The organism is Levilactobacillus suantsaiihabitans (assembly GCF_004745505.1).
GTDB lineage: Bacteria > Bacillota > Bacilli > Lactobacillales > Lactobacillaceae > Levilactobacillus > Levilactobacillus suantsaiihabitans.
On record NZ_RKLX01000014.1, the window covers coordinates 1 to 57,671 of the forward strand.

The following is a 57,671-nucleotide window of genomic DNA, read 5'->3' on the forward strand; positions in this document are numbered from 1 at the left end:
CTGGAATGAAGCCGCTTAGGGTAAACGTCCATTTTATATTATTTCGAATGACAACTTGACAGGGGCCAGTACATCCGCCCCAGCGTTCCAACCCATATTTGGCGAACGGTAGGCGGCCAATTTGTATTGTGAGGCAGAAAACGACTATTTTTAACGCCATGAGTCGCATGACAACAATAGTTCCAGTTGATTTTCGTCTTTCAACCTTCAGCTCCCAAAAATTTGCCGCAAAAAAAGCACGATACCTCACAGGATACCGCGCTTTTTGGTTACACCCAAATTAAATTATTTGCCAGGAATGTAGCTGTCATCAATGACCAGAACTGGCTTGATGGTCTTCCCGGAAACGGAGTCGGCGTTGGCTTCGTTGATTTGACTGAACTTGTAGAACTTTTCAGTCTTGTCGAAGTCGAACATGCCCAGCTTGTAGAATTCGATCAAACGAGGGATGTCGATTTGTGGAACGGAGTCACCCATGTTAACCCCGATGACACTCTTGTCGTTGACACACAGGTCGTTCCAAGTGTCGAGATCGATGTGTTGGTCGGTAACGGCGATGGCTGCGGAGACCCCACCTTGTGCTAAGGCTTGAATGGAGTTGGCAATCACGCTAGAAACACCGGTGGTATCAACCGCGTAGTTGACACCAAAGCCGCCAGTCAGGTCTTGCACGGCCTTGACCACGTCGTCGACCTTCTTACTGTTGATGACGTCGGTAGCGCCGAGTTCCTTGGCTAATGCCAAACGAGAATCAACGATATCGATGGCGATGACCTTGGTGCAACCGGAGATCCGGCCGGCCATCATGGCAGCCAGCCCAACGGCACCGGTCCCAAAGACGGCGATGGTGTCACCAGGCTTAGGCTTCAAAGTGTTCAAAACGGTCCCGGAACCAGTGACATAGCCACAGCCCAGCGGTCCGAGCTTCCGTAAGTCTAAGTCCTTGTCGACCTTAACGGCGTTCCGTTCACGAACGACCGTGGTCGTGGTAAATGAACTTTGGTCGAACATGTCAGCAACCTTGTGGCCGTTTTCAGTGAAGTGAGCGGTCCCATCTGGACGAACCCCAGACAGGTTGTTGGCCGCGTAGTTTTCACATTGCGTTGGCTTGCCGGCCAGACAGCTCTTGCAATTCCCACAACCGTAAAAACTCAAGACAACGTGGTCGCCGGGCTTGAACTGGGTAACTTCTGGTCCAACCTTTTCGACGATCCCGGACCCTTCGTGACCTAACACGATCGGGTAATCAATGGTCGCAACCCCGGAACGCAGGGCTTCGTCAGAGTGACAGATCCCACTGGCAACCATGTGGACTTGGATATCATCCGCGCCCATGTCAGCCAGTTCAACGTCATCACGAATTTCAAAATCAGCATTTTGCTTATCAACAACTGCAGCTTGAATCTTCATAATTGGCACCTCGGTTTTAAAGTTATTTACACTTGATAATTATTACACAACTAGAGAGAAAAGCAAGCGCTTTCATGAAAACGATGGGTTTCGGTCTAGCCTAACAAATCCTTGTCGTTACCGTCCTGACGGTCATTGCCCACACCTGACCCCAGATTTAAAAATTGGTAACGTTTTATTTCACATGCATCGTTTGGTCAATCGAAAACGGGACCGTGACCAGCGCCACCGCCCCGTCTTTGTAGCGTTGAAATGACTGACATGGATGACCGCCCGCCGTTGCCCAAATGACGCTGGCGGAGCAGTCTGACTAGGGTTATCCTTACACTTGCTTGCCAGACCTGCAGCGCAAGAGAATCCCTGGTGGCCGTAGGTGATCGTTTAGACTAAACCCTAGCCTTGGGTCTTTTCTGGGTGGCCTTGCAGGTAGATGACGTGGGTGTTGAGGAATTCTTCGATTCCGTGCTTCCCATCGTCGCCGCCGATCCCGGATTCCTTCCAGCCGGAGTGAGAACCGTTCATGGCTTCGAAGTTGAAGCGGTTAATGTAAGTTTCACCGTCTTCGAGTTCGTTAGCGGCCCGCATGGCGTTTTCAATGTTTTCGGTAAAGATGGAAGAAGTCAGGCCAAAGTCACTGTCGTTGGCCATGGCGATGGCGTCATCCAAGGTCTTGAAGGTCAAGACTGGCAGAACAGGGCCAAAGATTTCGTCTTGCACAATTTCGGAGTCTTGCTTGACGTTGGTGATGACGGTCGGTTCGTAGTAGAAGCCATTTTCAATCTTGATGGTGTGCCCACCGGTAGCTAACTTGCCACCGGCCTTGACTGCGCGGTCGACCATGCCGGCAACCTTGTCCAAGGCGCCTTGGTTGATCAGCGGACCCATGCCGATGTCTTCGTGCTTCATGGGGTCACCGACCGTCACGGCAGCCATCTTGTCGGCCAATTTCTTGGTAAATTCGTCGGCGATGTCTTCTTGGACGTAGACCCGTTCACAGTTGTTGCAGAGTTGCCCGTTGTTGTCGACCCGCGAATCGATGATGGATTGAACGGCTAAGTCGATGTCAGCATCCTTGCAAACGATGGCCGGCGCCTTCCCACCTAATTCCAAGGAGACCTTGGCCATGTGGGTCGCAGCGGCTTCCATGACCCGCTTCCCGGAGTTGACGGAACCGGTCAAGCTGATAATGCCGATCTTCTTGTTGCGAGATAATTCGTCACCGATGACGGAACCAGGACCGGTGATGATGTTGACGACCCCCTTAGGAATCCCCACCTTTTCCACGATCTTCGCAAATTCCAGTCCCAGGTTAGGCGTATCGGTACTTGGCTTCATAACGATGGTGTTCCCGGTAACCAAGGCTGGCCCCATCTTCCGCGCAATCAGGAAGAATGGGAAGTTCCATGGCAAAATGCCAGCGGCCACACCGATTGGTTGCTTGGCAATCATAATGTTTTCGTTAGGGTTATCGGATTGGAGAATTTCGCCTTCGTAGGTCCGTGAAGCGCTGGCCATGTAGTCGAAGTAGTCCGCGGAGAAGAGAATTTCGGTGGTCGCTAAGGACTTGATCTTGCCTTGTTCTTCTTGGAGCATTTCAATTAGGTGCTTAGAATCTTTGCGAATTTCCGTGGCCACGTCGTGTAAATATTGGCCCCGGGTGGCAGCGGGGACCTTCTTCCAGGACTTTTGGGCTTCGTAAGCGGCGTCGATGGCCTCACGAGTTTCATCTAGCGTAGCGCTAGGTACCGTGGAGATGGGGGCACCGGTCGCGGGGTTCAAAACGGTAATCAGGTTTCCGGATGATGAATCTCTGAACTCACCATTGATATACATTTGATAGTGCTTTAAAGCTACTGAACTCTTGGACATAACGATAAGACTCCCTTCAACAGCAATGAAACAGACTAACTTGATCCGGTGAAATGATGAGGTCACGCGCCCGCGTATTTTCCCCCGGCAAAATACTGACACTACCGATTATCTCGTGGGTCATTCCTCAACTCTGTTATACCGCTTTTATTCGTTGCTATGTGAGTATCCTCACAAATAAAATAGTCGTTGACAGAGTGGCGGATTGAAATGGCCTGGGAGCGTAGGCGTCAAGTTTGTAAGGATACCTGACAACGTACTGGCGGCTAAACGCCCAATAGCTGAGATTGGGCGTTGGCAGTGGGGACGACGAAAGAAAAGAGAGCGAATCCTACGCCTAGGAAGTGTGTCCCAGGCGCCTCCAGCTTCCGGTTTGCTTTGAAGCCTGGCAAAGCCAGCTAGTTCTCACTAGGATGCCGATAGTGTTAGTTAACAATATTTTTTTACCCGTTGATATTTGACTATCCATTAGATTCTAGAGCGATATTTGTGGATTTTACTATCAAGTTCTTTTATGTTGGTGGGAAGTTAAGGGAAATTCCCTGATTCAATTATCGGCGCGAGGAGGCATACGACTGTCAAATAGGGTGATGTCATGAGGAAAACAGATAATTGGAAATTCATTTTAAAAATATTTTTAAAGAAATTTTCTCGGAGCTTTTATTGGCTATTACTGGTAGTGATAGTTACTGACATTTTGTACACAGTTGGAATAACAGTAATACCAGCGTATGCTGCAAAGATTGTTGTTCAACCAGAATCCAGTATAGTAATTGTTTTAACCACAGTAGCGATTTTAAGCTTGCTTATTTATGGGGCTCATATCATAGGAATTTATTTTCAGGGTAAAATTGCCCAACTGACTTTTGACTTTCGATTTGACTACGTTCCCATTTTTTCAAAAAGAATTTTTTCTTGGCCCCAGAAGAATATTGACTCTGTTGAAGGAAAGATGATAATTGATCAAGCTTACGAGTCCATCTATAACGGTGCAAATGTTGGTATTGGGGCAGTCATTGATCAAACCATACTAGTCTTAAGATATTCGCTGCAAATCATTTCTTTATTAGTATTAATGGGACTTCTCAGTATTTGGCCAGCGATTGTTGTCTTTTCTTTTAATATATTCGGCTATTTAATTCAAAGTTTAGGGAATCGCTGGTATGCAAATCACAAGAATGCACAAAATAGGATTACCAGTTATCAAGAATACTTTTCTAGAACATTAATGGACCGCGAGAATGGTAAAGATATTCGGCTATTCGGAATGGTGCCTCTGTTTCATGACTACCAGAAAAAATTGGCAAAACGGTTGGTCAATTGGGAAGGCCGTTATTCGGCAGTCCTTGCTGTTGTTAATATATTACAGCAACTGTTCAACTTGGCTGGTGTTATGTTCACACTGCTATTCTTAATTAGTGAGAAAGGCCTAACCACCGCCAACTGTATTTTTTTCCTAACTGCAATTCAATTAATGAATACAAATTTTGGAAGCCTAAGAAAGGCCTATACCTCGGCCAGTAAGAATCTAACGTTTGTTCCCAATTTCAGAAAATTTATGAACGCAGCATCAGACCTGCCCGCTGAGCATAAACAAAATGTGGTAGGTGGTTTTAAACAATTGTCGCTTAATCATGTCTTTTTGAAACTTGATAACAACGACATCTTAAAAGAAATTAACCTATCAATTAATAAAGGCGACCACCTTATTATCGTCGGGGAGAACGGTGCCGGTAAGTCATCTCTGATAAAAGTCCTCAGTGGGCTGTATCGTCCAACGACTGGATCAGCCAAACTAAATGGCCTCGCGTTAAAATCAGTTAGTCCTAAATCGTTGCAAGAACACGTGGCTGTTCAATTTCAGGATGACGTACTGTTACATTTTACCATTGCAGAAAACATTTCCTGCACGGATCTCAAAAGGACCGATTATCAAAAAGTTACTGAAGCCTTACGAAAAGTCCAGTTACTTCAGTTTGTCAACTCATTGCCAAATGGTATTGAAACCTATGTTGGTAATGAGTTAAGTGAAAATGGCGTACTATTATCAGGTGGTCAGAAGCAACGGTTATTATTTGCCAGAGTCCTTTATAAGCAAGCCGATTTGACTATTTTAGATGAGCCAACGGCGGCGTTGGATCCAATTAGCGAGAGAAACTTTTATCAGTTGATCCAAAGCGAACTAGCCAAAAAAACCGTGATTTTTGTCACACATAGATTAGGGTCTTTTATTAAAAAGGGAAAAATTGCTGTCATGAGCAAGGGAAAAATCATCGCAATGGGGACACACGACGACTTATTAGTAAATTGCGAGCTCTATAGGAAAATGTGGCAAGCACAACGTTCATTGTATCGTGTAGGTGATTAATATGGGCAACTTAGAAAGAAACGTTAGTAACATATTAAAAACAATCAAAATGGTTGTGCACCTTGATAAGGTCGTTTTGCCTACCACACTGATTGTAAGTGTGATTAATGCCGTGGTTCCTTTGGTGATTGTATTAGGAAATACGGCAATCATAAATGCAATCGTCCAGGGAAACCTATTTCATGCAAAGTCAATGACGATTACCGTTTACGCCGTTTCAATTGGGATGTCTATCATCTCATCTTTGGTCCAAAAAAATAGCAGCACGCATGCCGTAAGGGCTAATGAGCTGTTAAGGATTTCAATTCATGAGGCATGGGAGAAAGCGAGTTTTCAATCCTTGGTTACGGCAAAGTATTTCAGTAAAATGATGAAGAGTGAGTCTTCATTCCGGTATTCTGGGGGAATTACGGTCTTTTGTCATCAAATTCAAAGCTTGGTCAATGGCCTTGTAACTGTCATTGGTAGCTTAGGGCTTTTAATTTGGTTATCTGCGGTTGGTTTTCTGTCATCATCGTTAATGACAGTCGCAACGATGACAACTTTATTATTATTGCTCGTATGCGAGATACTGCTACTGAAAGTGTTTCAACATTTAACAAATAGAAATATCACATTGTTTGCCAGTCTAATGGCTATCGAGCGTAAAATGAACTATTTCTTGATGAGTATTGTCAACAAATATGAAATACTGAAATCTGTCAAGATGTGGGGGACGGCTGAACTAATACAAGAAAGATATTTGGCATCTTGGAAACGAGAGAGAAAATCCAATCATGAGTTGGTGTGGAACGATTACCTTTCCCAGATAGTTGCCGCCTTAATGACCACAAACATTGTGATTTGGCTGTTTGGCCTCGTGCTTTTAAAAATTCATACTGGGCTTTTACCGGTTGGACAATTAAATACCTTGTTTGGCGGAATTGTTCAAATCTCAACGGCAATAGCAACGATGACTTCAACCTGGCAAAGGACTTTAAGGTTTCAAAATCAAATGACTTACGTGAATGACATTTTGCAAGAAAAAACAATTGCTGGTCCCGAAAGTAATCTTGGAAAAGAACATCCAGCGCTCAAAGAACACAATGTCATTAGCTTTGATCATGTGAGTTTTGGCTACGATTCTGATAGTGAAGTCATTCATGATCTATCTTTTAATTTTGAATTTTCGGGAATTAGTGTAATCATTGGGGAGAACGGGAGTGGGAAGACCACTTTGGTGAAGCTAATGCTGGGATTATTGCAACCCACACACGGACGTATTTCTTTGAACGGGCAAGATATCTGAAAAATCCGCCCTAATGAATACTTTGATTTATTCAAAGTCGTCTTTCAAGATTTTCAAGTTTTCGATGTCACAATTGGCGATAATATTGCAGCGGCAGTCAAGTACAATCATGAGCAAATGAAAAACGCGATTTCTGACCAAAGCTTAAGAGAGTGGATAGCCGCTTTACCACAACATGAGGATACCTTAGTGGGGATGTATACTGAAAATAATCTGCAGCCCAGTGGCGGTCAGAAGCAACAAATAGCCATCGCTCGTGCCAATTTTAAGAACGGCATTTATCAAATCTTAGATGAACCCTCGTCAAAGCTAGATCCCATACAAGAGGTGGCCGTCTTTTCGAAAATAGCAGCACTCTCGAATAAACTGCCATCACTTTTTATTACCCATCGTGTTGGGGTAGTGGGACTGGCAAATACCATAATCGTGTTAAAAAAAGGAAAGATTGTCGGGGTAGGTACAAAAGAAGACCTACTCAGGAGCTCTGCATATTTTAGAAAAATCTGGGACAGTCAAGCTTCACTTTATCATTGAGTTGTAATTGCTAGGATTGGTGCTATCGTGAACGCAATAGCTCTACAAAGAGACCAAGCAACCGTTTTCGACGGGGCTTGGTCTCTTTGACTTGTCATTTACATCGTGCCAGCTAACCATCCTTGTTAGTGATGGCCATTAAATCGTCAGAAATTTAGTACTGAAACGAGTCAATTACCATCGAATAAACGCGGTGGCTTGTCGCTCACGTGTCTGGCGAATGGGTCCTTCTCGTCGTGACGGGCGAGCTAAAGGGTAGTCTCGGAACCAAAGCCCACGTCTCAAGGTGGCCTCATGGCCGAAATGTGGGCCAACAGGCAACTGGTTCCGCTTAACAGCTAACCGCCTGTCGCCACACTTTTTCAGTGGCTGGGCCCGTACAAATTTAAAATGACCACGCCCAAGATGACCAGCGCGGTTCCCAGTAAACTGGCGAGATTTAGCGGTTCGTGCCACACCAAGACGGCCAGCACCGTGGTGACCACGATGCCGATGCCGGCCCAGATGGCGTAGGCCACGTTCAAGTCGATCTGCCGCATGGCTAACGAGAGAAAGAAAAAACACAGCCCGTACGCCAGCAGTGCGCCAATCGTGGGCCAAAAGCGGGTAAACCCCGCCGCGGCCTTCAAGAGATTCGTGCCGATCAATTCGCCAAGAATGGCTGTCCCCAAGTAAACGTATGCCATGAACCCACGCCCCCTTGCGTGAAAAAGTCTTACCTGGAGGATAGTCTAGCAGGCTGGGGCGTCAGCGGCGTTGGCAAGGCCCAGGTTGGTAAGCGGGCCGACCCAAAGCGGGCGCAACGAAAAAAGCCTGAGCACGGGTGGCCCAGACTTCCTGAGATGATTTAAGTAAATTACTGAAGGTTGAACTTAAAATTACCGCGCTGATTGCCTTAACGATGGTGCTCTGGTAACTAAATCTAGTGAAGCCAGATGCCTGCGGTGTAGGCTGAGACAAAATCTCAGCCTACACCGCCGATACAGCTGGCTGACTCCGGCAAGTTGGCGTCTATCAGCAACACTGTGTTAATGATAGACTAGTCGTCAATGCTGCTACCACCTGGTGTGACTGTTACTGGCACGCACCACCGTAGCCGAGAGTTCGCCAAATATGGGTTCAGCCGTGGGAGTTACCTTAGCGGCGCGGTTCATGTCGCTTAGGTAACTGGCGTCTTTGAGACGTGTTCTTCGGCTCAAAGCGAGGCGCCGAGACCGTTCTTTGGCTCGGTCCGTCCGCCCCAGCGTTCCAACCCATATTTGGCGAACGGTAGGCGGCCAGCTCAAACCATAGTCGTTGGTAACCACCAGTTTGATGACTACTTGATCTGTTCGTTCGTAATGGCTTCGATGTCAGCCTTGGCAATCTTAGCCATGTGCTTCTTCAGGTGCTTGACGTCAGTCTTGTTGGTGATGAAGCCGGATTCGACCAGGCTGTAGTCGATGCCGCGACGGCGTAACACGTTACAGTTCCGCAGGTTGGTCCGGAAGCTATAGCCGTTGTAAGCGCGGTTCAAGCCAACGTACTTCTTGATGACCTTGGCCAGGCGTTTGTCACGGGCCGTCGGGTGCTTCTTGTGAATGATGACGTGACCACCGTGGCCGGCAGGGGCGTCCAAATGGAACATAATGACCGTGGTCTTCTTGCTCAATTTGTAAGACCCCTTGTGGTGATAGAGGGTGTCGCTGACCAAGTTACGCTTGGGATTGTAGAAGGTGATCTTGGCGTTGGTGACCTTCTTAGCGTACTTGCGGAGTTGCGGTAACATGTAGTGCCGCAAGAAGTGGGCTTCTGTCGTGCCGTTGCCCCGGGCACCAGGATCGCCGGCACCGTGCCCCATGACGATGAGGTAGTGTTTCTTCGGGGTCGTCTTCTTGGCCGCTTTAGTCTTCTTAGTGGTCGTCTTCTTGGTAACTTTGGTCGTGGTCGTTTTGGCCGTCGTGGCCTTGGCTGAGGCTGAGACAGTCCCCAACGCCAACGGCAGGCACAGTAGGGCGGCCACTAAACCGATTTTCCATTTACGCATATGTCATTGCTCCTTAATCAAATTAATTACCAGTCCAGCTGGTTAACAGAATTAAGCATACGCCAAGTTACCCAATTTTGGTAGTCTAAGTTGCGGGTTCAAGGAAGTCTACACGTAAACATGCAGTGCATCAAGCAAGAGAAACGGGAAATGTCGCTGGTGTCTTTTAGTATACCGGGGACCAGCACCGACTCGCGCAGGCGCAGGTGACAGGGGGGTGGTTGCTGGCAACGAAATCGGCATTAATAACGCGCTAGCATCCGCTGTAGCTCAGTTCGCAGATGCGTCACGAATTCTGTCGGTGCCAGGACCTGGACCTGTGCACCCTGGCTCAATAGCCACATCTGTGCGCCTCGGTCAAAGGCGGTCGCTTCGATCAAGACGGCGCCTTCGTCGGGGTACCGGTCGATGACGGTGGCCGTTGGAAAGCGGTCGAGGGCGGCCTCCACGATGCCCCAGAACTTAAAACGGAGGGTGATCTTCTTGCCCGGTTGCATGTAGTGGACCAGTCGGCGTATCTCACCGTCCTCGAAGCGCTCGGCTCGCGTGCGGGTGATGGGCGTCTGGTTGGTGGTGTGGAGCTGACGAATCCGGTCGACGCGGTAGAAGAGATTGCTGTGGTACTTCGCGTTATAGGCGACGACGTAAAAGTAGTATTCGGAAAAGATAATAGCTTCCGGCAAAATCGTCCGCGTCACAATCTCGCGGTGTTGCCGCTGATAGGTGATGACGATGGTCTGTTGCTGGTTGATGAAACGGCTGAGCTCCCAGACGGTCTTTAGCAGCGGCTGGCCGTGATGGACCGGCTGATAATAGAAGCGCTCATTTTTGATGATGGGCCGAATTTCGGCTTGATCTGCCGGTGAAATCAGCTGGAGGAGACCATCAATCGTCCGTGACATTTCTGCCTTGGTCAGTGAGCGACTGGCGAGGGCAATCTTGATTAGGAGCAGGATGGCCTGCTTGGAAATGGGCGCCTGGGTCGCCTCTAGCTGATAGCCGCCGGATTGGCGGTGATAGCGGAGTTGATAGAAGAGTTGTTGGTCGGCAATGAACTGGCGGATCTGGCCGAGGTCGCGCTGAATCATGCGGGAACTGACGCCAAATTTTTCAGCCAATTGGGCTTTAGCCACGGTATGGCCGGTCAGCAGTAATTGAAAAATCGTGAGTTGGCGGTAAGCTGCGTTCATGGAATCCCTCCTTTTTCGTAACTGGACATATCCTGTCTACTTGGCAGTATAAACTGAAGGCAATCAGTTAGCAATGGGGGTGTTACCGTGAATGAAATTGACAATTGGCAGCCGCTCTACCAGGAGCTGGCGCGTGTGATTGGTCCAGAAGCGACCCGTCAGTTGTGTCGGTATCTGGGCGGCTCGCAAATTAGCTTTCCTAAACGCCTGTGGGACCAACAACGAGAGGCCACCGTCATCTGGCAGGCGTATTGTCGCGGCCAAAGCGTCACGACGTTGGCCCGGGAGCATGACTATTCGAGCCGAACGATCCGCAGAATCCTGGCAAAATTCCGGGAATAGTGACGGCAATTTGCCGGTCGCGTGAACGGCAAAACGAATTTTAGTTTGCCATGCACGTTTGTTACGCTATGAAGGAAAGACTGCAGTGAAGGAGCGAATTGAAATGAAAATGCGAGTGGACCTCTTACAAGATACGTATGCCCAGTTGGTAGAGTTGGTGGGTGAAGACTTAACAGAAAAGATTTATCAGCTGTATCGTGGCCAGCAGGTGTCGTTTCCCATGCGCCTATACAACCGCGATAAGGTGGCCAAGCAGGTGCTCTTGGAGTACGACGGCCACAACATTGCGGAGTTGACCCGGAAGTATGATTATTCGCAGCGTTGGGTGCGGCAAATGATTCAGTTGGGGAAAGCGAAGAGAGATGACCAGAAGTAGCGGATAATAATTGGATTAAAGGTTTGGAATGTGCGGGGGCTTTATTTGTAATGAGCTTTCTTATCCGGTACCTGATTTTGAACGATAAAACCATAACAGGTGTTGATCAAGTCTCCATCACCCCCCTTGTCACTTGCAATCCCCGCCACACGCGGTATCGTAGAGGCAAAGCACTACGAAAGGAAGTTGGGACATGAATACCACAACACTCTACCAACACGGGACGCTGGCCTTGCTGGTGCCGGGACTATTGGCCGGCACCTTGACGATGCAGGACCTCTTGCGTCACGGGGATACCGGGATTGGGACCGGCGCTGGTCTGGATGGCGAGCTGATTATTTTGGCTGGTCATCCGTATCAAGTCACTGCGCAAGGAGCCGTCCATGAGGTGGCAGATGATTTCACCGTGCCGTTTGCCAATGCCCATTTTGCCGATTATCAACCGTTGATGTCGGTGTTGGGGGCCAGCGATGTCGACTTGAATCACCAGATTCGCGCGCTGGCGCAGTTCGACAACGCCTTCTTCTCCGTCAAGGTCACCGGCGTGTTCACGGCCATTCGGACCCGCGCCGTAGCCAAGTCCGAGCCACCGTACCAGACGTTGGCCCAGGCCGCCAAGCAACAGCGCGTCTTTTCACGCGGCGAGATTGCCGGTACGTTGATTGGCTACTACGCGCCACAGATATTTGATGGCATCGCGGTCGGCGGGTTCCACGACCATTTCCTGGCGGCCGACCACTCGTTTGGTGGGCACCTGTTAGGATTTGAAAAGGTCACCGGCGACGTCAGTATCCAGGCGTTCAACACGCTGGCCCAACACCTGCCTGTGGCCAATGCGGCTTACCGTGGCCATGATTTCAGCGCGGATGATATCACTGGGGACGTCCATCGGGCGGAACACTAGGTACTAAGAACGCAGCGTTCACCATCGCTCCAGGCGGGGGTAAACGGTCATTGAGACGATCCCTCGGGCCCACCGCCACGAGGGGGTCAAGGTCAATAAAACCAAAAATCAGCCCCGACCGCCATTGACGACGACCGGGGCTGATTATTTTTTCCTTGGCGTGGGACCGCAGAAAATGAAAAAACGTCGCCCACTAGATGATAGCGGCGACGTTTAGTTAGTTAATCTTCGACTGATTTAGGGGCTAAATTTTCGGCTGGGGCGGTCCGCTTTTGCACGGCCCCCAGGATGGCCCGGGCGATAGGCCCGACGATCAACAGCTGTAATGGCAGGGCCATGAACAGGTTGAAGATCCAGGTGTGCAGGTAAGTTAATAAGGCGTTGTCGCCGAAGTTTTGGGTGACGACCATGCCGAACAGAGACATCAGCGTGACCATGCCGGCGACCATCATGACTGAGATGGTCAGGGCAATCCGAATTTGTTTTTTCTTCATGTAATCATTGATAATAAAATGGAAAAAGATGTATTTGACGCCGGGGCCAATGATCCCCAGGTCACAGATTGCTGCGACCACTAAGGCCAGCGGGTAGCCGGTCAGGACCTCCCGGATAAAGTGATGGGAGAAACCATCGGCTAGCGCGATATTGTAGCCAGCCATGACCAAGACCATCAGGCCCGCCATAACGGCAGTGAACAGTAATTCTTCTTTGAAATTTTTAGGCATTGTGTTGCTCCTCGTTTGAATTTCCCACGAGATGCTAGCGTACCACAAATTCAGGCGGCGCGTAAGGTTTATTTTGCCAACTAGGTAAATTATTTGGCGGATTGGCCGGTCAAATGGCTCTGGAGTCCGCTACGGTGCCTATTTTGGGCCAGTCCTGAGTTGGCCATCCCGAGCTTAGCGGAAATAGGCTGACATTTCTAAACCAAACTCCCATGCAGAAATGCTGGTGTTCTGCATGGTAAACCGCGTTACCCCGTGTGATGAAACTCTTGTAGGATAACCTTAAGTTCATAATTTCATAACTTAATGGTTAACCAATCAGGAGGGATTCGGAATGCATCGTCTCAAATACATCGTGAGCGGTTTTTTGGCGCTGGGATTACTGGCGGCCGGCTTTGCGGGCCAGCCCGTCACCGCCCAGGCCAGCAATACCGCCGATAAGACGGTCTACAATAAGGCCATCAGTAAAACTAAAACGCTTTACCACACCAAGTACGGCTTCTACAAGAAGCTCTATCGGTCTGGCATGAAACGCGCGGCCTCGGCCAAGAACGACTACAAGCGCCATTTCAAGGTGACGCGAATCGCCAAGAACGGCCACGGGGTCTTCTACAAGACCAACCGCGGTTGGATTCGCCAGGACGCCTTTTACAAGTGGGTGCGCTACTCGAATAAAATGAATTACACCATGAAGGTCAACCGGAAACACATTTTACTCTACAACAAGCCCAAGGGATTGAAGGGCGCCAAGGTGACCGGGAGTACCAGCACCAAGCACCTCGTCGGCCAGTGGGTCCACGTGGACAAGCGCGTGGAGCTCAACACGACGCCGTCTAAGTCTGGGTATTACCGCATGAAGGTGGGCGCTAAGCATTACTGGATTCGGGCCAAATACCTGACCATGGACCAAAAGGCCTTGAAGGGCAACATCAAGAAGATCGAAAAGGCCATCAAGACCGGGTCCGCGTTGGTCGGCAAGTCCAAATACCTGTGGGGTGGCGGCCGGACCAGTTCCAGCATCGCGGCTCGGCGGTTTGACTGTTCCTCATTCATTCACTGGATCTACGCCAAGTCCGGCGTGCGCTTAGGACCGACATCCACTTGCACGACCTACACGCTGATTCACATGGGCCGCAAGATCAAGGCCAAGAACATGAAGCGCGGCGACATTTTCTTCTTCAATGACAAGTCGGAAGGGGTCAACTGTCACGTCGCCATTTACCTGGGCAACCAAGTCTTCTTACACGATTCACCGAGTTCGGATACCGGTGGCGTGGGCATCTCAAGTTTGAACGACAGCCACTGGAAGAGCCGGTTTAACGGTAATGTTCGGCGGTTGGTGGGATAATTGGATTGGTTTGAAAGTCGTGACTGCGGTTGCGGCTTTTTTTGATTACGATAAAATACTGGCGGAACGGGACAGTTTAGTTTTCAATCTTTAAAAGAGAGGCTAATAGTGATATTTAAGGGTAGGATTTATGTTTAGCAATCGGGGATAACTATTCTAGCCGGGTTTAGCAGGTTTACCCAATGTAATTATGTAATCGGTTTCTTATGATTGAGGTATTAAAAACGGTGAGGTGGAAATCATGGGAAAACGAATCGTTGTAGCACTGGGTGGCAATGCAATCTTGGATGGTGATCCAAGCTATGCTGCTCAAAAGACTGCTGTGGATCAGACGGCAAAAGCGTTGGCGCAATTGGTCAAACAAGGTCATCAACTGATTGTTACGCATGGTAACGGTCCCCAAGTAGGGAATCTGTTACTCCAGCAGTTAGCAGCTGACTCGAAGAAAAATCCTGCACTGCCAATTGATACGTTAGGCGCCATGACCCAAGGGAGTATCGGTTATTGGCTGCAGAATTCATTGCAAACGGCATTATCGGATAGTAACGTTCAGGTGGCTGCGATTGTCACCCAGACAATTGTAGATGAGGCTGATTCAGCCTTTAAGTCACCAAGCAAGCCAGTAGGTCCGTTCTATACTGCCGAAGAAGCGCAGACGCTAATGGCACAGAATCCCAAGCTGACTTATAAAGAAGATGCTGGTCGTGGCTGGCGGCGAGTGGTTCCAAGCCCATTGCCAATCGCAATTGCTGAAATTCCAATTATTAAACAATTGGTTGCGGCTGGGACCATAGTGATTGCTGGTGGCGGTGGTGGCATCCCCGTTGCCCGTCGTCAGAAAAAGTTGGTGGGCCTTGAAGGGGTCATTGATAAGGACTTTACGGCTGAGAAGTTAGCTGAGCAGGTCGAGGCTGATGAGCTATTGATTTTGACGGCCGTGGATCATGTTTATACCGGATTTGGAACGCCAGAACAACGGCAATTAACGCAAGTAACAGCGGCTAACGTTACGGATTTAATTAAGTCACATGAATTTGCAGCTGGTTCGATGTTACCAAAAATGATTGCCGCCAAAAATTTTGTGACTAGCCGTCCAAATGGTCGTACAGTGATTACTAGTCTAGATAATTTGAAGTATTATGGTACAGGGGATATGGGAACGATAATTGAACGATAGATGGGAAGGCGACCCGAAATGGTGTTGCCTTTTTATTAGGCGACATTAGCAATACACAAAAAATGACAACCAATATGGCTGTCATTTTTGTGTATTGCTTAGTTATTTGAATGTTGGTCTAGTGGGAGTTCGTCGCTCTTTTCAGGGAACCATTGGTACATGATTTTCTTAAAGAAGTCCGAGCCGAAGTCGAGGAAGAAGAGTCCTAATAACATGCAGGTTGCGAGTTCAACCACGAACAGAGGCCAGTTCTTAATCGTCGTATTTAGTGAGATCTGCATGAAGGTCCCCCAAGCTAACAACCAGGCTGGAACTGACGTGAACTTCATAATCGTTCCTTGCAGGATGATAGCGATGAAGGCCATAGTCCCGAAGACGCCGGAGGTCCACCACAACATATTCATGTTAGGAATCTGGAAGAGGTTGTAAGCAATTAATCCCCAAAGAATACCCATTCCAAAGCTAAGTGTTGTGTTTAAGGCTTTGTCTTTGGGAGCCCCGAATCCTGCATAAAAGGCTGAAGTAATAAAGGCAACAGGTGCCATCCAAAATTCTAACGAACCAGAAAGTAATCCATAGAAGAAAGTGAAAATACCAATACCGAGGGCTGTATACAATGCTTCTTTACCTACAAGTGATCGCCGTTTCATAATGAAAACGCTCCTTTGTGTAGAAAAATTTGGGTAATTATTTGCTCAAAGATGAGCGACATCCTCACAGCTTATGATAGATAAATTTGTGATGAATTCCATTGACCGGCTTAGATAAAAGCGCTTACATTAACTTATCTATCACAGATAAGTTAATGGTCTATCTGGTTGTTGAGCCAGTTCGTAACGGTCTGATAAATGACTTGATTCTCCGTGGTAGGCGTACGGTCAAAGTCATGGGCTTTGGCCGTTACGGTTTTAAGTATCGCTTGGGACAGCCGTGCTTTTAATTGAATCGCGTTCATAAATGGCACGTCAGGATCTGCCGTAGCTTGGCAAATGTAGGTTGGCGGAAATTCAGCAAACTCTTTTGCCGTTAGAGCTGACAAACTTGTCGCACCTAGTAAGGTAGCCCATCGGCCGGTTTGTCGCGCGTATACGTAGAGCAGGAAACGTTCATCAGAGCGATCGCTGCTGACAGGGTGTGGGTGAATCAATGACTTAACCGTAGCGTCGGGTACTGATGGATATTTCAAATAAGTTGCACTGGGCTGTGTCATTTTAGTTGAGAGGTTGGGGAATCCATAGAAGTCCAGAAAGGCTATAGGCTTGGCACCTTGACGAATGAGCTGCATGGCCAAAAAAGCGCCAGCTGAACGACCAAATAAAACGTAAGCGTTGTCCTTTAGCCCCAATTTGGCAAAGTTTTCTAGAAAATTTGTCAACTGCGCTTGTAGTGAGCGTAAGATTTCGGGTAGTTGACTTTCGGGTGCCAGGTAGTAGTCAACAGTCAGAATAGGATAGCCGGCTTGGTGAAAAATATTGAGATATTGCTGTGGTAAGTCATTACGACTGCCGTAGATCAAGCCACCACCGTGAATATAAAAGATCGTTGGTTTGCTAGGATCATCGCTGGGATAAAAGGTAGCTTGTAGTGATTTATCTGTATTAATTGAAAAGTCAGTGGTTAGCAAAGAACTCATCTCCTTGTAACGTGTGGTTATTGAAAATCGTTAGGATGCGGATACCAACGTTGATACGAAAGGCCTCATCTACGTCGGCAAGATTAATACCGGTTCGTTCCTTAATCTTAGCCAGACGATAGCTCATGGTCTTGGGATGAATAAACAGTGCGTTGGCGCTTTCCTTGGTATTTTGGTTCTTCTCTAAATAGACTTGCAACGTCTGATAGAGGTCTGGCTTATTTTCGTACAACTCCATCAGTTCTTCGGGGATGAAGCTTCGTAGTTGATTGATGTCTGTTGTATTAAATAAGAATCGGTAGAATCCTAAGTCATTGTACGTTAGTGTGAAGGATCGCTTATACAAGCCGCTCGCAATCTGCAGTGTTTTAAGGGCTTGAAGAGAATAATCCTTAAATTGATTAGGATGGCAAGCTTCGCTGATACCAATCTGAAAGTACTGTTTCTGTGATTCAGATTGCAGATGGTCCAGAATTTGCGTTAGCTGGACCTTGATTTGATGAATAGAGGTGGGTTTGTTTTCAAAGATTAGGATAATCCGATTCTGGCGAATACGATAAATGGTTTCTGGCCAGTAGCGTTTGAACAAGTTGACGATGCGATCAGCCTCTTTGGGATGATCGGTGAAATATTCAGGTCGCAATTGATCGTCTTGAATTGTTTGAATCACGGTGATTCGGTAGTTCTGATTGGCTACTAATTTGAAATGGGCTAGGGTATTGTCGAATTGTTCTTGCGTTGTGATTTTACCGTTGATTAAGTCGTCAATAATGTCGTTGGCATAGGTCCGCATACTTTGTTTAACCGCCGATCGCTTGAGTGCCTCCATTTGGGTAAAGTTAACGGCGTTTTCAATAGCCATAAAGTCAATATCACGAATGGGTTCTCGTTGAATAAAGATACCCAGATAGACCTCATCGACACGGCTTTGTGGAATCTTAACGATGAGCTGTTGTACGGTTGAATCCATGAGGGGGGCTTGGTAATACTGATAATTGGTATATCCCTTCTTGGGAAGTGGCTGGCGTTTCGTGAACTGAACGAGAGCTGAGTCGTTTGTTGAGTTTTTACTATGTACTATGGTTTGCTCAACGTTGTCTTTAACTTGGAAAATAGTGACGGGATTATGAATCAAAGTTGCTAACATATCGGCGATAGATTGCATAGACCCGCCATGAATAGCTAAATTCACGAATTGCTGGTTGATGGTCTTGTATTGATCCAACAATCGGTTTTTCTCGTTGAAGAGTAGTTGCATGACCTGCAGTAAAATATCACTGTACTTAATTGCTTCTGGAATCTGAATTAGCGGAATCTGGTAATGGTCACATTGGGTTACGATGGTCTGGGGAATTTGCGTAATAAATCGGGTCATTTTAACGATTAATGCGCTACAAGAATTTTTGTGAAGGGTCTCCATAAACTTGGAGAGTTCAGTCACGGATAACTGATCGAAACCAGGTAAAGCAGTAATCAGCAATTCGTGAGGGGTGATCCAGCGCTCGACATCGGGTGCCTCCATGATCATGACGTTATTAACGAGATTGTCCTGTCCTTGGTACCCCGCAATTGTTTGAGCAGATTGAAGAGAATCAATGTGACAGACGTCTTTCATGGTAACTGACATGATAAACCTCCTTTGGTTAATCGTGGTAAGCTATACCCATATATTACTCTCAACAAGATAAAATTCAATGAATAGGCAGCGCTTTCCTTTATCCTCAGAAGATAAAGATTGCGAAACGACCTTATCTGGTCAGGGCAATGTAATCTTTACTGAAGTTCCTTATGATTGGACTTGTAATTGAGGTAACCAAGGAGGTAGAGATTGTGTTATATACCGTAATTAAGAAAAATAGCTATCAAGATTCCATCAACTTGATGCTCTTGACCAATAACATTAGCGATATGCCAGGTGTTAACAAGGTTCAAGTCATGATGGGAACGGCCGCCAACAAAGATATTTTTGATGAGGCGGGATTGTTAACTGAAGAAGCTAAGGCGGCTCAGCCCAATGATATGATGATTGTCTTGGATTCAGACGACGCTAGTGTCATGGATCAAGTGCTTAGTGCGACTGATGATTTCCTAAGCGATTTATCAGTTAAATCTGATGATGACAGTACTGACTCTAAGAACGTGACTAATTGGGAAGATGCTAAGAAGCAATTGCCAGATGCAAATTTGGCATTGATTTCAGTTCCCGGTGTTTATGCGGCAGACGAAATTGATAATGCTCTGGACAATAATCTGAATGCCTTTGTTTTTAGTGACAATGTTTCTCTAGAAGATGAAACGCGTTTAAAGAAAAAGGCGCATAAGAAAGGCTTGCTGGTGATGGGGCCTGATTGTGGGACTGGTATCATTAGTAACGTACCGCTAGCCTTCACCAATGTGGTTCGCTCAGGCAACATCGGCTTAGTTGGCGCTTCAGGGACTGGTATTCAAGAAGTTACGACAATCATTGAACGACTAGGCGGCGGGGTCACTCATGCGATCGGTACGGGTGGCCGTGACTTGTCGGATCCTGTTGGTGCAATTACCATGGAGGATGCAATCGCTGGATTGGCACATCATGACCCAACAGAAGTGGTTGGGATTATTTCCAAGCCGCCGGCAAAAGAAGTCCGCGATGATGTTGTAAAGTTGTTGCACAGTATCAATAAGCCTGTCGTGGCCATCTTCTTGGGCGAAAAGCCAGACCATCATGAAGGCTCAGTTTACTTGGCACATACGTTGGAAGAAACCGCTCGGATTGCGATGGATTTAGCGGATCATAAACCGGTTAAGCCTAATTACTATGCAGCTAAGCCATTACAAACAGCAGGACCAGAGCTAGTTGGTAAGAAAGTTATCGGCTTGTATTCTGGAGGGACATTAGCCTATGAAGCAGGAATGCTGATCTCAGAAGCTCTGAACTTAGGTGGCATTATTTCTGATGAGGGCTATGTCTTGCGGGCTAATGGCAACGAGGTTCTCGACTTAGGTGATGATATCTATACCCAAGGTCGGCCACATCCGATGATCGATCCACGGATTCGAATTGAAAAGATCAATGAGTATGCTGAAAAATCAGATACGGGTGTCATTTTGTTGGATGATGTCTTAGGGTATGGAACGGATGATCAGATGGCTGACGCATTAGCTAAGGCGGTTAAGGACGCATTAGCTAAGCGACCAGAACTTAAATTTGTGACGACGATTGTGGGGACCAATGAAGACCCGCAAGACTACCAAGAAGCGCGGAAATTATTAGCAGCGGCGGGTGCAATTGTTTGTGATAGCAATGCTCAAGCTGTACGTGTTGCCCTGAACCTGATTGGTAAGGATGTCAATGAACCTGATAAAGCAGTTGTACCTTACACGCAGAAGACAGCACCTGTTCCGGCCTCCAGCGAGTCTCTTTTGGACTTGTTATACACTAAGCCTCGGGTTATAAATGTTGGTGTGGCAGAGTTCTTGAAACCGGTTCTGAAGTTCGGTGGTACTGGCGTTCAGTTTGACTGGCAACCAATTGCCGGTGGTAATCCTAAGATGATTAAATTGATCAAGCGGGTCAAGGCCTTAAAAGATCGGCAAACTGAAAACAATCACGTGATGACAGATTTGAAGCAGGCGGCACCATTCTTAACGGACGTGGTTCCTGCAGGAAGTGTGATTCCAGAGTTGAAGGGGCATCACACGTTGTTACATGCTGGTTCACCAATCACATATGCTGAGATGACGTCACCAATGCAAGGTGGCTGCATCGGTGCAGTCTTGTTTGAAGGCTGGGCGAAGGATGAAGCTGAAGCACGGCGGATGTTAGAAAATGAGGAAATTGATTTTCTCTGCAACCATGATGTCAACGCTGTAGGTCCTATGGGTGGGATTACCTCAGAACATATGGCAGTCCTAGTCATTAAAAATAAGCTGAAAGGCAACGATGCCTATTGCACGATGAATGAAGGAATTGGTAAAGTTCTGCGGTTTGGTGCTTATTCCCAAGAGGTCATTGACCGACTGAATTGGATGGCCAATGTCTTAGCACCGACGTTAAGTGCGGCGTTAAAGAAGCTAGATGGCGGATTAAACGTGAACGTCATGATGGCCAAAGCAATCACTATGGGTGACGAATTCCATCAACGGAATATCGCGGCTAGCCTAGTCTTCCTCAAGGAAGTTGCGCCGTTGATTGTGTCGTTGGATATTGCCGAAAAGACCAAGCAAGAAGTCATTCAATTCTTAGCAGACACGGATCAATTCTTCCTAAGCATCATGATGGCAACTGGTAAGTCAATGGTTGACGCAGCTCGGACTTATCATAAAGGAACTGTCGTGACGACCATGACTCGAAATGGGAAAGATTTCGGGATTCGTATCAGTGCATTAGGTGATCAATGGTTCACGGCTCCAGTCAATACGCCAGAAGGCCTGTTCTTCACAGGTTTCTCGCAAGATGACGCTAATCCAGATATGGGTGATAGTGCCATTGCCGAAACAGTTGGCTTTGGTGGCATGGCTATGATTGCTGCACCGGGTGTTACCCGATTCGTTGGTGCGGGTGGTTTCAAGGACGCCCAAAAGATTAGTAACCAAATGGCTAAGATCACGCTAGGCCGTAACCCAAACTTCTCGATTCCAACTTGGGATTTCCAAGGAACTGCTATGGGAATCGATATTGTGAAGGTGGTTGAAACAGGAATTACACCAGTGATTAACACCGGGATTGCCAGCAAAGTTGCGGGTGTTGGACAAGTTGGTGCCGGAACGGTGCATGCACCATTGGCTTGCTTTGAAAAGGCATTAGTAGCTTATGCTCAACACATGGGGCTCATTGAAGCTGATGAAGCCAAGTCTATGGATAAAGAATTAGTTGAAGCATAAAGGGGTTATCGTTGATGACTGATAATGACCTTGCAAATGGAGAGAGAAGCAGTTGGCTGTCTCTCTATTTGTTTAACCACGATTGTGGCCGAGTGACGGGCCTGTTTAAGCACAGTCTGAATATTCAGTTTTCAGGAATATTATTTCACTTGGGCCGGAAAACGGAGACACTGTCTTGTTTAGGGATTACGTTACCGGATGATCAAGTTATGTCAATCCTACGGCAGGTAAGCGTTGATGATCAGGCTAGATTTATCAATGGAACTATCTACCTTTATACGCAAATGACGGTGTTAGCAGTGCCTGTAATGACGCTGAAAGAGGTTAATTTGACAGTACCTACGAATCTGTCACCAACCTTATTACCAGCAGCGTTGGCTAAATTTCAGCAAATTCCGTTTCAGGAAAAATGGGGGCTAGCCAATATGGAGCAAGCTAGTCGGTTAAGCAATCAGCTACTGTCGGCCAACTTGGCAGCAGATATTCAAGCCGTTGCTGGTCATTTAGTGGGTCGTGGTCGTGGCCTGACCCCCAGCGGAGACGATATCATGGTTGGTTTTACAACGGCTCTGACTGCTTTTCAAGATCCGCGAGCAGCATTATGGCGAGAAACGTTAGCAACGTTAGCTAAGCAGAACGTGACGACTAGTGTATCTGTCGCATATTTACGAGCGGCTAGTGAGCGAGTAGCCTCACAGAAGCTCATTCACTTGATAGCCGCACTCAAACAAGGCTCAACAACTGACATACTAGCTGCAATTCAATCAGTTGAGAATTTTGGGCATACGTCGGGAATAGATACGTTATTCGGCTTTGCAACTGGTTTAACAGCTAGGTTGTCTGAGTAGGATAAAAATTAATAGGAAACTTATACAAGTCTCCTAATGTATTTATAACGAGTATGTGTGAAAATGAACATATAATGTAAGCGCTTAACATTGGTTCGTAACTGTATTCAACAGGCTTTAAAATCCTAATAATGGAGTGAATATATCATGGACATTTTATTTAAACAGGTTCGCTTAAATGATAATGAATCGTTGAAGGACGTTGCCATCGACAATGGTAAGATTGTTAAGATTGCACCAGAGATTAATGAACCTGCAGACAAAGTGATTGCAGGGGATGGGCATGTTCTGATTCCAGGATTAGTTGAATCACACATTCACTTGGACAAAGCATTGATTTCGAATCGGGTACACAACCAGTCAGGGACGTTAAAGGAAGCTATTGCTGTAACAGCTAAGGCTAAGCCTACGTTCACGCGTGAAGATATCTATGCTCGGGCTAAGAAGGCCTTGGAGATGGAAATTGAACACGGGGTTACAAGTATGCGGACTCATGCAGAATTTTCACCTGAAGCCGGATTTGATGGTTTCAAGACGATTTTGCAATTGAAGGAAGAGTACAAGGACATGTTGGACATGCAGGTTGTGGCCTTCCCTCAAGATGGTATCTTCAAATTACCAGGAATGACGAAGATGATGGATGAAGCTATGCAGATGGGGGCCGATGTTGTCGGCGGGATTCCTTACGTTGATCCAGATCCTAAGCAGCACATTGATTATATCTTTGAATTGGCTAAGAAATACAATAAGGACGTGGACTTCCACCAAGACTTCTTTGATGATGCTGATAAGTTGACTGTTCAGTATATTGCTGAGAAGACGATTCAAGAGCACTGGGAAGGTCGGGTCACGGTTGGCCATGAAACTGCTTTAGCGGCTGTTCCACCAGAGAAGTTAAAGCCAATCATCGAACTGCTTCATAAGGCACAGGTCAATGTCATTTCATTACCAGAAACGGACCTTCATCTGGGCGGTCGGACTGATACTTACAATGTACGGCGTTGTGTCACTCCAATTCGGAAATTGCGGGATGGCGGTGTTAACGTAGCGTTATCTACGAATAACATCCGTAATCCATTTACCCCATTTGGTAATGGTGATATCATGCAAGTTGGTTTCTTAGCAGTGCCAGTGGCTCACTTAGGTGGCTTGGATGACTTGCCAACTGTCTTGGATATGTTGACGAATAATCCGGCTAAGATTCTGCATTTGCCAGCATACGGTGTTCAGGAAGGCGATGACGCTGACTTGGTACTTCTTGATACTAAGGTCAAGAATGATGCTGTTATCGACATCCCAGATCGGTTGTACGTCCTGAAGAACGGTCGGATTACCGTTACCACGGAACGTAAGGTTTCTGTTTTCCGGGGAAACACGGTCGGCGTGAAGTAGTGACTGAGATTTACGGGTAAAATGAATATGCGATAACTAAAAAACGTCACAGTAACTAAACGATTGGTCGTCTAGTTACTGTGACGTTTTCACTTACCACAAATCCTTAACCCAACTGGTCCTCAGGTTCGCCCTTATCAGCCGTATCGTGGTCCTGGCTGTCGTCGTCCTTGGGCTTCTTTTCCGGGAACAACTTGAACATGACCTTGTTGAAGTAGTCCGAAGCGTAGCCGATGACGAAGATGCCCATGAACATTGAGGCCAGCAGTTCAAAGCAAAACATCGGCCAGCTCTTGATGGTGATGTTGGAGATGATCAGCATGGTCGTCCCCCAAGTGATCAGCCAAGCCGGCACCTCGGTGAATGGCAGGATGGTCCCCTGTAAGAAGAGGGCGGCAAACGTCAAGATACCAAACATCACGGACGAGGCCACTAGCCCAGAAATCCAAGACACGTGCAGCAGGGAGAAGGCCATCAGCCCCCAGATGAGGCCCAGGCAGAAACTCAACAGAATATTCCAGATCTTATCCTTCGGGAAGCCGGCACCGAAGAAGTAGGAGACCGCAATGAAGGCGGCGGCACCCATCCACAGTGAAAAGCCAGTCATGATCAAGCTGTAAACGATGGTGAACCCACCAACGCCGATGGAGTCGAACCAAACTTTTTTACTAATTTTCATGATGTGATTTCCCCTTTACTAGTTAGCGCTTCCATTTCGTAGTCAGAGTTACAGTGTATCTGATTCTAGGAAACAGCGCAAGGACTTTAGGTAAAACGTTTAAACCCAAAATGAGGCGGGCCTTCAACCCCTTGGTTTTGGCCCAGCCTCTTTTAGGAGCGTCACACCCCAATCACTCAATTTTTTAATCCCCCGGACAGCGGGTATGACGCGGTTAACGTTTTAGAAATGCGTCAAGCGTGGTGACTCAACCTTGATGTCTTCTGGATTGCCTTCGCGGCCTGGTTTCATCACAACTTCACCAGTCGAGATGGCGCCCACTGGGCAGACCAGGTTGCACAGGTGGCAGCCGACACATTTGTCGGTATCGACCGTTGGGCGGCGGGCTTCCTCATTCCATTGGATAGCTTGGTGCGCCCCGTCGAAGCAAGAGATGTAGCAACGGCCACAGCCAATGCACTTGTCCCAGTCGATCTTTGGGTAAACCTTGTAGTCCCGGTTCAGAGACTCAACGGGCACGATGCTCTTGTTGGCCACGCCAATGATGTCTGACAGGTGGTCAACCCCTTGTTCTTCCATGTAGTGCATCAACCCGTTCTTCATGTCTTCCACGATCCGGTAGCCGTATTGCATGACGGAGGTAGTGACTTGCAGGGTGGTTGCGCCTAACAGGAGGAATTCAGCGGCGTCTTGCCAGGTTTCGATCCCACCGATCCCGGAGATTGGCAGTTGTTCCATGCCGGCAGCTTCCCGTAATTGTTGGATGAAGCGTAAGGCGATTGGCTTAACGGCTTTCCCGGAGAAACCGGAGATAGAGCCCTTGCCGTCAACCGTTGGTAAGGCCGTCTTGCGGTCGATGTCTAAGTTGGCGATGGACTTCACGGTGTTGATGGTGGCAATCCCGTCAGCCCCGCCATCTAGGCTGGCTTTGGCAGCGGGCACCATGTCGGTGATGTTCGGCGTCATCTTGGCCAGGATTGGCAAATCAGTTCCGCGACGAACGGCGGCACAGTACTTCTTGACCAGTTCAGGGTTGGTCCCGACGTCAGAACCCATTTCGTGTGAAGTCATTTGTGGGCAAGACAGGTTCATTTCGATCATGTCGGCCTTGGCTTCCGTGACCAATTGGGCCAGTTCTTCCCAGTCTTGTTCGTTGGTCCCCATGATGGAAGCGATGATGATCTTGGTGGGGTAGTTTTCCTTTAACTTCTTCAGGTCATGTAAGTTGTCTTCCAAGGAGTGTTCGGCAATCTGTTCCATGTTCTTGAACCCAACGAACGGGGTGCCTTCCTTGGTCAGTTCGTCAAACCGGGGCGACACTTCATCAACTTTAAAGTGCTTAGGGCCAATCGTCTTGAACGCGACCCCAGCCCAGCCTTCATCAAAGGCCTTGGCACACATTTCGTAACAGTTACCTACTGGTGAAGAGGATAGGAGAAACGGATTTTCAAAATGTACGCCTAAGAAATCTACGGATAAGTCTTTTTTAATCATTATTCGTTACCTCCTACCAAATCGGCTTCTTTTGCGGAACCCATAATCATTTTATCCATTTGTTCTGCGACTTCCTTACCCTTGCGAACGGCCCAAACCACGGTCTTGTCGCCTTGGGCAATGTCACCCGTGACGAAGACTTTTGGATCGGCGGTGCCGTAACCAGCGTAAGGGACTTCTTCGTTCTTATCGATGGTGATGCCCAGGTTAGCGGCGTTGACGCGTTGGCCGACTGCCAAGATGATTTTGTCGGACTTGATGGTCATTTCACTATCGATGTGGCGGTGCTTGAAGGTAACTTCATTGCCGTTTACAGCGGTTGGTACGTAGCCGTCGACGATGGTAACGCCGGCTTCACGCGTGCCCTTGAGTTCCTTCTTGGAGGCCTTGAATTCGTCAAATTCTTCGTAGGCCATGTCGGTCACGTTCTTGACGTTTAAGCGACGTAAGGTCGTGGCCACGTCCATGGCAACGTCCCCACCACCAACGACAACGGCATTTTCTGGTAAGTCGGTGATGTTACCCTTGGCTTCTTTGACGCGGGCCAAGAAGCCGACCGCCGTTTCTACGTTTTCGTTGTCGGCAAACATCGGTAAGACCTTGCTTTCGCTGGCCCCAACGGCGATAACCACGGCGTCATTGTTGGCCTTCAGCTCGTCCATCATGATGTCTTTGCCGACCGTGGTGTTGTAGTGGATGTTGGCACCCAAGTTGACGATCCGCTTGATTTCGTATTCAACGATGTCGTTTGGCAGCCGGTATTCAGGAATCCCGTAGGTCAGGTAACCGCCGGCCTTTTCCGCCTTTTCGTAAATATCAACGGCGTAACCCTTGGTCAACATGGTCGTGGCAACTTGTAAGCCGGCAGGACCACTACCGACGATGGCGATGTGGTGGCCGTTGGACTTGCCTTGCTTTAAGATATCCATCTTAGCGGCTTGTTCAAAGTCGGTGACGTAGCGTTGAATCCCACCAATATCAATGGGGCAGTCAATGCCGGTCCGGGAGCAAGCCAGTTCACAGTATTTTTCGGTCGGGCAAACGCGGGCACAAATGGCACCCAAGGCGTTGTTTTCCCGAATCGTTTCGGCAGCGCCCTTCACGTTGTTGAAGCGCACGCTGCGGATGAAGCGCGCTGGATCAGTGTCAGCGGGGCAGGCCTTGGAACATGGTGCGTCGTGGCAAAGTAAGCAACGCGCAGCTTCTTCCATCACCGTGGTCATAGTGTATCCTGGGGCTTCTGTTTCATATTTTTTAGTCATGCTGATACCCTCACTATCTTTTTTTGATTTGGTTGATTGCCATAATGATGAGGCCCGTGACGGTTGGGATGAACTTGGTTAAGTACCTTGTTATTTCTTTCACGTGCCTTGAACACTTAGAGAATAGCATGTCTCGCAACTCGGGTAAAAAATTCCCGGCAATTCTCCCGGATATTCGTGAAAATACCAGGTTTTTATATACGATTCTATATTAAAAAAACACCCCCCATTTGGCATAATTGAGGGTTTTGCCTAATAGTTGGCGGCGGCAAAATGCCGTGAAAACGTGATTTAACAAGGATTCGCCGAATTTTAGCGAAAATCGGCAAAGTTTTCCATGTCATTTTGGCATAAAATACTGGCGGCATTTTATTCCTGGATTTATGCAGGGTTTTGGGGGAGTGGGTATATTTTGGCGAGCGGAGCGTTCATGCCAGCGGAAATCGGGGGATTGTGGTTAAATGGAATCGGATAGACTAAGTGAAGGTCGGTGGACAACTTGACGGATGAGATGAATTTACTGGTGACCCTGAACGCGGGCTACTTGGCGCCGCTGAAGGTGATGCTGTACTCGGTACACGCCAATAATCCGGGCGAACGGATTCACTTGTGGTTACTGCACGCGTCACTGACGGCGTCGGAAGTGGCGTCAGTGCGGCAGCTCACGGACAGCTTTGACTGGTCGTTCAGCAATGAACAAGTAACCACGGATTTTGCGGCGGGGGTGCCCTTGATCAAGCGGTATCCTAAGGAAATGTACTTTCGACTGCTGAGCGGGCAAATTTTGCCGCCAACGGTCAAGCGCGTGATCTACTTGGATCCAGACGTCCTGGTCATCAACCCGTTGCGGCCGCTGTGGACGCTTGATTTGCAAGGGAAGATGTTGGCGGCGGCCGTCCATCGCGGCGTGACCAAGCTGGTGGACGGCTTGAATCAGCTGCGGCTGGGCACAACAACGGCCTATTTCAATTCCGGCGTGCTGGTGATCGACCTCGACCAAGCGCGGGCCAAAATCAAGCTCGGCGACATCACCGCGGCGATTCAGCAGTACGAAAGCGAGCTGATCTTGCCGGACCAAGACATTCTAAACTTCCTGTACGGCGCGGACATTTTGGAAATTCCCGAGGAAATCTGGAACTACGACACGCGCAAATATGTCGTCTACCAGACCCGCAGCCTGAACGCCTACGAGATTCACTGGGTGATGGCTCACACGGTGGTGCTGCACTACTGCGGTACGCCCAAGCCATGGGAAGCGGCCAGCGACAGCAAGTTCACCGGGTTGTTCTTGCACTATCAGCAGCAGTTGGCACGGGACAAGAGTGTGACGACGGGCGTTTAACTGGCGAGCATTAACGGTGCTAGGCGGATAATCCCGGTCCTGGATTATTTGTCTAGCAGTGTTAAGCGGAACCAGTTGCCTGTTGGCGCACGTTTCGGCCATGAGGCCACTTTGAGACCGCCCTTTGGCTCGGCCCGTCCCAGCGTTCCAACCCATATTTAGCGAACGGTAGGCGGCCAGTTCCCGCTACGAAGTGGTCAACAACGAGTGCTAACATCAAGATTCTCATGGTAATCATTTAACCGCTAACAAAAAACCGTCGTGGCCACAATCCTTCCGGGATGCGGCCACGACGGCTTTGTTTATGATGAGTGATGCTGTTCCATTTGGTGTTTTTTCAACTGCTGCTTGGCGGCGCAATCGTACTCGCACGCCGGACAGCTGCCAGCCTTGGATTTTTTCAGGTGGCGGTAGAGCACGACGCCCGCGCCGCCGATGATGATGGCCACGATGAGAATGTTGAGGAACAAGGACATAGTCAGGACTCCTTTTTTAAATGAACAGTGAACCGACCTGGTAGATGAGTAGCGCTGCCAGGTAGGCAATCACGGTGCTGGAGACCACCGAGTACAGCGCCCATTTTTTCGAGTTGGTCTCGGCCTTGATGGCCGCTAACGTCGCGAAGCACGGGGCGTAGATCAGGATGAAGACCAGTAGCGCGTAGGCCGACAGTGGGGTGAACAGCGAGCTGAACGTGGCGATCAGGCCCGTTTGCCCGCTCAAATGAAAGAGCACAATCATGCTGGAACTGATGACTTCCTTGGCGAGCACGCCGGTCATCAGGGCACTGATCGTTTGCCACGAGGTGATGCCGATGGGCCGGAAGAGGGGTAGCACGAATTGGCCAATTGCCGCGGAGAAACTTTGGTCGATGTTGGTCACGATACCGCGAGGGCCCAGATTGGACAGCAACCAGATCAGCACGGTGCCGCCGAAGATGACGGTGCCGGCCTTGCGGATGAAGCCCTTGCCCTTTTCCCAGGTGCCCATGGCGATGATGTCCGGTCGTGGCACGTGGTATTTGGGCAGCTCGATGATGAAGACCGTGTTTTCGCGAATCTTAAAGACCCACTGATAGATCTTGGCCATCAGGAGGGCCACCGCGATGCCTAAGAAGTACAGGGACAAGACGATCAGCGCCTGGTTACGCTGGAAGAAGGCGGCGACGAACAGGCCGTAGATTGGCAGGCGCGCCGAACAGCTCATGAATGGCGAAATCAGCGTGGTGACCAGCCGCTCCTTGGGTTGTTCGATGGTGCGGGCGGCCATGATGCCGGTCACGTTACAGCCAAAGCCGATGATCAGCGGGATGAAGGCCTTGCCGTTGAGACCAATCAGCTGCATTAGCCGATCGGTCACCAGCGCCGCGCGAGCCATGTAGCCGGAATCCTCCAGCACGGAGATGCAGGCGAACAGGACGAAGATTTGCGGGATGAAGCTCAAGACCCCGCCAACCCCGGCGATGATGCCGTCCACGATCAGGGACTTCAGGAAGGGGATGGCGCCGATGCTAGTCAGAAACTGGTTGGCCGTGGCGGATAGCGGGCCGGAAATAAAGGCGTCCAGCCCATCCGACAGCGGCGTGCCGATCCAATCGAAGGATAATTTGAACATTAACAGGAATATGCCCACGAAAATGGGCAAGCCCAAGACGGGGTGGGTCACGATGCGGTCGATCTTAGCCGTGAGATTGGCGTTGGACACCTCGTGTAAGTATTTGGTGGTGGCCGTCAGCGTGTCGTCGATGAAGGCCAGGCGCGTTTGGAAAATCTGCTCCTCAAAGTTCTGGTCGTCGTAGGCTTGCTGGTGGCGCAACAAGGGCTGTAAGTGGTGCTTGTTGGCGTAACGGCGCACGATTTGGTTGCGGTTCAGATACTGGATCGCCAGCCAATTGGCGAAGGCCGGCGTCAGCTGATAGTCTGTGACCAATGCCTGACTGGCCTGGGTGATGGCGGCTTGCACGGCCGCGGGATAGGCCAGATGCAGCGGTTGCGTGGCGGTCGGCGGCGTGGCCAACAGTTCTTGGCGCAGCTGATCCAGGCCCGATTTCTTCCGGGCGTTGGTGGCGCGCACCTGACAGCCCAGGCGCTTCGCCAGTTCGGCGAAATCGTAGCTGATGCCGTTGGCCTTGAGGTCGTCGATCATGTTCAATGCTAGGACCACCGGCCGGCCGAACTCCAGCAACTCAATGGACAACAACATGTTGCGCTTGAGCTGACTGGCGTTGGTGACGTTTAAGATCATGTCCGGCGAGTCGTTGAGCAGGTAGTTACAGGCCACCGCCTCGTCCTTGGTGATCGGTGTCAGTGAGTAGATGCCCGGCAGGTCGACCACCACCATTTCCGAGTGGCGAATGCGGCCGAGCTTCTTGTCCACGGTGACCCCCTCCCAGTTACCGACGTAGGCGTATTTATCCGTCAGCTCGTTAAAGAGCGTGGTCTTGCCAGTATTTGGATTTCCTAAGAGGGCAACGGTGGTCATGCTATTGCCCCCCTAGTAGTGATTGGAAAACGACGTAGCGAATGCCGATCTTCTGTTGGTCGAATTCGACGATGACGGGGCCGTGAAACGGATATTCCCGCAAAACAGTGAGTTGACTGCCGGGATGGATGCCGAGGTTTTGTAAACGATGGGCCGTCTGACCATCGAGTTGGCGCATTTGCTGAACGGTAACGATCGGATAGGCTGATTCTGAATAACGGAGTTGCATGCTCATCAGGCCTTTCAAATGAAATACTTTCTGATTAATTGGTTCTAGCTTACCATGTAAGCACTTTCACATATATTAGGGAAATGCCTAATATTATTCCAGGAATATTCTGCCTATAATAATGTCAAGCGCTTACAAAGAGCGGCCTAGAGCGAAACACTCTGGAATAATTTTATGCACACTTCACGGAATATGCGGGCATAATTTGTGAAAATCGCACAAAGCCGTCAATGACAAGACGCCTTAACAGTGAATTTCATACCTAATGGAGGTTGATGGATAATGGCAACACTAGAAATCAAAGATTTACACGTTGAAGTGACCGAAGTGACCGATGAGGAAAACCAAACGGCTAAAGAAATTTTAAAAGGGGTCAACTTGACCATGAAGACCGGCGAGATTCACGCCATCATGGGGCCGAACGGGACTGGTAAATCAACGTTGTCACAAACCATTATGGGTCAGCCGGCCTACCACGTGACGCAAGGTGACATTCTGTTGAACGGTGAAAGCATCGTGGACATGCCGGTCGATGAACGGGCCCGCAAAGGCTTGTTCCTGGCGATGCAGTATCCGGCCGAAATCCAAGGCGTCACCAACGCGGAATTCCTGCGGGCGGCGGTCAATGCTCGGCGGCCCAAGGATGACCAGATCTCGGTCATGGATTTCTTGAAGGAACTCGATAAGAACCTCGACATTTTGGATATGAGCGAAGCCATGACGGAACGTTACTTGAACGAAGGCTTCTCCGGTGGGGAAAAGAAACGTAACGAGATCCTCCAGTTGTTGATGATCAAGCCGTCATTTGCCCTGCTAGATGAAATCGATTCGGGCTTGGACATCGATGCACTGAAGGTGGTCTCCAAAGGGGTCAACGCCATGCGCGGCGACAACTTCGGGTCCATGATCATCACCCACTACCAACGCCTGTTGAACTACATCGTGCCTGACGTGGTCCACATCATGATGGGCGGACGCATCGTCAAGACCGGCGACGCTTCATTGGCCGAACGGTTGGAAAAGGAAGGTTACGCCGGGTTACGTGATGATTTGAACATCGACGTAGCCCTCGTGGATGAAGATTAGGGGGTGGCAAAATGGATACCATGGAAACGCAATCGCAAACGGCGACGGCTATCCAAACCGCTGCCCAGCAACACAATGAGCCCACGTGGTTGATTCACAAACGCTTGGCAGCCTTGGCGCAAATGCCAGACCTGCCAATGCCGCGGGTCCAACGCTTCAACTACCGCGACTGGGCCATGATGCCTGACACCTTGGCTTGGCGACAGTCCGCTCCTGAGCTGGCCGCTACCGCTGAAAGTGACTGCCAGATCGTGCAGGTCGGCCAGACCACGGTGCGGGTCAATTTGCCCGAAAGCTTACAAGAACAAGGCGTCATCTTGACCGACATTTTTACGGCGGCCCGCGAGTATCCGGACCTGGTCCAAGCGGCCTTCATGACCAAAGCCATCCAGGCCAACGAAAACCGTTTGGCCAGCTACCACACGGCTTACCTGAACGCTGGGGTCTTCTTGTACGTGCCGGATAACGTGGTGATCACCGACCCCGTCGACGTGCAACTGGTCCAGGACAACACACAAGACCAGCCGCTGGTCTCACACGTCTTGGCCGTGGCCGGTCGCAACGCCGAATTTTCAATCAACCAGCATTTGACGACGGTGGGTGACCAGACCAACCTGGCCAATTGCCTGCTGGAAGTTGTGGCCCACGCCAATAGTCACGTGACCATCGCGGCCTTGGATGAGTTGGGCCCGCAGACGCTGGCTTACGTGGAACGCCGGGCCTACGCGGATGACAATGCCGTGGTCAATTGGGCCGTCGGGTTCATGAACGAAGGCGACACGATCGGCAACTTCGATACGGAGTTGAATGGCAACGGCGCCCAGGCTGACGCCAAGGTCATCGCCATCACCGACCACGACCAGCGGATGGGTGTGAACACCAAGATCACCAACCGTGGCAAGCATACCAACGGCAACATCCTGCAGCGGGGCGTCATCTTAGAGCAGTCCGAACTGGTCTACAACGGGATCGGCGACATCATTCACGGGGCCGCGGGGTCCGAGGCCGAACAGGAAAACCGGCTGTTGATGATGTCGAGTGAGGCGCACGGCAACGCCAACCCGATCCTGTTGATCGATGAAAACGACGTGATGGCTGGTCATGCCGCCAGTGTCGGACAGGTCGACGAACAACAACTCTACTACCTGATGAGCCGGGGCCTGGAACGCGAAACGGCCGAACGCCTGGTCATCCGGGGCTTCCTGGGGGCCGTGCTCAGTGCCATTCCGGCCAAGGCCGTTCGCCAACAGTTAATTGCTATCATTGAAAGGAAACTTGAAAATGGCCGCTAACATCTTAGATATTCGCAAAAACTTTCCCGTCTTAAATCAACAGGTCAACGATGAGCAGTTGGTCTATTTGGATAACGCCGCCACGGCGCAACGGCCCACGGCGGTGACTGACAGCCTGGTCCATTTCTACCAGACGGACAACGCCAACGTCCACCGCGGCGTGCACACCCTGGCCGAACGGGCGACCGAGGACTACGAGAACGCTCGGGTCAAGGTCCAACACTTCATCAACGCGGCCGAATCCGCCGAGGTCATCTTCACCAAGGGGACCACGGATGGCCTGAACCTGGTGGCTAGCACCTATGGCGAGCAGGTCATCCAGGCTGGCGATGAGATCGTCATCTCCATCATGGAGCACCACAGTAACCTGATTCCCTGGCAACAGTTGGCCATCAAAAAGCACGCCACGCTCAAGTACATTGGGCTGACGGCCGACGGTGAACTCGACATGGCCGACGCGGCTGACAAGATCACCGACAAGACCAAGATCGTGGCCATCGCCCATGCCAGCAACGTCTTGGGAACGCTCAATCCCCTGGCAGACCTGGCCAAATTAGCCCACCAACACGGGGCCATCATCGTGGGCGACGGGGCCCAAGCCGTACCGCATCACCCGGTCGACGTCCAGGCGCTAGACGTTGATTTCTACGCCTTTTCCGGACACAAGATGATGGGCCCGACTGGCATCGGCGCGCTGTACGGCAAACGCGCGTTGTTAGAACAGATGCCGCCGTATCAATTTGGGGGCGAAATGATCGACTTCGTGCACCAACAGGACAGTACCTGGGCACAACTGCCGTATAAGTTCGAGGCCGGCACCCAAAATATCGCCGGCGCCGTGGGCTTAGGGAGTGCCGTGGACTACCTGAGTGACATCGGGATGGCCAACGTCGCTGCTCACGAACAAGCGATTGTCGATTACTTATTACCCAAGCTCGTGGCGGATCCGGACCTGGCAGTCTATGGCCCACACGATCCCGCCAAACATACCGGCGTGATTGCCTTTAACGTCAAGGGCATTCACCCGCACGACATTGCGACCGCCTTAGACATGGAGGGCGTGGCCGTGCGCGCCGGGCATCACTGTGCGCAACCACTAATGACTTATTTAGGATTGGTTGCGACGGCCCGCGCCAGCTTTTATCTTTACAATACCAAGCAGGACGCTGATCGCTTACTAGTCGCCCTGGCCGAAACAAAGGAGTTCTTCAATCATGGGGCTGTCAAAGCTGAATAGTTTGTACCGGGAAGTCATCTTGGATCACGCGGATCACCCCCGGCACAAGCACGACCTCGCAACAAGTACCAATACCATTACCCTGAAAAATCCCACCTGTGGCGACGTGATCAATCTGTCGATTCAGTTGGACGATCAGGAGAAAATTCAAGACATCGGCTTTAGCGGCGACGGCTGCACCATCAGTCAATCCTCCGCCAGCATGATGACCGATGCCGTGATGGGCAAGGACAAGGAGACCGCCTTGCGGATGGCCAAGACCTTTTCCGATATGGTGATGGGCACCAAGCACCCGCAAGCAGACCTCGATGAATTGGGGGATGCCGCCATTTTGTCCAGTATCATGAGTTTTCCGGCCCGTATCAAATGTGCCACGCTAGCTTGGTGGGCCTTACAGCGGGCGTTGTTAGAAGAGACGCCGACAGATGAGGAGGAAGCATAATGTCAACGATGCCAGAAGAAGTGGTCCAAGATAAGGACTACGAGTTTGGATTCCACGATGATATTCAACCCGCCTATTCGACGGGCCGGGGCTTAACGGAACAAACGGTGCGCGAAATATCTGCGGCCAAGCACGAACCCCAGTGGATGCTGGAATACCGGCTCAATGCCTACGAAATTTACAAGAAATTACCGATGCCCAAATACGGTCCGGACCTGTCCGGCTTGGATCTCAAGGACATGTTGTACTACCAGAAAATGACGGACAAAAAGTACCGTGACTGGAACGATGTGCCGGCCGACCTGAAGAAGACCTTCGATCGGTTGGGGGTTCCGGAAGCCGAACGGCAATACCTGGCCGGCTCATCGGCGCAATACGAATCAGAAGTGGTCTACCACAACATGCGCGATGACTTTGCCAAGCTGGGCATCATTTTCACGGATACCGACACGGCATTGCGGGAATACCCCGAACTGTTCAAGAAGTGGTTTGGCAAGCTGGTCAAGCCAACCGACAATAAGTTTGCGGCCTTGAACGCGGCCGTTTGGTCCGGCGGCTCATTTATCTACGTGCCCAAGGGTGTCCAAACCAAGACGCCGATCCAGTCGTACTTCCGGTTGAACTCGGAAAACTCCGGGCAGTTCGAACGGACCTTGATCATCGTGGAACCCGGCGCGCGCGTCGATTACGTGGAAGGCTGTACCGCCCCGAATTACTCGTCGGACAGTCTGCACGCGGCCGTGGTGGAAGTCAACGTCGAAAAGGACGCCTACTGCCGCTACACCACGATTCAAAACTGGTCGGACAACGTGTACAGCCTGGAAACCAAGCGGGCCGCCGCCGCGGAAAACGCGACAATGGAATGGGTCGATGGCAACTTGGGTTCCAAGGTCACGATGAAGTACCCATCCGTTTATTTGAACGGTGAAGGCGCGCGCGGAACCATGTTATCGATCGCCGTGGCCAGCAACAACATCCACCAAGACTCCGGCGCACGGATGATCCACAACGCCAAGAACACGTCGAGTACCATCGTGTCCAAGTCAATCTCGAAGACCGGGGGCTCCACGGACTACCGCGGGACGGTGCGTTTTGGCCGCCACTCGGATGGCTCCAAGGCCCACGTCGAATGTGACACCATCATCATGGATGACCAGTCGTCATCGGATACGATTCCGTACAACGAGATCTCAAACGCCAACGTTTCCATGGAACACGAGGCCAAGGTCTCTAAGATTTCCGAAGAGCAGTTGTACTACCTGATGAGTCGCGGGATCTCCGAGGCCAAGGCGACCGAAATGATCGTCATGGGCTTCGTGGAACCCTTTACCAAGCAATTACCTATGGAATACGCGGTCGAATTGAACCGCCTGATCAGTTTTGAAATGGAAGGGTCCATCGGTTAAACCGGACCACGAAAACGAGGAGGGTCAACGGATGATATTGGATGAAGATAAACAGTTAACGCCGGCAGAATCCCAGGTCATGAAGGCGTTGGAAATGGTGATCGACCCCGAATTAGGAATCGATCTGGTCAACCTGGGCCTGATCTACGACGTAACGGTGACGGGGGATACTTGCCGGGTCGACATGACGCTGACCACTATGGGTTGTCCGTTGACGCACGTCTTGGACGAGGCCATCAAGCAGGTGGTCACGGCCGTCGAAGGCGTGGAACACTGCGAGATCAACCTGGTCTGGGAACCGGCGTGGGACATGGCCAAGATGACCCGCTACGCCAAAGTCGCTTTAGGTATTCACGAATAAGGGTGAGGTAAATGAATATTGGCATCTTTGTGGCTCGCCGCAAGGCCCTCAAGATTTCCCAAGTCAAGCTGTGTACGGGAATCTGCACGCAGGCGACGCTCAGTAAATTTGAAAATAATAATCGTGTCCCGTCGTTAACGATTTTGAGCAAGCTGTGTGTGCGGCTGGGATTAACGGTGGATGATCTCTACCAGGAAAGCGCGGAAACGGCGGTGCAATTGCGCCACGACCTGGACAACATCGAAAAGGAACTGATGATGGAAAATTATCAGGACGTGTTGAAACGCTTGGCGAAGATCAAGATCAACCAAATCGATGAGATCAACGTGAAGATGCAGTTCTGTTACCTGCGCGGGTGCGTGAACGCGTTAGTCAATCAGCAACCCGACAAGATTCTCTTTGACTTTGCTCAGATCTTAAACGACCTGGACGAGCGGCACCAAACGATTTTTACCCAGCTGGCATTTTTGGGGTCCGGCATCATGTACGCCCGGCACCAGGAAATGCAGCAGGCCGAGTTTTACTTTGAAAAGGTCTACCAGCACATCAAGGCTTACCACCCGGACGACCATCTGGATGAGCCCAATCAATACTACTTGCGCATGCTGACGCTGATCTTCTTTACCGCCGAATTCTACGCGGGCCAAGAGAAGTATCGGCTGAGCAATCAACTCATCGACACCGGTGTGCAACTGTGTTCCGATGAGCGGGTGACCTATTACTTACCCCGGTTGAAGTTCCTGGCGACGCAAAATGCGGTCAACCAGGGCAAACAACCGGCCACGATTCAGCGGCTAATGGATGAGACGTTAGCCTTTACCCGAATCAATCAAAATGAAGTCATCGAGGTCAAGCTGGCCGCATTGAAGTGCCAGTACAACCGGCAGATGGCGGAAAATAAGTGAGGCAATCGGGTGTGGGCGATTGCCGCAAGGAAGCGTGTTGACTGTTGGCGGCGCGCTTTTTTGGTGGGCACAAGTTAGCGACAGTATTTGTCGTTGACGTATGAATTCGTTAGGAGGAAGATTGTATTGCGGCCCTGGCAGACGCATAATGTCGTTATAAGACGTTAACGTCAAAATATGTCGGGGATGATTGAATGTATGTGAAAAAGGCAAAGTGGTTAATCTTGGTAACGGGCTTGATTGTGGGAGTTGGTCTGATAACTGGGGTGACCGTGCAAACGGTACAGGCGGCGACCCAAGTGTCGACTGCTAATCAGACCAGTACGGTACCGACGCTAGCCGATGCAGAGTTTGAGCAGCAAATTCAAACATCAATACCGGATGGCGATACGATCGAACAGGCTTTTCCGAATGCGGAGTTACGCCAAGCTGTGGCTTATGCGCTGCAGGCTAAGCCCACGGATAATTTGAAGAAAACGGTCGATAACTTTAGGCAAAACGAAAATTGGCTCAACCGTGTTTTTGTCATTTCGCCGGATAGTCAAGGGTTTCCAACTGTCACCAAGCCCATTTTAAATTGGACCGGGATGAGTGCGCTTAAGGATCTGTTCGGTGTTATTAGCGTTGATGGTCAGCCAGATTTTGATCACAAGGCGGCCAAATTAGTCCAGTGTATCGGGAGTGCCAGCAACCCACTGGATGTAGATATGTTAAACGATGACTTGACGACAAGCGGGTTTAACGAATTAGCCGGCTTGCGTGACTCTGGAGTCGTGTATGATAATTTGAACGTTAGTCAAAATCAGATCACAGACTTTTCGGCGATTGATAAGTTGGCAGTATCTGGCGTCATTGACACCGTTCAAGGATTACCGGAACGGGGATCGGTTCGAGATCAATCGGCCTTAAGCGTTAGTGACGGTCGTGCGGTCATTAAAGGTGGTGTGCCAGGAGCTGCATTCTTGCCCAAGACATTGGCGATAGACCCTACGCAGGGGAAGTCTTTCCAAAATGTTGGCATGTTTCGCTTGGAAACGCCAGCGCAAACGGCGAGCTTCGAAAGCTTTTCGGGTCCCCATCTTCCTGACGCTGAACCTATCGGTGCCTTAACGCATCCCATTACGCAGGAGAAAATTGACGCATTCAATCAGGTTGATTTTAACAATCATGAGTGGCATTATATTTTTCCTTGGTACCGGGCGTTAACGCAGATAACCGAATTAGAACCGGGGGACATGGATCCAACGACGATTAACTTCGACCAACTGAAGAACATGGATATTCAAGGGATTCCGGCTGATGCCAGTTCCGTGAGAGTTCGGACACTTTGGGCGAATTATGGCTCTCAAATAATGAATAGTCCGTATACAACGTTGGTTGATATTCCCTTGACCCATGGCAACAAGGCGTCGTCATCGGCCAGCACGATGACCAGCGCCCAATCAACAGTGTCTAGCGCCAGTTCGTCAACCTCGTCAGCGCCTGCTAAGTTAGCCGTGAAGGGACAAGCCGTTTACGCCCTAAAGAAAGTGGGCCTCTATCGTCAGCCGACCTTCACCAAGCATACGCGGCGCTACTTCTATCCGCGTCGACCGCGGATTCGACGGCCACAATTTGTGGTGACGGGGTATGGCCGCTCCAAGCAGGGACGTTTGCGCTATCGGGTGCGTGACGTCAACCACGCTTCGGCGACGTTTGGCCGTCAAGGGTATGTGACGACTGTCTCGGCGTTTATCACAAAAACGTACTATCAGCGCGCGCCTAAGCGGATCCGGGTCATCAATCGACAAGGGGTCAATGCCTATCGCAATCGCAACTTGACGAAACGGGTCAGCCACTATCGGCGCGGTCGGATCTTGAAGGTTGCAAAGATTCAACGGTATCATTTAACGACGCGGCTGGTGCTTCCTAACGGCTGGTATGTGACGGCGAATAAGACCTTGGTCAAGGCCAGCAATTAGTTAAGAATCATAACGAACCAGAAGGTGGACGCTCGCACAAAACGCCCACTTTTTGTGTGCAGGTGCACAAGAATCCTTGAGAACTGTAACCGCTTTACTGACGATATGTTATACTACAAGGATAGGAAGGTTGACCGCTAAACGGTTACGATTGTTGTTGATTAACAGCAGTCTATATATTTTAAAGAGTTAACCAGAAATAGGACAGGAGGATGGGCTTTGAATGAGAACGAGAAGTGGATCACGCGTTACTTTGAAAATGCCCCCGTTGCCATTATTTTGTTCCAAGAAGATGAGATGCTAGCGTGTAATCAGGCGGCGCGGTGTTTAAAAGCAAAACTCAATTTTGATCCGCATTACCTATATGAAATTGCGCAAGCGGCAGTGGACCGGCAAGGACGTCCCGTGACGGATTGCCCAACCTGTGAGATTGCGAAAAAAACCCAAGAGGTGGTGGTCCCGGTATTGGCTGAGGGGGATGAATCGGTCGATGCAGGCTATTTGATGTTTTATAAAACGTTGGACGACGCGACGCACATCACCTCCTTAACCTTGAAGAGTTGTAGTTCTGTCAATCGAGGCTTGCGGTTGGCCCAACACGACGAGATCAATCGTGTCATCGTGCGGGCCAATGAGGCCGACCGTCATCAGATTTCGGCGGACCTCCACGACAACATTGCGCAGGGGTTGTATTTTGCGATGACCGGGGTCAACAGCCTGGCCAACGATGCGTTGAGCGCGACCGAGCGAGCCGACCAGGCGGCGGCCATTACCAAGCAGCTCCAGGCCACTTTGGCAGAGGTCAAGAACATGGCGCTGAGCGTGCGGCCGTCCGTGATGGATGACTTTGGGCTGTTTGCGGCCTTGCGTGCCTTGGCCACCCGACTGCAGGCGACCACTGGGATTCAGATCTCGGTGAGTGGCAATGCGTCGCCCGAAGAATTGTCCGGTGAGATTCAAAGCGCCATGTATCGGGTGGCTCAGGAAGCCATCAACAACGCACTAAAACACGCCAACGCCCACGAAATCATGATTTTATTGGTCGAGCACCATCACTTCATCACACTGCAGATCATTGATGATGGGGATGGCTTCGATGTCAGTCAGCACACCCAGTTCAACGGCCATTCACTCGGCCTCAGTGACATGCATGATCGTATCAAGGCGCTCAATGGCGTCTTTGCGCTAATTTCACAACCGGGGGCTGGCACCACCGTGCAGGTCAAGTTCCCCGTTTGTACGGATAAGGGGAGTCTGCAAAATGTATAAAGTCTTAGTAGCGGATGACCACGCCATCGTGCGTGAAGGGTTGAAGAAGATCATTGACCAGCAGCCGGACTACCAGGTGGTGGCTGAGGCGGCTAACGGCAACGACACGTTTGTGCGGGCCGGTCGCGGTGACATTGACATGATCATCATGGATCTGAGCATGCCGCCGGGTGAAAGTGGTCTGGTCACGACCAAACGCATTCACAACCAGTATCCCAAGATTTGGATCCTCATTTTGTCGATGCATGGTGAAGAAGACTATGTCGACCAAGCCATCAAGAATGGGGCGGCGGGCTACGTATTGAAGAGTTCGCCGGATTCGGAAATCATCAACGCCATCACGACCATCGTCAATGGCCGGCATTACGTAGATGAAAACGTCATCTTGCTGAAGTCAGACATCAAAGACATTTTGACCGACGTGGATAAAACCAACCTGTGGGGCCATAGCCCGCTGTCGAAACGCGAGCGCGAGGTCATGCCCCTGGTGGCGCTGGGCTATTCCAACAAGGAAGTGGCGGCTAAGCTCAATATCACCACTAAGACGGTCGAGGCTCACAAGGCCAACATTATGCGCAAGCTGGAACTGGATTCGCACGTGGATCTGGTGCGGTATGCGATTCATCATAAGCTGATTGAATTTTAGAGGCATGACGTGAACGAGCCTGGGAGGTTGTGTCCCAGGCTCGTTGGGGTAAGGAAGGCAAGCCAGCCGCCAGGGGTGAGAACAGCTGGTTGGTTCAGTATACCAGACTGTCAATCGTTTGTGGGGTGCGTTAACTAGTAATCTGGTTGGGGGCTAATTGGTCACTGGGGGTGGCGATTGGGCGAAAAGCAGCTTGATCGACCGGTAATCCTAGCGTGACCGCCCATAAGAATAACAATAAAAAATGATGACGACCGCGAAAAGTCGTCATCATTTTGTTAATTAGCTCATATATAACGTATATTGTAAATGAGGCGTGCCGGCGGTCAGATTCCCGCTCAGCTTAATGTTTAAGACATAGGTTTTGGCGTGATGGGCCACCAAGGCTTGCTCAATCGTCCGGACCAGCTGAACGCCCAACTGCCCCTTTCCCGTTGTCTCTAACGTCGTGTCGCCCTGCTTCGGATCAATCAATTTGGCCAGGTGCGCGACGTTGTCTTGGCTGGCATCCGAGATTGACGTAGGGTCGAGTCCCTTGATGCGAACCAGCTTGATGACAGCGGCGTAGGGCATTTGGGCCGGCGTCAGGTGATTGGACCAGTAGTAGTCATTCATCATGGCCAAGTGGTTGTTGAAGTCATAGCCATCTTTTTGGAGCTGAGTGACGATAAAACTTTCCAGCGTGGTGGCATCGTCGCTGGTCAATTGGGGCGACAAGGTTAACCCATCAGTTGTGAGTTGTTGGCGCCGGTAAGTGCCAGACTGTAGGAAGCCGTGCCAGACCCACCCAGCCGTCCGCCGATTCTTGCTGACGACGTAGTAGTAGCGAGCCCGGTGCGTGCCGTGAATGAACAGCGCCGTTTGTTTGACGACCCAGGTCGTGTGCGGATAATTTTTAAGATTATGTAGTTTGCGCGAGTGCGTCCAGTTCCAAATGGCGTGCGACTGCCGATTCTTGTTGTGGTAGTACATAGCACCAGTGTGAAACGTGATGTGGTCGGCCATTGTATAGCGAATGGCCTGCGCGGTGGCTGGTAAAATGAGACCGCCCAACAGTGCGGCGGCCGTGATGGTGACAATCTTTTTTAGCATCGAATCCCTCCCGTTTCTCAGTATACCAGACCGAAAATAGTTCGGCGCAACAATCGCATTAATCCCGAATCAGTGCAGCGTATTATGTGTTGCAAACGACGGCCAGACCCGGTATAGTTGGGCACAACTAAAAAAGACACTGGGGGTGCCCGTGGGCTGAGATGGATGACAATCCAATCCCTTCGAACCTGTTGAGTTAACACTCGCGTAGGAAAGTGGTCGGTCTACTGAATGATCAGGAAAACCGTCGTCGTGGGGAACGGGGGACTTTTTTGGTAATTTAAGTAGGGATGTGAGTCGTGTGTCAAAGAAAGTGTATCCGATGACGTTGACCGCCATGCTAGTCGCGCTCGCCGTGATTGGCGGTAGCGCCTTTTCGTTTACCATTGGGGTAGCTAAGGTTGCGCCGGTCCAGCATTTGATCGATGTCGTGACCGGCGTCTTGCTGGGGCCGTGGTGGGCCTTGGCCCAGGCCTTTTTGACCTCGCTGATTCGTAATATCATGGGGACCGGGACCGTCTTGGCCTTTCCCGGCAGTATGATTGGCGCGTTTCTTAGCGGTTGGTTGTTCCAGCGAACGGGTAAATTGTTGGCGGCCGCGCTGGGCGAACTGGTGGGTTCCGGTATCTTAGGGGCCTTTGTAGCCTATCCGGTGGCGGCCTGGTTGATGGGCACGACCGGCGCCGTTTGGCTGTTCTTGCCAAGCTTTTTCATGAGTGCGTTGGTCGGCGTCATTGTGGGCTACGCGTTGTTAAAGGCGATGTGGCCGACCGTGATTGCGCCGCGATTGCGTAAGTTACAGGGGAAATAAAAAAGAGTGGGCCAAAAGGCGATTAGCCGGCGAGCATTAAGGCTGCTAACCGAATAATCCTGGTTTTGGATTGTTTGGTTAGCAGTTTTAAGCGGAACCGGCTGCCTGTTGGCGCACGTTTCGACTAGATAAAGGTGACGCAAGAAGCCTGGAAGATTTTATCCCAGGCTAAAAACGGTACCATCGGCGAATGGTGGTGGCCATTTCCTAACAAAAGTTCTAAACTTTTGTTAGGAGGGATTTCTGACGTGAAAGAACAAGCAACTTTATCCAAGAAAACCATTTTACTAATGGCGGTGGTGACGGGGGTCATCGTCGCCAATCTGAACTTCATCCAGCCGATTGAAAACCTGATTGCCGCGGACTTCAACCTGTCCAAGGCCGTTGTCGGTATGCTGGCGATGGTCACGCAGTTGGGATATGCGTTTGGCTTACTGCTGATCGTGCCGCTGGGCGACATTTTTGACCGCTATCATTTGATTCAATTCATGATGATTCTGTCGATTGGGTCCTTATTGTTGGCCCACTGGGCGCCCAATGCCGGGGTGTTTGCCGTGGCGACGGCGCTGGTGGGAATCACCTCGGTGGCTCCACAGATCATCATCCCCTACGCCGGATATTTGGCGCCGGGCCTGCAACGCGGCAAGGTCTTGGGCATCGTGCTCAGTGGGCTGCTGACCGGGATCTTGCTGTCGCGGTCGTTTAGTGGCCTGCTTGGGAGCATCATGCCGTGGCAAGACATCTACCTGGTTGCCGCGGGGATCGATCTGATTTTCCTGATCATCGTGCATTTTCAACTACCGCATGACGAACGGGGGCATCAGGACCTGAAATACTGGCCGGTGATTCAGACGCTGCCGAAGTTATTCGCCACACAACGGCCTTTGCGCGGGGCAGCCATCAACGGTTTTTGCATGTTTGGCATGTCCAACGTGCTCTGGTCCACATTGGCCTTTTATCTGGCCGCGCAATACCATTTGGGCAGTAACGTGGCCGGGCTATTAGGGCTGTTGGGCATCGCCGGGGTCTTGGCGGCGCCCGTGATCGGTAACATGGTCGACCAACGTTCGCCACGATTGACGGTCAGTCTCGGAATGATCTTTTCCGGGGTCGCCTTCGTGATCTTTTGGCTGATGGGTCACTGGCTCATCGGCTTGATCGTGGGGATCGTCTTGTTGGACCTGGGGACGCAATTTAGCCAGGTCTCTTGCCAGGCCATCGTCCAATCCCTGAACCGCAAGCAGAGTAGCCGGAACAATTCCGTCTTCATGTTTAGCTACTTTCTGGGCGGCTCCATCGGCACCCTGTCGGCCACTTGGGCCTGGAGTCATGCCGGTTGGCTAGGTGTTTGCGGCGTGGCGGTCGTCTTCTTAGTGATTGCGATTGCCGGGCACTTCATCATTGGCGAACCCAAGCATTTGGCAACGGATTAAGGCGGGTGAGTGGCCTAACGGGCGGTGAGCGAGACTGGCGCACGGGTTGGCCATTTAAAAGGAAAATTCAAGAGTTTGGCGATGGTTGCCAAGCTCTTTTCTTTTGACCGAAAGTTGACACCGTGTCACCTGCGTGCTAGACTACAGTCATCAATCAAAGTGACACGATGTCACTTCTAACGTAAAAAGGAGCGAAAATCCATGCCAACTGCTACATTTGATCATTTAAATCCCGAAAAAAAGGCCCGTGTGATGGCGGCCTTGCTACAGGAATTTTCGGCACACAGCCTCGCCGATGCCCAGGTGGCACGGATCGTTACCGCTGCAGACATTGCACGCGGAGCGTTTTATAAATACTTTGCTGACCTGACGGACGCCTACCAAACGCTTTACCGCGCAGCCATGACTGCCGTGCACCAGGGTGTGCCCACCGCCCCCCAAGGATCCTTTGACCCGCAGCGCTACTACCAGGCGGTGACGGCCTTTTTGACGCACTTTACTGGCAGCCAATATGACGAGCTGATTCGGCGCCACTACGGGGAAAACGAAAGCCTGTTGCCCGCGCGGTCCGTGCCCACCGATTTACCGGCGGCGGATTGGGCGGCCATGACCCTCAGCCACGCCACGATTAAGGCCGTGATGTTGCGACCGCAAACCCAGGCGGCCGAGCTGGCCCGTTTCCAGCAGGCGTTACGGCTCCTGGCGAAGGGGGAATAACCATGTTTTTAGCCTTAAGGGAAATTCGTCACGAAAAATTACGCTATGGCCTCATCGTGGGGATGGTCGTCTTGGTCAGTTACCTGGTCTTTGTGCTGAGCGGCTTGGCGTACGGCCTGGCGCAACAGAACACGCAGGCCATCAGTAGCTGGGGAACCAGCAAAATCGCCCTCAACAGCGACGCCAACGAGAGCCTGTCGCAGTCGCTATTGACGACGGCCACGACGGATAAACTGGCGCTGTCCGACCACGAGGCCTACATTGGTCAGGCGGGCGTTGTCGCCAAGGCGGCCGGTCAACCGAAATTGTCCGCGCAGTTTGTTGGCCTGCAAGCCCATCAGTTTGTGGCCCGCAACCTCAAGGTCACCAGTGGTCAGCGACCGGCGACAGCTCGGCAGATCTTAGTCGATGACAGTTTTCACGACAACGGTTATCGCCTGGGCGACCGGGTGCAGTTGAACGCCACTGCCGGCAAGTACACTATCGTTGGTTTCACCCACAATGCCAAGTTGAGCGTGGCGCCGGTGATCTACGGGTCACTGGGGACGTGGCGGACCTTGAGTCACGTGACCGCCAATTTCAAGGCCAGCGGGGTGGTCTCTAACGATGCGCACTTTGCCCCGAAAACGGCCGGCGTCCAGACGTTGACGCGCCAACAGTTTATTAATAAATTGCCGGGCTACTCGGCACAAAACACGACCTTTACCTTTATGATTGCCTTTTTGATGGTCATTGCCATGGTCGTTATCGCCGTGTTCCTGTACATTTTAACCATGCAAAAGTTGCCGAACTATGCGGTGTTGCGGGCGCAGGGGATTCCCGCCAGCGTCCTGGTCAAGACCACCATCAGCCAAGCCATGTTGCTGGTCGTCAGTGGCCTGGTGATCGGTGCACTACTGACCGCGGCGACCGTCCTGGCGTTACCGGCCGGGGTGCCGATGAGCTTTAACCTACCGCTCCTGGCGGGGGTGACGGTCGGTATTTTACTGACCGGCGTGATTGGCGCTTTGATTCCCGTTCGTTTGATTTTGCGCGTTGACCCCGTCAGCGTGATTGGAGGCTAAATGATGCCAGCATTAACGTTATCCCACGTCACCAAGCAGTTTGGGCACGCCACCAACCAAGTGACGGTCCTCGAGGATATTAATTTCAGCGCCACCGCCGGGGAAGTCAGCCTGGTGCTGGGCCCATCCGGTTCCGGGAAGAGCACCTTTCTCACGATTGCCGGTGGGATTCAGACACCCACGACCGGTCAGGTACAGGTCCAAGATCAGTCGTTGGGCCAGCTCACGACCAAAGCCCGCGACGCTTTACGGTTGAACAAAATCGGCTTCATCTTACAGGCCTACAACCTGGTGCCATATTTGACGGTGCAAGACCAGTTCTCATTGGTCGACCGGGTGAAGCCACAGGGCAACCTGTCCGCCGCTGACCTGAGCGCCTTGCTCGACCAATTGGGCATCGGGCAGTTGACGCAGCAATTTCCTGCCGAGCTATCCGGTGGGCAAACGCAGCGGGTGGCGATTGCCCGCGCGCTGTACCAAAATCCGGACATCATCTTGGCCGATGAACCGACGGCGGCGTTAGATAGTGCTCGCGTGGCCGTCGTCGGCCAACTCCTGCACGACCTCGCCAAGCAACACCACAAGGCCATCGTCGTGGTGACCCACGATCTGCGGTTACGCGACTTCGCCGATCGAATCTATCAGATCATGGACGGCCAAATGACGGTCGCCTGATCCGGTGAATTGCTCGCTGGCATGGTAAACTGGGGGTATCACGAGGGAGGGATTCAGTTGGCAAAAACGGAACGGTTCATCGTGGACACCCCCAAGGTCAAAGGCGCCACGACGGTACAGGTCATCACGGACAAGGAGACCGGCGTGCAGTACCTGTTAGGCATGTACGCGACGCTGGGCTCCGGCATGACGGTGCTGGTCGACGCTGAAGGCAAGCCGCTGTTGAATCAAGCGGTGTTAGGTGAAAAGTAAGCCAATTAGAGTCTGGGAGAGACAAGGATCCCGGGCTTTTTTTGTGCCTCATGGTGTCAGGATTGCTCATTGACAGCCTCGTAATACTCGCCAGTTAACCGCCTGTTAGCCCACGCTTTGCCCTAAGATAATTGCGCCAAACGCGCCTGGCATTCCCGGCGAATCACGGTTTTCAAGGCGGTCGGTGCCTGGGTCAGCGTGGCGGTCGGGCCTAAGTAGAGCAGCCAGTGGGTGAAGTCGGCCAGCTGGTGGGGTTGGGTCACGTCGAGGGCGCACTCCAGGCGGGCAGTTTGCTGGAAGGGGTCTAGGAATTGCAGCGGAGCCGTTGGGTGGGGATGCTGGCGGAACTGTTGAATAGCCGCCGCTTGCAGGTGGACAATCACATTGGGGCGCGGTCGGGCGGCCTGAATGGCGGCCGTGATGGCAGTGGGGTCTAGCGTTTGTTCCTGCGCGACCGGTGCTACGGTTTGGATATCGGTCACGGCGACCTCTTGGAACCGGTGGTGCGTCAGGTCCCAGGCGTCGACAAACCAAGTTTCTTGACGATTGTAAACGTGGCGGACCCACACGGTCGTGGTGGCACTGGCCGTCGTGAGTTGGACTTGGCGGCTGGTCAGGCAGGTGTTGAGCAGCGTTTTTAACATCGGCGGTGCAAAGTCGGTCAGCTCCGTCAAGCGCGTGTTGGCGGGATTCGTATGGCTGAAGACCAGGAGTTCCTGGAGCGTCAAGAGGTCATCTTGTTGCGTCTGGGAGGCGATGGCCACCAATTTTTCCGTTAACGTCTTGCGATTTTGCAGGTAGGGCAGCTGAGTGTTGAGTGTTGCCAAAAAGCTGACGAACAGTGCCTTGAGCTCCTCGCTATTGAATTGCACGGCCGGTAGCAGTTGATTTTGCAAGACGGCGTAGCCACCGTCGCGCCCCACGCTGGCGGTCAGCGGCATGCCCAGCTCCTGAATATTATTGAGGTCGCGGATGACCGTACTGCGCGAGACGTGAAAGTGGGTCATTAGTTCGCGAATCGTAAAGAATTGGCGGTTATTGATGTAGCGCATCATGGTGTTGACCCGGGCCGTTTTATTCATGGAACCCCTCCTAAATAGTGTCAGTTTTTGACATCATTATACCCTATACTAGGGCCATCAACTTAAAGGAGGCCATCACACATGGCAAATTACACGATTGAAACGAAACCCGCATTCACGGTCTTGGGCATTGGCACGATTCTGACCGGCGACTTTCCCGCGATGGGGCAACAGAAAACGGACTTCTGGCAACGCATCAACGCCGAAAACGCGCTGGCCCAGTTGGACGGGCTCAACGACTATCCCTTTGCCGTCAACGAAGCCATCAACGGGGAATTTCACTACTACGCCGGACGCGAGGTCGCACCAGACACGACGCCGGCCGATGGGCAACGGCTGATCACTTTTCCGGCCGGCAAGTACCTGGTGATCACCGGGAGCGCTGCGGACCAAATGGGGTTGTACAACACGCTGGAGGGCCCGGCCTTTGGTGAAATTTTGCCGCAGCTGACCGACTACGCCTACGTCGGTGGCCCCAACACGTCTTACGTGACCGGTAGCGATGAGACTGGCGTGCACGGCGAAATGCTGGTGCCACTGGTAGCGAAGTAAGGGGGCAAACACTCATGAAACACGAATGGCGGCGGGCAGAAAAAGGGTGGTATTTGCCTAAGTCTCCTACGCGCTTAACGTTGCCCCAGTTGAATTTCATCACGCTCACAGGGGCCGGTGATCCCAATCAACCGGCCTTTGGCGAGCACGTGGCGGCCCTGTATCCCGTGGCCTACCAACTGCGAATGGCGCTAAAACGCGGCGAACTGGGTGACCCTTACGAATACACCGTGTACCCGTTGGAGGGCGTTTGGACCACGACGGACGGCTCGCGCGGAGCCACACTCAACAAGGCGGCGCTCAAATACAAGATCATGTTGCGCCAACCGGACCGCCTGACCGTCGCGGACTTTGAAGCAGCGCGCGACCAGGTGTTGGCCAAGAAGACCAATCCGTATTTCGCGGACCTTCAGTGGGAAACGTACGCGGAGGGCACCGTCGTCCAAGCGATTCATCATGGGCCGTTTGCCACGGAGGCCGAGACGTTTGCCCAGCTCCAACAGGTCGTGGCTGAAAACGACCTGCAGGTGACCCCGACGATGGGGGACTACTGGCACCGCGAAATCTACCTGACCGATCCCCGCCGCACCGCACCGGAGAAGGCCAAGACGGTGTTGCGGTACCGGGTGCGGCCCCGGGATTAGGCAGCATGTTGATACCTGCGATTGGTGAAACCAGGCGCCGGCGTGCCAACACCTCTCGCACGAACGGTAAGGTGGCCAGGACCACAATTACCTAGAACACAAAAACATCCCCCCGAGCCGCGGCCCAGGGGGATGTTTGTCATACGCAATCAATCTTATTTTGGGTGACGACTCAAAGGGGGTAACCAGTGAGTCGTCAATTTTACGGTTGGGCGGTTAACCCCAACCCTTGTGTTTGCAAGGAGTATCGCGAGTGGTTACGGGACTGGCCGCAATCGTCGCGCAAGTTGTCGTTATTTTGCGTCGTAAGCAGCTTGGAAGATCTTGATGATGTCTTCCTTGGTCCCCTTACGTGGGTTGGAGAAGGCGTTCCCATCCTTCAAGGCGTTTTCGGCCATCAGTTCGAAGTCTTCTGGCTTAGCACCGATTTCCTTGATAGAGTGTGGAATACCAACGTCTTCGGACAATTGCTTCATGGCCTTGATGGACAATTCAGCAGCGTCACGTGTAGACAAGCCATCGGTGTTTTCACCCATGATCTTAGCTAATTCAGCGAAGCGTTCTGGGCAAGCGATGATGTTGTATTCTTCAACGTAAGGCAACAGCAAAGCACAGCAAACACCATGAGGGGCATCGTATTGACCACCCAATTGGTGAGCCATGGCGTGAACGTAACCTAAGTTGGCGTTGTTGAAGGCCATCCCGGCTAACATTTCAGCTTCGACCATCTTGGTCCGCGCTTCCAGGTTGTGCCCATTGGCAACGGCTTCACGTAAGGAAGTTTCAATCAACTTGATGGCTTCGATACATTGTGAGTCGGTGATCGGGTTGTGGTCAACGGAAACGTATGGTTCAACGGATTGAACGAAGGCGTCCATCCCAGTTGCGGCCGTTAAGCCCTTCGGCACGTCCAACATCAAGGTTGGGTCGTTGAAGGAAACCAGCGGAATGTTCCGCCATGAAACGACCACGAACTTCAAGTGAGTTTCTTCATTCGTGATAACGGCGTGGCGAGTTAATTCTGAACCCGTCCCAGCAGTTGTGTTAACGGCAATCAATGGTGGCAAAGCCTTGTCCAGCGTTTCGATCCCGGCTAATTTGGTGATGTCGTCACCGTTCGTCAGGATAATGCCGGCACCTTTACCAGTATCATGAGCAGAGCCCCCACCAACAGTGATGATGGAGTCGGCGCCTGATTCTTCGTAAAGTTTCTTAACTTCTTTGATGTTCCGAATCTTAGGGTTCGGTTCAACGTTGTTGTAGACAACGTAGTCAACACCAGCAGCCTTTAAGGAGTCGAGCGTTTGTTCAACCGCACCGTCTTTCATTCCTTCAAGGAACTTATCCGTTACGATGACGGGCTTCTTCATCCCTAACATCTTCGCACGGTCACCAATCTTGCTAATTACGCCAGGGCCAAAAAAGTTGACGCTGGGCATAAGAAAATCATAACTACGTTCAGCCATTATACAAATGCCTTCTTTCGGAAGTTTTGAAAATCATTGGTACCAATTTCACAAAGCAATTATAACTAAAAAATTTACAGTTTGCAACTGGTTTCGAAAAAGAGTTGGTTAGTTGGGCGATAAAACCAGGCGGTATCGCCATTCTGATAGTATTCTCTGAGTTAAAAGAAAATTAATTTAGCGCTTACAAATTGGCTGCCGGGTTAATGAAAGGCTAAACAAATTGTTCTCATTTAAGTGTGATTTTACCCGGTCAGCGGGTGGGCCAGGAGGTTTCAGCCGGTCGTGAACCCCCTGCTGCAATTTTGCGCAACGACACCAAATGACGTTGGGGCAAAACTGTTTATTTATTTAGTTATATTGGTTGCTAGCCGTTGTAGTTGTTGACTAGTTGCCGTAAACTTGACCTTAGGATACATAGTAATCTTTTAAATGGAGGCGGAGTTAAATGATGACGCATACACACTGGCTGACCTTACTGGCAGTCGGATTGGCGGCCAGCGGTCTGGCGGGTTGTTCATCGAGTTTGAGTGGCCATCAGGTCAAGGATGCCCTCAAACAGGCACAATCGAGCAAGAAGACCAGCGGCAAAACGGCTAAGGACGAGTCGATCATCAAGGCCGCACAGGAACTGAACGCTGACGGCAAATATAAAAAGTCTAATCAAAAATTGAGTACAATCAACCTGACCGATTTGAACAAGAAAGGCTTTGGCGCGCTCAAGACGGAATTTTTCAGCTTACAGAAGAGCAATGATAAGTTTTTGCTGAAGAAAAACCAGGGCAAGACCACGGGGACCAGTGGCACGACCAGCCAGGCCAGTGGGGGCACGACCACCACGACGCCAACCACGAATCATAGCTTTGACGGTTACAGCAAGTACACCGGCGACTATTACTTCTACAACGATGACGACGGCGACCGGCAACAAGAGACCCTGACGATTCACGGGGATGGGACCGTGGTTCAAAATAACAATGACGGTTCAGCCTTCCACGGAACGGCGACCATCAAGAATTCCGGTGCGACCGGCGTATTGTCCTATGACGTGACGACCGGCACCAACGATACCAAGACCATCGACGCCAACGTTGAGATCGACGTGACCTGGAGCAATGGCGAGCACGAGGCCTACTACGGCTACACGTCGTACGATGATGATATTGTCTTGACCGATGGCAATTCCTACGATGGCGATTTAGTCAACGAAGTTTGGATGCAGTAATTCAGTAGAATAGGCAGATGAGAGTGAGACAAAAGGCGATTAGCCGGCGAGCATTAAGGCTGCTAACCGAATAATCCCGGGCTTGGATTGTTTGATTAGCAGTTTTAAGTGGAACCGGCTGCCTGTTGGCGCACGTTTCAGCTATGTAGAAGTGACGCGAACGGGCCCGGGAGGTTTTGTCCCGGGCCCATTTTTTGAGGAGGCAGAAATTGATGAAATGGCGATGGTGGCTAATTTTTGGCCTGACAATCAGCGCGGGGATGGCCTTAGCGGGGTGTCAACGCCCAGTAGCAGCGCATCCCGCCACGCATACCACAGCGTCGTCGGCAGTGCGTCACTCGCAAACGCAGCACTCAGCGACGTCGAGCAAAGCCCGCCACACCGCGGCTAAACCGAAATCAGCTCCGAGCCGGGTCCAGCTGCCCCTGCGGTCGATTGCCCAGCGGACCATGGGCCGGTTGGCCGGGCAAAATGCGGTCTATATCCAGACCACTGCTGGCCAAACACTGAGCTGGCACGATCGTTCGCAAAAAGCGGCCAGCGATATTAAGTTATTTATTTTAGCCACGGTCTATCGACAGGTGGTGGCGGGAACCTTTCAGCTAGCCACGCCGTATACGTTACGCGAAGCCGATAAGGTCGGCGGCACCGGTAATTTACAGGCCCAACCGGCGGGTACCCGCGTCACCAATCAAGCGTTGCTCAAGGCCATGATGACGGTGAGTGATAACACCGCCACCAATATCATCATTCGCGAAGTTGGCGGGCGGGCCGTGGTCAATCGTGAGATCCAGCGGCTGGGGGCGACTCAGACGCGGTTACGCCGGCTGATGATGGACCAAAAAGCCTTGGCAGCCGGGCGAGACAACGTGACCTCGGCGCGGGATTTAGGCCAATTATTAATGAAATTGTGGCACCACCAACTGATCTCGCCGACAGCCGATACCGCCATGCTCAAACTGCTGGCGGCCAATACCAATCACACCAAATTACCGGCGAACGTGCCGGCCAGTCGCCAGGTCTACAACAAGACCGGTGAGTTTGACACCTATGGGGTGGAAAACGACGCCGCGATTTTCGCGCACGGTCAGCGCGCAGTGGTGGTCGTGGCGCTGTCGCAACACGGTCAGCTAGCCGAACAGATTCCGGCGATGAACCGGCTAGGCCAACAGGTCGATCACGCGGTCTTTACGGCCAAGTGATCGGCTCGTCTGGTTGTGGCAGGTGGCCGAATTTAACTGCCGCATCCTTGCTAAGAAACGTTTCGTTCGCCAGTCGAAGGGCTATAATGGACCTAGCTAAGCGGATGAGAGGGTTGATTGGATGAAAGAAGAAATGCAAGCACATTGGCAACGCGAGCAGGCGGCCTGGAAAGCCCGGCAACAGGCGGAATTGGCCAAGCTGCGGGGCGCGCAACGCCATTTGTACCTGAACGTGGGTGCGTATTTGGCGATTTCCGTGATCGAGTTTTATCTCGCGGTGATCGGCCATTCACAAACCTTGCGTGCCGATGCGTTTAATAATCTATCGGGGATTATTTCCTCGGTCCTGTTGCTGATTGGGATCTACATTGCCCGCGACATTCATGATGACGACCTGATGGGCCAACCGCTGCCGGAGGATTATAGCCACAGCGGTCAACGGCTTCAGTTAACGCGGTTTCACTACGAGACGGTCTTCACCATGATCACCGGGATCGTCATGATTGCGATTGCGGCCAGCGTCATTTACGGTGGCATCAAGAGTCTGATGCACCCGGGCGACCAGGAGATTCCCCAGCCGATTACCTTACTGGGGGCCGGCGTGGCGACGGTCATCATGCTGGGCGTCTGGTGGTTGAACCGGCGCGCTGGGCGGAAATTGAAAAATGCTGCCCTCACGGCCGCGGCCCAAGATAGTTTGAGCGACGCCGTGACCAGTCTGGGCACCATGATCGCCATTGGCGGCGCGCTAGCGTTTCAGCTGACCTGGCTCGATGGGGTCGCCAGTCTGTTGGTCGGGATCTTTATTTTGACGGCGGGCATCAAGATTTTCCGCGAAAGCAGTTTGAATCTGGCGGATTACTTTGACCCCCAAGTCGAAGACCAGTTCCGACAAGCGGCGGCTGGGTTTCCCAGTGTTAAATACGTGGCGGATTTGAAAGCCCATTACAACGGCAACGTGGTGACGGTCGATCTGGTCATCGCGGTCGACCCGCACATGGAAGTCAAGGACAGTTATCGCCTGGGCGAAGAGATCGAAGCGGCCATGCGCCGCGAATTCGGAGTCGTCGATACCAACGTGATGGCGGTGCCAGCAGAATAGTGACTCACTGAAAATGATTGGTTACGGAGAGATGTCGTCAACCAATCATTTTTCTTGCTATTAGTTATTATCAATAATTATTAGTTATTAATAATTGATGAACCGAGCATACTTACCAAAAGGTGCCTACTCCCCAAATGGGCGGTTAGGGCGTACAATGGAAAAAACAGTTGGGAGGTCATCACGTGAAGAAGTCATATGACAATGGGGTTGAGGCAACGCTGGGCGTCATCGGCGGTAAATGGAAGCCACAACTGCTCTGCCACCTAGGTAATCGGCCACAACGAACGTGTGACCTGCGGCGGGAATTGCCGGCCATTTCGCAAAAGGTGTTGACGCAACAACTCCGCGAGCTCGAGCAAGACGGCATCATCGTCCGACACGTGTCCGGTGAGCGGGCCCCTTTTAAAGTGACTTACGCCTTGACGGATTTGGGCCGGTCATTGGGCCAAATCTTGGTGCAGATGTCGGTGTGGGGTGAACGCCGGGCCAGCGAGGTGCCGGACATGGAAGTCACCCATGATCACAGCGGCTTTAGCCATATTTTAACGACGAACTAGCGTCTGGGACGCAATCTTTCAGACACTTGACCTAGGAGGTACTTTTAAGTGCCTTCTTTTTTTATTTGGCCCAGCCGGTTATGCTAGGTCTCGTTAAGGAGGTGGCCCAATGCAGCCAACAGTTCGGGGCCTGGCGGTGACGCACAGTCTGGTCGGCACGCCCACGCAATGGCACTTGCTCTTGTTGCTGGCTGACGGGCCGCAATTCGGGAGCCGGTTGCGACGCCAATTGCCGCGATTGCAACGTCGCCAATGCGGGGTCGGCCTGTGGCAATTGTGGCGCCACCACCTGATTATGTTTCACGTGAAACACGGTTGGACGTTGACCACCGCGGGCGAGACGCTCCGACCGATTTTAAACGCAATCCAAACCTGTGATCAAGAAAGGCGGAAACTTCCATGACTTATCATTTTCAGGATTCCTATGCATTTGCGAACGGTGTGACCTTAAAGAACCGCGTGGTCATGTCACCCACCACGACCATGTCCAGCTTTTACGACGGGCACGTGACCAATGATGAAATCGACTTTTACAGCGCCCGGGCTGGTGGTGTGGGGCTGATCATTGGTGAAGTTGCCAACGTTGTGCCCGGTGGTAAGGGCTTTGAAGGGGAGCTGTCGATTGCCGACGACACGGATATTGACGGTCTCAGTAAGCTCGCCAATGCCATGAAGCGCAATGGGACCAAGGCCGTCTTGCAGATCTTCCACGCCGGGCGCAAGTCTAACGACAGCATCTTGCGCGGCCAACAACCGGTCAGTGCCAGCGCGGTGAAGGCCGTCTTTCCGGCCGATTCCCAGACGCCACGAGAAATGACGGCCGACGAAATCGACGAGCTGATCGTAGCCTTTGGTGAGGCCACGCGGCGGGCGATTGCGGCGGGGTTTGACGGCGTCGAGTTGCACGGGGCCAACACGTATTTGCTCCAGCAATTCTTCTCACCCAACTCAAATCGCCGGACCGACAAGTGGGGTGGCGACCGCGATGCGCGCATGGGACTGGCCCAGGCCGTGATTGCCCGCGTTCACGAAGCCATCGCTACCTACGCGGACCGACCATTCTTACTGGGCTACCGCATCTCGCCGGAAGAAATCGAAACGCCCGGCATCCGGTTGGCCGACAGCTTGGCCTTCCTGGAGATGCTAGCGGACTCCCCAGTGGATTACGTCCACATGTCCATGGGTTCTGCCCAACGGACCTCATTGAACGACAAGTCCGATCACGAGCCAATTATGAAGAAATTTGTTGCCCAATTAGCTGGACGCAAGCCGTTGATCGGTGTCGGGTCCGTGGAAACACCCGCCGATGCCGAAGCCGTTTTAGCCATGGGTGCCGATCTGGTGGCGATGGGCCGCGAAATGATTCGCGAACCGCAATGGATGGAAAAGGTCGAGGACCATGATGA

At 51.2% G+C, this 57,671-nt stretch carries 52 protein-coding genes, 1 pseudogene and 1 riboswitch (1 of these 54 running past the window's edge); of the genes and pseudogenes, 35 read left to right on the plus strand and 18 right to left on the minus strand.

The window, feature by feature from the left end:
* Positions 1-285: 285 nt before the first annotated feature.
* Positions 286-1,410 carry an NAD(P)-dependent alcohol dehydrogenase gene (locus EGT51_RS08740; protein WP_135368332.1) on the minus strand — a complete coding sequence of 375 codons (1,125 nt, stop codon included), beginning with the start codon at positions 1,408-1,410 and terminating at the stop codon, positions 286-288.
* A gap of 393 nt (positions 1,411-1,803) precedes the next feature.
* Positions 1,804-3,279, minus strand: coding sequence for an aldehyde dehydrogenase (gene aldA / locus EGT51_RS08745; RefSeq protein ID WP_135368333.1), 1,476 nt, complete (start codon positions 3,277-3,279; stop codon positions 1,804-1,806).
* 595 nt (positions 3,280-3,874) lie between these two features.
* Here aldA and EGT51_RS08750 point away from each other — a divergent pair.
* Together EGT51_RS08750 and EGT51_RS13200 are read left to right on the plus strand one after the other, a co-directional pair.
* Positions 3,875-5,647, plus strand: a complete 1,773-nt coding sequence (locus tag EGT51_RS08750; RefSeq protein WP_135368334.1) for an ABC transporter ATP-binding protein — start codon at positions 3,875-3,877, stop codon at positions 5,645-5,647.
* Positions 5,648-6,167: 520 nt separating this feature from the next.
* Positions 6,168-7,469 (plus strand): annotated as a pseudogene (locus tag EGT51_RS13200) (ATP-binding cassette domain-containing protein).
* 362 nt (positions 7,470-7,831) lie between these two features.
* Here EGT51_RS13200 and EGT51_RS08765 read toward each other — a convergent pair.
* The 3 genes from EGT51_RS08765 to EGT51_RS08775 all read right to left on the minus strand — a co-directional run bounded on the left by EGT51_RS08765 (position 7,832) and on the right by EGT51_RS08775 (position 10,685).
* Positions 7,832-8,155 carry a DMT family transporter gene (locus tag EGT51_RS08765; protein WP_135368337.1) on the minus strand — a complete coding sequence of 108 codons (324 nt, stop codon included), beginning with the start codon at positions 8,153-8,155 and terminating at the stop codon, positions 7,832-7,834.
* A 632-nt stretch (positions 8,156-8,787) separates the two neighbouring features.
* Entirely contained in the window at positions 8,788-9,495 is a 708-nt protein-coding gene (locus EGT51_RS08770; RefSeq protein ID WP_135368338.1) for an N-acetylmuramoyl-L-alanine amidase, read from the minus strand.
* Between the two features lie 242 nt (positions 9,496-9,737).
* A complete protein-coding gene (locus tag EGT51_RS08775; protein WP_135368339.1) occupies positions 9,738-10,685 on the minus strand; it encodes a helix-turn-helix transcriptional regulator in 948 nt (315 codons plus the stop codon).
* An 87-nt stretch (positions 10,686-10,772) separates the two neighbouring features.
* Here EGT51_RS08775 and EGT51_RS08780 point away from each other — a divergent pair, with 87 nt between their 5' ends.
* From EGT51_RS08780 to budA, 3 genes are all read left to right on the plus strand, one after another.
* Complete coding sequence (locus EGT51_RS08780; RefSeq protein ID WP_135368340.1) at positions 10,773-11,027, plus strand: Mor transcription activator family protein; 255 nt, start codon at positions 10,773-10,775, stop codon at positions 11,025-11,027.
* Positions 11,028-11,130: 103 nt separating this feature from the next.
* Complete coding sequence (locus tag EGT51_RS08785) at positions 11,131-11,403, plus strand: Mor transcription activator family protein (RefSeq protein ID WP_135368341.1); 273 nt, start codon at positions 11,131-11,133, stop codon at positions 11,401-11,403.
* A gap of 193 nt (positions 11,404-11,596) precedes the next feature.
* On the plus strand, positions 11,597-12,307 hold the full coding sequence (gene budA, locus EGT51_RS08790) for an acetolactate decarboxylase (RefSeq protein WP_135368342.1): 711 nt from the start codon (positions 11,597-11,599) through the stop codon (positions 12,305-12,307).
* Positions 12,308-12,528: 221 nt separating this feature from the next.
* On the opposite strand, the gene EGT51_RS08795 is transcribed toward budA, so the two are convergent.
* Positions 12,529-13,032, minus strand: a complete 504-nt coding sequence (locus EGT51_RS08795; RefSeq protein ID WP_135368343.1) for a DUF2798 domain-containing protein — start codon at positions 13,030-13,032, stop codon at positions 12,529-12,531.
* Positions 13,033-13,366: 334 nt separating this feature from the next.
* On the opposite strand from EGT51_RS08795, the gene EGT51_RS08800 reads away from it, so the two are divergent.
* Positions 13,367-14,380: a C40 family peptidase gene (locus EGT51_RS08800; RefSeq protein WP_135368344.1), complete on the plus strand. Its 1,014-nt coding sequence runs from the start codon at positions 13,367-13,369 to the stop codon at positions 14,378-14,380.
* Positions 14,381-14,618: 238 nt separating this feature from the next.
* A complete protein-coding gene (gene arcC, locus EGT51_RS08805) occupies positions 14,619-15,557 on the plus strand; it encodes a carbamate kinase (protein WP_135368391.1) in 939 nt (312 codons plus the stop codon).
* A gap of 98 nt (positions 15,558-15,655) precedes the next feature.
* On the opposite strand, the gene EGT51_RS08810 is transcribed toward arcC, so the two are convergent.
* The 3 genes from EGT51_RS08810 to EGT51_RS08820 all read right to left on the minus strand — a co-directional run bounded on the left by EGT51_RS08810 (position 15,656) and on the right by EGT51_RS08820 (position 18,817).
* The gene (locus tag EGT51_RS08810) at positions 15,656-16,207 is read right to left on the minus strand and encodes a DUF1097 domain-containing protein (RefSeq protein WP_135368345.1); all 552 of its coding nucleotides are present in this window, start codon (positions 16,205-16,207) and stop codon (positions 15,656-15,658) included.
* A gap of 152 nt (positions 16,208-16,359) precedes the next feature.
* The gene (locus tag EGT51_RS08815) at positions 16,360-17,181 is read right to left on the minus strand and encodes an alpha/beta hydrolase (RefSeq protein ID WP_225428708.1); all 822 of its coding nucleotides are present in this window, start codon (positions 17,179-17,181) and stop codon (positions 16,360-16,362) included.
* The gene (locus tag EGT51_RS08820) at positions 17,168-18,817 is read right to left on the minus strand and encodes a PucR family transcriptional regulator (protein ID WP_135368347.1); all 1,650 of its coding nucleotides are present in this window, start codon (positions 18,815-18,817) and stop codon (positions 17,168-17,170) included. Before EGT51_RS08820 ends, EGT51_RS08815 begins: the two co-directional genes overlap by 14 nt.
* 203 nt (positions 18,818-19,020) lie before the next feature.
* Here EGT51_RS08820 and EGT51_RS08825 point away from each other — a divergent pair, with 203 nt between their 5' ends.
* The 3 genes from EGT51_RS08825 to EGT51_RS08835 all read left to right on the plus strand — a co-directional run bounded on the left by EGT51_RS08825 (position 19,021) and on the right by EGT51_RS08835 (position 24,296).
* Positions 19,021-22,056, plus strand: coding sequence for a bifunctional FdrA/YlbE family protein (locus tag EGT51_RS08825; RefSeq protein ID WP_135368348.1), 3,036 nt, complete (start codon positions 19,021-19,023; stop codon positions 22,054-22,056).
* Between the two features lie 14 nt (positions 22,057-22,070).
* Complete coding sequence (locus tag EGT51_RS08830) at positions 22,071-22,904, plus strand: DUF2877 domain-containing protein (protein ID WP_135368349.1); 834 nt, start codon at positions 22,071-22,073, stop codon at positions 22,902-22,904.
* 147 nt (positions 22,905-23,051) lie between these two features.
* Positions 23,052-24,296 carry an amidohydrolase family protein gene (locus EGT51_RS08835; RefSeq protein WP_135368350.1) on the plus strand — a complete coding sequence of 415 codons (1,245 nt, stop codon included), beginning with the start codon at positions 23,052-23,054 and terminating at the stop codon, positions 24,294-24,296.
* A 106-nt stretch (positions 24,297-24,402) separates the two neighbouring features.
* On the opposite strand, the gene EGT51_RS08840 is transcribed toward EGT51_RS08835, so the two are convergent.
* The 3 genes from EGT51_RS08840 to EGT51_RS08850 form a co-directional block, all read right to left on the minus strand.
* Positions 24,403-24,975, minus strand: a complete 573-nt coding sequence (locus EGT51_RS08840) for a DUF1097 domain-containing protein (protein ID WP_135368351.1) — start codon at positions 24,973-24,975, stop codon at positions 24,403-24,405.
* A gap of 222 nt (positions 24,976-25,197) precedes the next feature.
* Positions 25,198-26,469, minus strand: coding sequence for an NAD-dependent dihydropyrimidine dehydrogenase subunit PreA (preA, locus tag EGT51_RS08845; RefSeq protein WP_135368352.1), 1,272 nt, complete (start codon positions 26,467-26,469; stop codon positions 25,198-25,200).
* Positions 26,469-27,731, minus strand: a complete 1,263-nt coding sequence (locus EGT51_RS08850) for an FAD-dependent oxidoreductase (RefSeq protein WP_135368353.1) — start codon at positions 27,729-27,731, stop codon at positions 26,469-26,471. Before EGT51_RS08850 ends, preA begins: the two co-directional genes overlap by 1 nt.
* Before the next feature lie 499 nt (positions 27,732-28,230).
* On the opposite strand from EGT51_RS08850, the gene EGT51_RS08855 reads away from it, so the two are divergent.
* Positions 28,231-29,073: a glycosyltransferase family 8 protein gene (locus EGT51_RS08855; protein ID WP_135368354.1), complete on the plus strand. Its 843-nt coding sequence runs from the start codon at positions 28,231-28,233 to the stop codon at positions 29,071-29,073.
* 302 nt (positions 29,074-29,375) lie between these two features.
* Here EGT51_RS08855 and EGT51_RS08860 read toward each other — a convergent pair whose 3' ends face one another.
* Genes EGT51_RS08860 through EGT51_RS08870 form a run of 3 tightly spaced genes read right to left on the minus strand, consistent with a single transcriptional unit; the run spans position 29,376 to position 31,801 of the window.
* Positions 29,376-29,549, minus strand: coding sequence for a FeoB-associated Cys-rich membrane protein (locus tag EGT51_RS08860; RefSeq protein WP_135368355.1), 174 nt, complete (start codon positions 29,547-29,549; stop codon positions 29,376-29,378).
* 16 nt (positions 29,550-29,565) lie between these two features.
* Positions 29,566-31,554 (minus strand): ferrous iron transport protein B, encoded by a 1,989-nt coding sequence (feoB, locus tag EGT51_RS08865; protein ID WP_135368356.1) that lies wholly within the window; start codon positions 31,552-31,554, stop codon positions 29,566-29,568.
* A gap of 1 nt (position 31,555) precedes the next feature.
* Positions 31,556-31,801: a FeoA family protein gene (locus EGT51_RS08870; RefSeq protein WP_404819922.1), complete on the minus strand. Its 246-nt coding sequence runs from the start codon at positions 31,799-31,801 to the stop codon at positions 31,556-31,558.
* Positions 31,802-32,065: 264 nt separating this feature from the next.
* Between EGT51_RS08870 and sufC the strand changes: the two genes are divergently transcribed.
* From sufC to EGT51_RS08920, 10 genes are all read left to right on the plus strand, one after another.
* On the plus strand, positions 32,066-32,869 hold the full coding sequence (sufC, locus tag EGT51_RS08875) for a Fe-S cluster assembly ATPase SufC (RefSeq protein ID WP_135368357.1): 804 nt from the start codon (positions 32,066-32,068) through the stop codon (positions 32,867-32,869).
* Between the two features lie 20 nt (positions 32,870-32,889).
* Complete coding sequence (sufD, locus tag EGT51_RS08880) at positions 32,890-34,161, plus strand: Fe-S cluster assembly protein SufD (RefSeq protein ID WP_404819924.1); 1,272 nt, start codon at positions 32,890-32,892, stop codon at positions 34,159-34,161.
* The gene (locus EGT51_RS08885; RefSeq protein ID WP_135368359.1) at positions 34,151-35,398 is read left to right on the plus strand and encodes a cysteine desulfurase; all 1,248 of its coding nucleotides are present in this window, start codon (positions 34,151-34,153) and stop codon (positions 35,396-35,398) included. The genes sufD and EGT51_RS08885 overlap by 11 nt, the downstream gene beginning before the upstream one ends.
* Entirely contained in the window at positions 35,376-35,840 is a 465-nt protein-coding gene (gene sufU, locus EGT51_RS08890; protein WP_135368360.1) for a Fe-S cluster assembly sulfur transfer protein SufU, read from the plus strand. Before EGT51_RS08885 ends, sufU begins: the two co-directional genes overlap by 23 nt.
* Positions 35,840-37,246 (plus strand): Fe-S cluster assembly protein SufB, encoded by a 1,407-nt coding sequence (gene sufB / locus EGT51_RS08895; protein ID WP_135368361.1) that lies wholly within the window; start codon positions 35,840-35,842, stop codon positions 37,244-37,246. Before sufU ends, sufB begins: the two co-directional genes overlap by 1 nt.
* Positions 37,247-37,277: 31 nt before the next feature.
* Positions 37,278-37,607 carry a metal-sulfur cluster assembly factor gene (locus tag EGT51_RS08900; protein WP_135368362.1) on the plus strand — a complete coding sequence of 110 codons (330 nt, stop codon included), beginning with the start codon at positions 37,278-37,280 and terminating at the stop codon, positions 37,605-37,607.
* Positions 37,608-37,618: 11 nt separating this feature from the next.
* Complete coding sequence (locus EGT51_RS08905; protein ID WP_135368363.1) at positions 37,619-38,512, plus strand: helix-turn-helix domain-containing protein; 894 nt, start codon at positions 37,619-37,621, stop codon at positions 38,510-38,512.
* A gap of 194 nt (positions 38,513-38,706) precedes the next feature.
* Complete coding sequence (locus EGT51_RS08910; protein ID WP_135368364.1) at positions 38,707-40,473, plus strand: DUF5776 domain-containing protein; 1,767 nt, start codon at positions 38,707-38,709, stop codon at positions 40,471-40,473.
* A 219-nt stretch (positions 40,474-40,692) separates the two neighbouring features.
* Positions 40,693-41,742, plus strand: coding sequence for a sensor histidine kinase (locus EGT51_RS08915; protein ID WP_135368365.1), 1,050 nt, complete (start codon positions 40,693-40,695; stop codon positions 41,740-41,742).
* A complete protein-coding gene (locus EGT51_RS08920) occupies positions 41,735-42,388 on the plus strand; it encodes a response regulator (RefSeq protein WP_135368366.1) in 654 nt (217 codons plus the stop codon). The genes EGT51_RS08915 and EGT51_RS08920 overlap by 8 nt, the downstream gene beginning before the upstream one ends.
* 282 nt (positions 42,389-42,670) lie before the next feature.
* Here the strand turns inward: EGT51_RS08920 and EGT51_RS08925 are convergent, their stop codons facing one another.
* Complete coding sequence (locus EGT51_RS08925) at positions 42,671-43,480, minus strand: hypothetical protein (RefSeq protein WP_135368367.1); 810 nt, start codon at positions 43,478-43,480, stop codon at positions 42,671-42,673.
* Between the two features lie 131 nt (positions 43,481-43,611).
* Positions 43,612-43,711, plus strand: a riboswitch (TPP riboswitch).
* A gap of 91 nt (positions 43,712-43,802) precedes the next feature.
* Between EGT51_RS08925 and thiW the strand changes: the two genes are divergently transcribed.
* The 6 genes from thiW to EGT51_RS08955 all read left to right on the plus strand — a co-directional run bounded on the left by thiW (position 43,803) and on the right by EGT51_RS08955 (position 48,432).
* Entirely contained in the window at positions 43,803-44,291 is a 489-nt protein-coding gene (thiW, locus tag EGT51_RS08930; RefSeq protein ID WP_135368393.1) for an energy coupling factor transporter S component ThiW, read from the plus strand.
* Positions 44,292-44,539: 248 nt separating this feature from the next.
* Complete coding sequence (locus EGT51_RS08935; protein WP_135368368.1) at positions 44,540-45,724, plus strand: MFS transporter; 1,185 nt, start codon at positions 44,540-44,542, stop codon at positions 45,722-45,724.
* Positions 45,725-45,925: 201 nt separating this feature from the next.
* Positions 45,926-46,441 (plus strand): TetR/AcrR family transcriptional regulator, encoded by a 516-nt coding sequence (locus tag EGT51_RS08940; protein ID WP_135368369.1) that lies wholly within the window; start codon positions 45,926-45,928, stop codon positions 46,439-46,441.
* Between the two features lie 2 nt (positions 46,442-46,443).
* Entirely contained in the window at positions 46,444-47,505 is a 1,062-nt protein-coding gene (locus tag EGT51_RS08945) for an ABC transporter permease (protein WP_135368370.1), read from the plus strand.
* A 3-nt stretch (positions 47,506-47,508) separates the two neighbouring features.
* The gene (locus EGT51_RS08950) at positions 47,509-48,180 is read left to right on the plus strand and encodes an ABC transporter ATP-binding protein (RefSeq protein WP_135368371.1); all 672 of its coding nucleotides are present in this window, start codon (positions 47,509-47,511) and stop codon (positions 48,178-48,180) included.
* Positions 48,181-48,237: 57 nt separating this feature from the next.
* Complete coding sequence (locus EGT51_RS08955; protein ID WP_135368372.1) at positions 48,238-48,432, plus strand: DUF6440 family protein; 195 nt, start codon at positions 48,238-48,240, stop codon at positions 48,430-48,432.
* Between the two features lie 122 nt (positions 48,433-48,554).
* Here EGT51_RS08955 and EGT51_RS08960 read toward each other — a convergent pair whose 3' ends face one another.
* On the minus strand, positions 48,555-49,514 hold the full coding sequence (locus EGT51_RS08960) for a helix-turn-helix transcriptional regulator (RefSeq protein WP_135368373.1): 960 nt from the start codon (positions 49,512-49,514) through the stop codon (positions 48,555-48,557).
* An 81-nt stretch (positions 49,515-49,595) separates the two neighbouring features.
* Between EGT51_RS08960 and EGT51_RS08965 the strand changes: the two genes are divergently transcribed.
* Together EGT51_RS08965 and EGT51_RS08970 are read left to right on the plus strand one after the other, a co-directional pair.
* Positions 49,596-50,066, plus strand: coding sequence for a GyrI-like domain-containing protein (locus EGT51_RS08965; protein ID WP_135368374.1), 471 nt, complete (start codon positions 49,596-49,598; stop codon positions 50,064-50,066).
* A 14-nt stretch (positions 50,067-50,080) separates the two neighbouring features.
* Positions 50,081-50,710 carry a GyrI-like domain-containing protein gene (locus EGT51_RS08970; protein WP_135368375.1) on the plus strand — a complete coding sequence of 210 codons (630 nt, stop codon included), beginning with the start codon at positions 50,081-50,083 and terminating at the stop codon, positions 50,708-50,710.
* A 293-nt stretch (positions 50,711-51,003) separates the two neighbouring features.
* Here the strand turns inward: EGT51_RS08970 and EGT51_RS08975 are convergent, their stop codons facing one another.
* A complete protein-coding gene (locus EGT51_RS08975) occupies positions 51,004-52,176 on the minus strand; it encodes an iron-containing alcohol dehydrogenase (protein ID WP_135368376.1) in 1,173 nt (390 codons plus the stop codon).
* A 448-nt stretch (positions 52,177-52,624) separates the two neighbouring features.
* On the opposite strand from EGT51_RS08975, the gene EGT51_RS08980 reads away from it, so the two are divergent.
* The 6 genes from EGT51_RS08980 to EGT51_RS09005 all read left to right on the plus strand — a co-directional run.
* The gene (locus EGT51_RS08980) at positions 52,625-53,401 is read left to right on the plus strand and encodes a hypothetical protein (protein WP_225428709.1); all 777 of its coding nucleotides are present in this window, start codon (positions 52,625-52,627) and stop codon (positions 53,399-53,401) included.
* Between the two features lie 212 nt (positions 53,402-53,613).
* Positions 53,614-54,603 carry a serine hydrolase gene (locus EGT51_RS08985; RefSeq protein ID WP_135368377.1) on the plus strand — a complete coding sequence of 330 codons (990 nt, stop codon included), beginning with the start codon at positions 53,614-53,616 and terminating at the stop codon, positions 54,601-54,603.
* A gap of 121 nt (positions 54,604-54,724) precedes the next feature.
* On the plus strand, positions 54,725-55,705 hold the full coding sequence (locus tag EGT51_RS08990; RefSeq protein WP_135368378.1) for a cation diffusion facilitator family transporter: 981 nt from the start codon (positions 54,725-54,727) through the stop codon (positions 55,703-55,705).
* A gap of 185 nt (positions 55,706-55,890) precedes the next feature.
* Positions 55,891-56,265, plus strand: coding sequence for a winged helix-turn-helix transcriptional regulator (locus EGT51_RS08995; RefSeq protein ID WP_135368379.1), 375 nt, complete (start codon positions 55,891-55,893; stop codon positions 56,263-56,265).
* 109 nt (positions 56,266-56,374) lie between these two features.
* Entirely contained in the window at positions 56,375-56,668 is a 294-nt protein-coding gene (locus EGT51_RS09000) for a hypothetical protein (protein ID WP_135368380.1), read from the plus strand.
* On the plus strand, positions 56,665-57,671 hold the 5' portion of the coding sequence (locus tag EGT51_RS09005) for an NADH-dependent flavin oxidoreductase (RefSeq protein WP_135368381.1). 181 nt of this gene lie beyond the right edge of the window; the window shows 1,007 of its 1,188 coding nt (coding positions 1-1,007); the start codon lies at positions 56,665-56,667; its stop codon lies off the right edge, out of view. Before EGT51_RS09000 ends, EGT51_RS09005 begins: the two co-directional genes overlap by 4 nt.

What these genes read in the sequence shown, in the direction of transcription:
- EGT51_RS08860 (WP_135368355.1), bottom strand. Translation starts at nt 29,549, where the DNA reads ATGTCCTTGTTCCTCAACATTCTCATCGTGGCCATCATCATCGGCGGC.
- EGT51_RS08920 (WP_135368366.1), top strand. Translation starts at nt 41,735, where the DNA reads ATGTATAAAGTCTTAGTAGCGGATGACCACGCCATCGTGCGTGAAGGG.
- EGT51_RS08970 (WP_135368375.1), top strand. Translation starts at nt 50,081, where the DNA reads ATGAAACACGAATGGCGGCGGGCAGAAAAAGGGTGGTATTTGCCTAAG.
- EGT51_RS08940 (WP_135368369.1), top strand. Translation starts at nt 45,926, where the DNA reads ATGCCAACTGCTACATTTGATCATTTAAATCCCGAAAAAAAGGCCCGT.
- EGT51_RS09000 (WP_135368380.1), top strand. Translation starts at nt 56,375, where the DNA reads ATGCAGCCAACAGTTCGGGGCCTGGCGGTGACGCACAGTCTGGTCGGC.
- EGT51_RS08775 (WP_135368339.1), bottom strand. Translation starts at nt 10,685, where the DNA reads ATGAACGCAGCTTACCGCCAACTCACGATTTTTCAATTACTGCTGACC.
- EGT51_RS08785 (WP_135368341.1), top strand. Translation starts at nt 11,131, where the DNA reads ATGAAAATGCGAGTGGACCTCTTACAAGATACGTATGCCCAGTTGGTA.
- EGT51_RS08965 (WP_135368374.1), top strand. Translation starts at nt 49,596, where the DNA reads ATGGCAAATTACACGATTGAAACGAAACCCGCATTCACGGTCTTGGGC.
- sufD (WP_404819924.1), top strand. Translation starts at nt 32,890, where the DNA reads ATGGAAACGCAATCGCAAACGGCGACGGCTATCCAAACCGCTGCCCAG.
- EGT51_RS08840 (WP_135368351.1), bottom strand. Translation starts at nt 24,975, where the DNA reads ATGAAAATTAGTAAAAAAGTTTGGTTCGACTCCATCGGCGTTGGTGGG.
- EGT51_RS08800 (WP_135368344.1), top strand. Translation starts at nt 13,367, where the DNA reads ATGCATCGTCTCAAATACATCGTGAGCGGTTTTTTGGCGCTGGGATTA.
- EGT51_RS08925 (WP_135368367.1), bottom strand. Translation starts at nt 43,480, where the DNA reads ATGCTAAAAAAGATTGTCACCATCACGGCCGCCGCACTGTTGGGCGGT.
- EGT51_RS08750 (WP_135368334.1), top strand. Translation starts at nt 3,875, where the DNA reads ATGAGGAAAACAGATAATTGGAAATTCATTTTAAAAATATTTTTAAAG.
- EGT51_RS08900 (WP_135368362.1), top strand. Translation starts at nt 37,278, where the DNA reads ATGATATTGGATGAAGATAAACAGTTAACGCCGGCAGAATCCCAGGTC.
- EGT51_RS08810 (WP_135368345.1), bottom strand. Translation starts at nt 16,207, where the DNA reads ATGAAACGGCGATCACTTGTAGGTAAAGAAGCATTGTATACAGCCCTC.
- sufB (WP_135368361.1), top strand. Translation starts at nt 35,840, where the DNA reads ATGTCAACGATGCCAGAAGAAGTGGTCCAAGATAAGGACTACGAGTTT.
- EGT51_RS08795 (WP_135368343.1), bottom strand. Translation starts at nt 13,032, where the DNA reads ATGCCTAAAAATTTCAAAGAAGAATTACTGTTCACTGCCGTTATGGCG.
- EGT51_RS08985 (WP_135368377.1), top strand. Translation starts at nt 53,614, where the DNA reads ATGAAATGGCGATGGTGGCTAATTTTTGGCCTGACAATCAGCGCGGGG.
- EGT51_RS08945 (WP_135368370.1), top strand. Translation starts at nt 46,444, where the DNA reads ATGTTTTTAGCCTTAAGGGAAATTCGTCACGAAAAATTACGCTATGGC.
- EGT51_RS08975 (WP_135368376.1), bottom strand. Translation starts at nt 52,176, where the DNA reads ATGGCTGAACGTAGTTATGATTTTCTTATGCCCAGCGTCAACTTTTTT.
- sufU (WP_135368360.1), top strand. Translation starts at nt 35,376, where the DNA reads ATGGGGCTGTCAAAGCTGAATAGTTTGTACCGGGAAGTCATCTTGGAT.
- sufC (WP_135368357.1), top strand. Translation starts at nt 32,066, where the DNA reads ATGGCAACACTAGAAATCAAAGATTTACACGTTGAAGTGACCGAAGTG.
- thiW (WP_135368393.1), top strand. Translation starts at nt 43,803, where the DNA reads ATGACGTTGACCGCCATGCTAGTCGCGCTCGCCGTGATTGGCGGTAGC.
- EGT51_RS08885 (WP_135368359.1), top strand. Translation starts at nt 34,151, where the DNA reads ATGGCCGCTAACATCTTAGATATTCGCAAAAACTTTCCCGTCTTAAAT.
- EGT51_RS08990 (WP_135368378.1), top strand. Translation starts at nt 54,725, where the DNA reads ATGAAAGAAGAAATGCAAGCACATTGGCAACGCGAGCAGGCGGCCTGG.
- EGT51_RS08910 (WP_135368364.1), top strand. Translation starts at nt 38,707, where the DNA reads ATGTATGTGAAAAAGGCAAAGTGGTTAATCTTGGTAACGGGCTTGATT.
- budA (WP_135368342.1), top strand. Translation starts at nt 11,597, where the DNA reads ATGAATACCACAACACTCTACCAACACGGGACGCTGGCCTTGCTGGTG.
- EGT51_RS08765 (WP_135368337.1), bottom strand. Translation starts at nt 8,155, where the DNA reads ATGGCATACGTTTACTTGGGGACAGCCATTCTTGGCGAATTGATCGGC.
- EGT51_RS08850 (WP_135368353.1), bottom strand. Translation starts at nt 27,731, where the DNA reads ATGACTAAAAAATATGAAACAGAAGCCCCAGGATACACTATGACCACG.
- EGT51_RS08960 (WP_135368373.1), bottom strand. Translation starts at nt 49,514, where the DNA reads ATGAATAAAACGGCCCGGGTCAACACCATGATGCGCTACATCAATAAC.
- aldA (WP_135368333.1), bottom strand. Translation starts at nt 3,279, where the DNA reads ATGTCCAAGAGTTCAGTAGCTTTAAAGCACTATCAAATGTATATCAAT.
- EGT51_RS08980 (WP_225428709.1), top strand. Translation starts at nt 52,625, where the DNA reads ATGATGACGCATACACACTGGCTGACCTTACTGGCAGTCGGATTGGCG.
- EGT51_RS08770 (WP_135368338.1), bottom strand. Translation starts at nt 9,495, where the DNA reads ATGCGTAAATGGAAAATCGGTTTAGTGGCCGCCCTACTGTGCCTGCCG.
- feoB (WP_135368356.1), bottom strand. Translation starts at nt 31,554, where the DNA reads ATGACCACCGTTGCCCTCTTAGGAAATCCAAATACTGGCAAGACCACG.
- EGT51_RS08820 (WP_135368347.1), bottom strand. Translation starts at nt 18,817, where the DNA reads ATGTCAGTTACCATGAAAGACGTCTGTCACATTGATTCTCTTCAATCT.
- preA (WP_135368352.1), bottom strand. Translation starts at nt 26,469, where the DNA reads ATGATTAAAAAAGACTTATCCGTAGATTTCTTAGGCGTACATTTTGAA.
- EGT51_RS08740 (WP_135368332.1), bottom strand. Translation starts at nt 1,410, where the DNA reads ATGAAGATTCAAGCTGCAGTTGTTGATAAGCAAAATGCTGATTTTGAA.
- EGT51_RS08905 (WP_135368363.1), top strand. Translation starts at nt 37,619, where the DNA reads ATGAATATTGGCATCTTTGTGGCTCGCCGCAAGGCCCTCAAGATTTCC.
- EGT51_RS08835 (WP_135368350.1), top strand. Translation starts at nt 23,052, where the DNA reads ATGGACATTTTATTTAAACAGGTTCGCTTAAATGATAATGAATCGTTG.
- EGT51_RS08950 (WP_135368371.1), top strand. Translation starts at nt 47,509, where the DNA reads ATGCCAGCATTAACGTTATCCCACGTCACCAAGCAGTTTGGGCACGCC.
- EGT51_RS08830 (WP_135368349.1), top strand. Translation starts at nt 22,071, where the DNA reads ATGACTGATAATGACCTTGCAAATGGAGAGAGAAGCAGTTGGCTGTCT.